The 56,124-nt window shown below is 58.4% G+C and carries 62 protein-coding genes, 2 tRNA genes and 1 other annotated feature (1 of these 65 only partly in view); of the genes, 47 read left to right on the top strand and 17 right to left on the bottom strand.

Features of this window, described 5'->3' with window-relative positions:
- From Q0I19_RS01700 to leuB, 6 genes are all read left to right on the top strand, one after another.
- Positions 1 to 561: the end of a fructose-1,6-bisphosphatase gene (locus tag Q0I19_RS01700; RefSeq protein ID WP_294758573.1), read on the top strand. The gene continues 1,407 nt to the left of window position 1, outside the view; only the last 561 of its 1,968 coding nucleotides appear in the window; its start codon lies beyond the left edge, outside the window; its stop codon occupies positions 559 to 561.
- Positions 562 to 986: 425 nt separating this feature from the next.
- The gene (locus Q0I19_RS01695) at positions 987 to 2,492 is read left to right on the top strand and encodes an IMP dehydrogenase (RefSeq protein WP_294758575.1); all 1,506 of its coding nucleotides are present in this window, start codon (positions 987 to 989) and stop codon (positions 2,490 to 2,492) included.
- Between the two features lie 138 nt (positions 2,493 to 2,630).
- Positions 2,631 to 2,885 (top strand) — a binding site (T-box leader).
- Between the two features lie 76 nt (positions 2,886 to 2,961).
- On the top strand, positions 2,962 to 4,629 hold the full coding sequence (locus Q0I19_RS01690; protein WP_294758577.1) for a 2-isopropylmalate synthase: 1,668 nt from the start codon (positions 2,962 to 2,964) through the stop codon (positions 4,627 to 4,629).
- A gap of 15 nt (positions 4,630 to 4,644) precedes the next feature.
- Entirely contained in the window at positions 4,645 to 5,904 is a 1,260-nt protein-coding gene (leuC, locus tag Q0I19_RS01685) for a 3-isopropylmalate dehydratase large subunit (RefSeq protein ID WP_294758578.1), read from the top strand.
- 3 nt (positions 5,905 to 5,907) lie between these two features.
- The gene (gene leuD / locus Q0I19_RS01680; protein ID WP_294758580.1) at positions 5,908 to 6,390 is read left to right on the top strand and encodes a 3-isopropylmalate dehydratase small subunit; all 483 of its coding nucleotides are present in this window, start codon (positions 5,908 to 5,910) and stop codon (positions 6,388 to 6,390) included.
- 13 nt (positions 6,391 to 6,403) lie between these two features.
- Entirely contained in the window at positions 6,404 to 7,474 is a 1,071-nt protein-coding gene (gene leuB / locus Q0I19_RS01675; RefSeq protein WP_294758582.1) for a 3-isopropylmalate dehydrogenase, read from the top strand.
- 60 nt (positions 7,475 to 7,534) lie between these two features.
- Here the strand turns inward: leuB and Q0I19_RS01670 are convergent, their stop codons facing one another.
- From Q0I19_RS01670 to Q0I19_RS01625, 10 genes are read right to left on the bottom strand one after another with little or no spacing between them, the layout of a single operon-like run.
- Positions 7,535 to 8,065, bottom strand: a complete 531-nt coding sequence (locus tag Q0I19_RS01670; protein WP_294758584.1) for a hypothetical protein — start codon at positions 8,063 to 8,065, stop codon at positions 7,535 to 7,537.
- A gap of 13 nt (positions 8,066 to 8,078) precedes the next feature.
- The gene (locus Q0I19_RS01665; RefSeq protein ID WP_294758586.1) at positions 8,079 to 9,419 is read right to left on the bottom strand and encodes a hypothetical protein; all 1,341 of its coding nucleotides are present in this window, start codon (positions 9,417 to 9,419) and stop codon (positions 8,079 to 8,081) included.
- Positions 9,420 to 9,437: 18 nt separating this feature from the next.
- On the bottom strand, positions 9,438 to 10,973 hold the full coding sequence (locus Q0I19_RS01660) for an MBOAT family O-acyltransferase (RefSeq protein ID WP_294758587.1): 1,536 nt from the start codon (positions 10,971 to 10,973) through the stop codon (positions 9,438 to 9,440).
- A complete protein-coding gene (locus tag Q0I19_RS01655) occupies positions 10,970 to 11,341 on the bottom strand; it encodes a DUF2304 domain-containing protein (protein ID WP_294758589.1) in 372 nt (123 codons plus the stop codon). The genes Q0I19_RS01660 and Q0I19_RS01655 overlap by 4 nt, the downstream gene beginning before the upstream one ends.
- A complete protein-coding gene (locus Q0I19_RS01650) occupies positions 11,338 to 12,057 on the bottom strand; it encodes a glycosyltransferase family 2 protein (RefSeq protein ID WP_294758591.1) in 720 nt (239 codons plus the stop codon). The genes Q0I19_RS01655 and Q0I19_RS01650 overlap by 4 nt, the downstream gene beginning before the upstream one ends.
- 25 nt (positions 12,058 to 12,082) lie before the next feature.
- Positions 12,083 to 13,306, bottom strand: a complete 1,224-nt coding sequence (locus Q0I19_RS01645) for a glycosyltransferase family 4 protein (RefSeq protein ID WP_294758593.1) — start codon at positions 13,304 to 13,306, stop codon at positions 12,083 to 12,085.
- 10 nt (positions 13,307 to 13,316) lie between these two features.
- Positions 13,317 to 15,419, bottom strand: a complete 2,103-nt coding sequence (locus Q0I19_RS01640; RefSeq protein ID WP_294758595.1) for a hypothetical protein — start codon at positions 15,417 to 15,419, stop codon at positions 13,317 to 13,319.
- Between the two features lie 22 nt (positions 15,420 to 15,441).
- Complete coding sequence (gene wecB / locus Q0I19_RS01635) at positions 15,442 to 16,587, bottom strand: UDP-N-acetylglucosamine 2-epimerase (non-hydrolyzing) (RefSeq protein WP_294758597.1); 1,146 nt, start codon at positions 16,585 to 16,587, stop codon at positions 15,442 to 15,444.
- 19 nt (positions 16,588 to 16,606) lie between these two features.
- A complete protein-coding gene (locus tag Q0I19_RS01630; RefSeq protein WP_294758599.1) occupies positions 16,607 to 17,806 on the bottom strand; it encodes a capsular polysaccharide biosynthesis protein CapF in 1,200 nt (399 codons plus the stop codon).
- Complete coding sequence (locus Q0I19_RS01625) at positions 17,803 to 18,855, bottom strand: polysaccharide biosynthesis protein (protein WP_294758601.1); 1,053 nt, start codon at positions 18,853 to 18,855, stop codon at positions 17,803 to 17,805. Before Q0I19_RS01625 ends, Q0I19_RS01630 begins: the two co-directional genes overlap by 4 nt.
- Before the next feature lie 197 nt (positions 18,856 to 19,052).
- Between Q0I19_RS01625 and pepT the strand changes: the two genes are divergently transcribed.
- Entirely contained in the window at positions 19,053 to 20,267 is a 1,215-nt protein-coding gene (pepT, locus tag Q0I19_RS01620; protein WP_294758602.1) for a peptidase T, read from the top strand.
- A gap of 56 nt (positions 20,268 to 20,323) precedes the next feature.
- Here pepT and Q0I19_RS01615 read toward each other — a convergent pair whose 3' ends face one another.
- The 3 genes from Q0I19_RS01615 to tig form a co-directional block, all read right to left on the bottom strand.
- Entirely contained in the window at positions 20,324 to 20,989 is a 666-nt protein-coding gene (locus Q0I19_RS01615; protein ID WP_294758604.1) for an SdpI family protein, read from the bottom strand.
- Positions 20,976 to 21,260 carry an autorepressor SdpR family transcription factor gene (locus tag Q0I19_RS01610; RefSeq protein WP_294758606.1) on the bottom strand — a complete coding sequence of 95 codons (285 nt, stop codon included), beginning with the start codon at positions 21,258 to 21,260 and terminating at the stop codon, positions 20,976 to 20,978. The genes Q0I19_RS01615 and Q0I19_RS01610 overlap by 14 nt, the downstream gene beginning before the upstream one ends.
- A gap of 176 nt (positions 21,261 to 21,436) precedes the next feature.
- The gene (gene tig, locus Q0I19_RS01605; protein ID WP_294758608.1) at positions 21,437 to 22,636 is read right to left on the bottom strand and encodes a trigger factor; all 1,200 of its coding nucleotides are present in this window, start codon (positions 22,634 to 22,636) and stop codon (positions 21,437 to 21,439) included.
- Between the two features lie 318 nt (positions 22,637 to 22,954).
- On the opposite strand from tig, the gene Q0I19_RS01600 reads away from it, so the two are divergent.
- The 7 genes from Q0I19_RS01600 (at position 22,955) to Q0I19_RS01570 (ending at position 28,683) form a co-directional block, all read left to right on the top strand.
- The gene (locus tag Q0I19_RS01600) at positions 22,955 to 23,191 is read left to right on the top strand and encodes a DUF896 domain-containing protein (RefSeq protein WP_294758610.1); all 237 of its coding nucleotides are present in this window, start codon (positions 22,955 to 22,957) and stop codon (positions 23,189 to 23,191) included.
- A 122-nt stretch (positions 23,192 to 23,313) separates the two neighbouring features.
- Entirely contained in the window at positions 23,314 to 24,606 is a 1,293-nt protein-coding gene (locus Q0I19_RS01595; protein ID WP_294758612.1) for an adenylosuccinate synthase, read from the top strand.
- Between the two features lie 104 nt (positions 24,607 to 24,710).
- Positions 24,711 to 25,916 carry a cation diffusion facilitator family transporter gene (locus tag Q0I19_RS01590; RefSeq protein ID WP_294758614.1) on the top strand — a complete coding sequence of 402 codons (1,206 nt, stop codon included), beginning with the start codon at positions 24,711 to 24,713 and terminating at the stop codon, positions 25,914 to 25,916.
- A gap of 18 nt (positions 25,917 to 25,934) precedes the next feature.
- A complete protein-coding gene (locus Q0I19_RS01585) occupies positions 25,935 to 27,110 on the top strand; it encodes a malic enzyme-like NAD(P)-binding protein (protein WP_294758616.1) in 1,176 nt (391 codons plus the stop codon).
- Between the two features lie 5 nt (positions 27,111 to 27,115).
- A complete protein-coding gene (locus Q0I19_RS01580; protein WP_294758695.1) occupies positions 27,116 to 27,955 on the top strand; it encodes a fumarate hydratase in 840 nt (279 codons plus the stop codon).
- Between the two features lie 16 nt (positions 27,956 to 27,971).
- Positions 27,972 to 28,535: a Fe-S-containing hydro-lyase gene (locus Q0I19_RS01575; protein WP_294758618.1), complete on the top strand. Its 564-nt coding sequence runs from the start codon at positions 27,972 to 27,974 to the stop codon at positions 28,533 to 28,535.
- 67 nt (positions 28,536 to 28,602) lie between these two features.
- Positions 28,603 to 28,683: transfer RNA gene (locus Q0I19_RS01570), tRNA-Leu, on the top strand.
- Positions 28,684 to 28,875: 192 nt separating this feature from the next.
- On the opposite strand, the gene Q0I19_RS01565 is transcribed toward Q0I19_RS01570, so the two are convergent.
- The 4 genes from Q0I19_RS01565 to Q0I19_RS01550 all read right to left on the bottom strand — a co-directional run bounded on the left by Q0I19_RS01565 (position 28,876) and on the right by Q0I19_RS01550 (position 31,949).
- Positions 28,876 to 29,985 carry a site-specific integrase gene (locus Q0I19_RS01565; RefSeq protein ID WP_294758620.1) on the bottom strand — a complete coding sequence of 370 codons (1,110 nt, stop codon included), beginning with the start codon at positions 29,983 to 29,985 and terminating at the stop codon, positions 28,876 to 28,878.
- Positions 29,986 to 30,123: 138 nt separating this feature from the next.
- Positions 30,124 to 31,173, bottom strand: a complete 1,050-nt coding sequence (locus Q0I19_RS01560) for a restriction endonuclease (protein WP_294758622.1) — start codon at positions 31,171 to 31,173, stop codon at positions 30,124 to 30,126.
- 16 nt (positions 31,174 to 31,189) lie between these two features.
- Positions 31,190 to 31,609 (bottom strand): hypothetical protein, encoded by a 420-nt coding sequence (locus Q0I19_RS01555; RefSeq protein ID WP_294758624.1) that lies wholly within the window; start codon positions 31,607 to 31,609, stop codon positions 31,190 to 31,192.
- A 4-nt stretch (positions 31,610 to 31,613) separates the two neighbouring features.
- A complete protein-coding gene (locus Q0I19_RS01550) occupies positions 31,614 to 31,949 on the bottom strand; it encodes a helix-turn-helix transcriptional regulator (protein ID WP_294758626.1) in 336 nt (111 codons plus the stop codon).
- A 238-nt stretch (positions 31,950 to 32,187) separates the two neighbouring features.
- On the opposite strand from Q0I19_RS01550, the gene Q0I19_RS01545 reads away from it, so the two are divergent.
- From Q0I19_RS01545 to Q0I19_RS01385, 33 genes are all read left to right on the top strand, one after another.
- Positions 32,188 to 32,379 (top strand): helix-turn-helix transcriptional regulator, encoded by a 192-nt coding sequence (locus tag Q0I19_RS01545; RefSeq protein ID WP_294758628.1) that lies wholly within the window; start codon positions 32,188 to 32,190, stop codon positions 32,377 to 32,379.
- Positions 32,380 to 32,444: 65 nt separating this feature from the next.
- On the top strand, positions 32,445 to 32,660 hold the full coding sequence (locus tag Q0I19_RS01540) for a hypothetical protein (protein ID WP_294758630.1): 216 nt from the start codon (positions 32,445 to 32,447) through the stop codon (positions 32,658 to 32,660).
- 30 nt (positions 32,661 to 32,690) lie between these two features.
- Positions 32,691 to 32,831 carry a hypothetical protein gene (locus Q0I19_RS01535; protein ID WP_294758632.1) on the top strand — a complete coding sequence of 47 codons (141 nt, stop codon included), beginning with the start codon at positions 32,691 to 32,693 and terminating at the stop codon, positions 32,829 to 32,831.
- A 2-nt stretch (positions 32,832 to 32,833) separates the two neighbouring features.
- The gene (locus Q0I19_RS01530) at positions 32,834 to 33,127 is read left to right on the top strand and encodes a hypothetical protein (protein WP_294758634.1); all 294 of its coding nucleotides are present in this window, start codon (positions 32,834 to 32,836) and stop codon (positions 33,125 to 33,127) included.
- A complete protein-coding gene (locus tag Q0I19_RS01525) occupies positions 33,112 to 33,414 on the top strand; it encodes a hypothetical protein (RefSeq protein ID WP_294758636.1) in 303 nt (100 codons plus the stop codon). Before Q0I19_RS01530 ends, Q0I19_RS01525 begins: the two co-directional genes overlap by 16 nt.
- Positions 33,411 to 33,605 (top strand): hypothetical protein, encoded by a 195-nt coding sequence (locus tag Q0I19_RS01520; RefSeq protein ID WP_294758637.1) that lies wholly within the window; start codon positions 33,411 to 33,413, stop codon positions 33,603 to 33,605. The genes Q0I19_RS01525 and Q0I19_RS01520 overlap by 4 nt, the downstream gene beginning before the upstream one ends.
- On the top strand, positions 33,602 to 34,147 hold the full coding sequence (locus Q0I19_RS01515) for a hypothetical protein (RefSeq protein WP_294758639.1): 546 nt from the start codon (positions 33,602 to 33,604) through the stop codon (positions 34,145 to 34,147). The genes Q0I19_RS01520 and Q0I19_RS01515 overlap by 4 nt, the downstream gene beginning before the upstream one ends.
- Complete coding sequence (locus tag Q0I19_RS01510; protein WP_294758641.1) at positions 34,140 to 35,138, top strand: hypothetical protein; 999 nt, start codon at positions 34,140 to 34,142, stop codon at positions 35,136 to 35,138. The genes Q0I19_RS01515 and Q0I19_RS01510 overlap by 8 nt, the downstream gene beginning before the upstream one ends.
- Positions 35,129 to 36,460, top strand: a complete 1,332-nt coding sequence (locus tag Q0I19_RS01505) for an AAA family ATPase (RefSeq protein ID WP_294758643.1) — start codon at positions 35,129 to 35,131, stop codon at positions 36,458 to 36,460. Before Q0I19_RS01510 ends, Q0I19_RS01505 begins: the two co-directional genes overlap by 10 nt.
- Entirely contained in the window at positions 36,461 to 37,567 is a 1,107-nt protein-coding gene (locus tag Q0I19_RS01500) for an ATP-binding protein (protein WP_294758645.1), read from the top strand. It abuts the gene before it with no gap.
- Between the two features lie 20 nt (positions 37,568 to 37,587).
- Positions 37,588 to 38,082, top strand: coding sequence for a DUF669 domain-containing protein (locus Q0I19_RS01495; RefSeq protein WP_294758647.1), 495 nt, complete (start codon positions 37,588 to 37,590; stop codon positions 38,080 to 38,082).
- Positions 38,083 to 39,663 (top strand): DEAD/DEAH box helicase, encoded by a 1,581-nt coding sequence (locus Q0I19_RS01490; RefSeq protein ID WP_294758649.1) that lies wholly within the window; start codon positions 38,083 to 38,085, stop codon positions 39,661 to 39,663.
- Positions 39,664 to 39,672: 9 nt separating this feature from the next.
- Positions 39,673 to 41,895 carry an AAA family ATPase gene (locus Q0I19_RS01485; RefSeq protein WP_294758651.1) on the top strand — a complete coding sequence of 741 codons (2,223 nt, stop codon included), beginning with the start codon at positions 39,673 to 39,675 and terminating at the stop codon, positions 41,893 to 41,895.
- Between the two features lie 218 nt (positions 41,896 to 42,113).
- On the top strand, positions 42,114 to 42,512 hold the full coding sequence (locus Q0I19_RS01480) for a RusA family crossover junction endodeoxyribonuclease (protein WP_294758653.1): 399 nt from the start codon (positions 42,114 to 42,116) through the stop codon (positions 42,510 to 42,512).
- Positions 42,509 to 42,964 (top strand): hypothetical protein, encoded by a 456-nt coding sequence (locus tag Q0I19_RS01475; protein ID WP_294758654.1) that lies wholly within the window; start codon positions 42,509 to 42,511, stop codon positions 42,962 to 42,964. Before Q0I19_RS01480 ends, Q0I19_RS01475 begins: the two co-directional genes overlap by 4 nt.
- Before the next feature lie 60 nt (positions 42,965 to 43,024).
- Positions 43,025 to 43,492: a type II toxin-antitoxin system antitoxin SocA domain-containing protein gene (locus tag Q0I19_RS01470; RefSeq protein ID WP_294758656.1), complete on the top strand. Its 468-nt coding sequence runs from the start codon at positions 43,025 to 43,027 to the stop codon at positions 43,490 to 43,492.
- Positions 43,485 to 43,874, top strand: a complete 390-nt coding sequence (locus tag Q0I19_RS01465) for a hypothetical protein (protein ID WP_294758657.1) — start codon at positions 43,485 to 43,487, stop codon at positions 43,872 to 43,874. Before Q0I19_RS01470 ends, Q0I19_RS01465 begins: the two co-directional genes overlap by 8 nt.
- Before the next feature lie 180 nt (positions 43,875 to 44,054).
- Positions 44,055 to 44,128: transfer RNA gene (locus tag Q0I19_RS01460), tRNA-Trp, on the top strand.
- Positions 44,129 to 44,230: 102 nt separating this feature from the next.
- The gene (locus Q0I19_RS01455; protein ID WP_294758659.1) at positions 44,231 to 44,617 is read left to right on the top strand and encodes a hypothetical protein; all 387 of its coding nucleotides are present in this window, start codon (positions 44,231 to 44,233) and stop codon (positions 44,615 to 44,617) included.
- Complete coding sequence (locus Q0I19_RS01450; RefSeq protein WP_294758661.1) at positions 44,604 to 45,854, top strand: terminase family protein; 1,251 nt, start codon at positions 44,604 to 44,606, stop codon at positions 45,852 to 45,854. The genes Q0I19_RS01455 and Q0I19_RS01450 overlap by 14 nt, the downstream gene beginning before the upstream one ends.
- Entirely contained in the window at positions 45,851 to 47,335 is a 1,485-nt protein-coding gene (locus tag Q0I19_RS01445; RefSeq protein ID WP_294758663.1) for a hypothetical protein, read from the top strand. Before Q0I19_RS01450 ends, Q0I19_RS01445 begins: the two co-directional genes overlap by 4 nt.
- The gene (locus Q0I19_RS01440) at positions 47,335 to 49,083 is read left to right on the top strand and encodes a phage minor capsid protein (protein WP_294758665.1); all 1,749 of its coding nucleotides are present in this window, start codon (positions 47,335 to 47,337) and stop codon (positions 49,081 to 49,083) included. The genes Q0I19_RS01445 and Q0I19_RS01440 overlap by 1 nt, the downstream gene beginning before the upstream one ends.
- Complete coding sequence (locus Q0I19_RS01435) at positions 49,052 to 49,222, top strand: hypothetical protein (RefSeq protein WP_294758666.1); 171 nt, start codon at positions 49,052 to 49,054, stop codon at positions 49,220 to 49,222. The genes Q0I19_RS01440 and Q0I19_RS01435 overlap by 32 nt, the downstream gene beginning before the upstream one ends.
- Before the next feature lie 175 nt (positions 49,223 to 49,397).
- Positions 49,398 to 49,943, top strand: a complete 546-nt coding sequence (locus tag Q0I19_RS01430; protein ID WP_294758668.1) for a phage scaffolding protein — start codon at positions 49,398 to 49,400, stop codon at positions 49,941 to 49,943.
- 22 nt (positions 49,944 to 49,965) lie between these two features.
- Entirely contained in the window at positions 49,966 to 50,835 is an 870-nt protein-coding gene (locus Q0I19_RS01425) for a P22 phage major capsid protein family protein (protein ID WP_294758670.1), read from the top strand.
- Positions 50,836 to 50,850: 15 nt separating this feature from the next.
- Positions 50,851 to 51,219, top strand: a complete 369-nt coding sequence (locus tag Q0I19_RS01420; protein ID WP_294758672.1) for a hypothetical protein — start codon at positions 50,851 to 50,853, stop codon at positions 51,217 to 51,219.
- Positions 51,219 to 51,527, top strand: a complete 309-nt coding sequence (locus Q0I19_RS01415) for a DUF6751 family protein (RefSeq protein ID WP_294758674.1) — start codon at positions 51,219 to 51,221, stop codon at positions 51,525 to 51,527. The genes Q0I19_RS01420 and Q0I19_RS01415 overlap by 1 nt, the downstream gene beginning before the upstream one ends.
- Positions 51,527 to 51,892, top strand: a complete 366-nt coding sequence (locus Q0I19_RS01410; protein WP_294758675.1) for a capsid protein — start codon at positions 51,527 to 51,529, stop codon at positions 51,890 to 51,892. Before Q0I19_RS01415 ends, Q0I19_RS01410 begins: the two co-directional genes overlap by 1 nt.
- A complete protein-coding gene (locus Q0I19_RS01405) occupies positions 51,889 to 52,305 on the top strand; it encodes a hypothetical protein (RefSeq protein WP_294758677.1) in 417 nt (138 codons plus the stop codon). The genes Q0I19_RS01410 and Q0I19_RS01405 overlap by 4 nt, the downstream gene beginning before the upstream one ends.
- A gap of 5 nt (positions 52,306 to 52,310) precedes the next feature.
- Positions 52,311 to 52,790 carry a hypothetical protein gene (locus Q0I19_RS01400; RefSeq protein WP_294758679.1) on the top strand — a complete coding sequence of 160 codons (480 nt, stop codon included), beginning with the start codon at positions 52,311 to 52,313 and terminating at the stop codon, positions 52,788 to 52,790.
- 20 nt (positions 52,791 to 52,810) lie between these two features.
- Positions 52,811 to 53,245 carry a hypothetical protein gene (locus tag Q0I19_RS01395; RefSeq protein WP_294758680.1) on the top strand — a complete coding sequence of 145 codons (435 nt, stop codon included), beginning with the start codon at positions 52,811 to 52,813 and terminating at the stop codon, positions 53,243 to 53,245.
- A complete protein-coding gene (locus Q0I19_RS01390) occupies positions 53,242 to 53,796 on the top strand; it encodes a Gp15 family bacteriophage protein (RefSeq protein ID WP_294758682.1) in 555 nt (184 codons plus the stop codon). The genes Q0I19_RS01395 and Q0I19_RS01390 overlap by 4 nt, the downstream gene beginning before the upstream one ends.
- A gap of 4 nt (positions 53,797 to 53,800) precedes the next feature.
- On the top strand, positions 53,801 to 56,124 hold a 2,324-nt coding region (locus Q0I19_RS01385; RefSeq protein ID WP_294758684.1), incomplete at its 3' end, for a hypothetical protein.

Below are 56,124 nucleotides of genomic sequence, written 5' to 3'. Positions count from 1 at the left end.
TGGTATCTGTGGTGCGGTGCCAAATCGCCGCTTTTCGGGCGCAGCGCTATGACCACCTTTGAACGGCTGTACATTGCCGACCCCGCCGCGCATCGGGAAATCAAGGACCCATATTACCGCCACATTGCCCACGCCGACACGGCGACCCGCATTTTGCAGGAATTCGGCCTTGTGGGCGCAGGCTGCCACATCGTCAACGGTCATGTACCTGTGCGCGCCATTGAGGGGGAAAGCCCCATCAAGGGCGATGGAAGGCTGATCATTATTGACGGCGGTTTCTGCCGCGCTTACCATCAACGCACCGGTATTGCGGGGTATACACTGGTTTACAACTCCCGCGGGCTGATTTTACGCACCCACCAGCCCTTTGAAAGCGCCGAAAAAGCCATTCACGAGGACGAGGACATCGCCAGCAAGAGCGAGTATATCTATACCGCGCCGCAGCGCATCCTTGTGCGCGACACCGACGAGGGCTTGCGCAAGCAGGCGCTGATCCGCGACCTTTGCGCCCTGGTACAGGCGTACCAGACCGGCGTTTTGCCGCAGGGTGTATCGCAATAGAAGGAGAATATGAACAAACTGAAAAAATTACAAATAAATTACAAAAAGGTCTTGACATATAATGACAAAAGGGTTACAATTTAATCACAGGTTAGATATGACCTGTTGTGATCGATAACTCCACATTTTCATGTGTTCTTCTCCTCCTTTCTTTTGAACTCCGCCCTTCCCTCAAGGGCGGAGTTTCTTTTTACCTTATTATAATAGAAACTCCGCAAGCCGGGCTGACGGTTTCTCTGCCGCGGGACATGTACGACACGCTTTCGGTAAAGTCATACTTTGCGCAAAGATTTTGGTGCAATCTGCCCAAGTTTCCGTTTTACGGTGCAAGAAAGATTTCCGCAAAAAGGCTTTGTATTTTGTCCGTGATTGTGGTACAATCTTTCTAATATATGATGCAAACAGGAAGTTAGGAGAGTGTGACTATGGCTTATTATTTTTCCGAACCGTCCCGTACTTTTGGTGAATACCTGCTTGTCCCCGGATATTCTTCCTCCGAGTGTGTTCCTACGGCTGTCAGCCTGAAAACCCCGCTGGTCAAGTACCGCAAGGGCGAGGAAGCCTGCCCGCTGGAAATGAACATTCCCATGGTTTCTGCCATTATGCAGTCTGTTTCCGGCGAAAAGCTGGCCATTGCGCTGGCTAAGCAGGGCGGTGTTTCCTTCATCTACGGCTCCCAGACCATCGAGCAGGAGGCCGACATGGTGCGCCGTGTCAAGAGCTACAAGAAGGGCTTTGTTACCTCCGACTCCAACCTGCCGCCGGAGGCCACCCTGGGCGATGTGCTGGACATCAAGACCCGCACCGGCCACTCCACCGTTGCCATCACCGATAACGGCACTGCCCACGGCAAGCTGCTGGGCATTGTGGCCAGCCGCGACTACCGCCTGTCCCGCATGACGATGGACCTCAAGGTCACCGAGTTCATGACCCCGCTGGAGAAGCTGGTCACCGCACCCTCCACCACCAGCCTGCATGACTGCAACGACATCATCTGGGACAACAAGATCAACTCTCTGCCCCTGGTGGACGAGGAAGGCCACCTGGAATACATGGTGTTCCGCAAGGATTACGACTCCCACAAGGAGAACGTCAACGAGCTGCTGGACGAAAACAAGAGCTATGTGGTCGGCGCCGGCATCAACACCCGCGACTACGCCCAGCGCGTTCCCGCCCTGGTGGATGCCGGTGTGGACGTTCTGTGCATTGACTCCTCCGAGGGCTTCAGCGAGTGGCAGTCCCGCACCATCGCCTGGATCCGTGAGAACTACGGCGACAAGGTAAAGGTCGGTGCCGGCAACGTTGTTGACCGCGAGGGCTTCCTGTTCCTGGCCAAGGCAGGTGCCGACTTTATCAAGATCGGCATCGGCGGCGGCTCCATCTGCATCACCCGCGAGACCAAGGGCATCGGCCGCGGTCAGGCTACCGCTGTCATTGAGGTTGCCAAGGCCCGCGACGAATACTACAAGGAAACCGGCATCTACATTCCCATCTGCTCCGACGGCGGTATTGTGCAGGATTACCACATCACGCTGGCGCTGGCCATGGGTGCCGACTTCGTTATGCTGGGTCGTTACTTTGCCCGCTTTGACGAATCCCCCACGAACAAGCTGCGCGTGGGCGGAAACTACGTCAAGGAATACTGGGGCGAGGGTTCCAACCGCGCCCGCAACTGGCAGCGCTACGACCTTGGCGGCGCCCAGAAGCTGAGCTTTGAGGAAGGCGTAGACTCCTACGTTCCTTATGCCGGCCCCTTGGCGGACGGCGTGCAGACCACCCTGTACAAGGTGCGCTCCACTATGTGCAACTGCGGTGCACTGTCCATCCCCGAATTGCAGGATAAAGCACGTCTGACCGTCGTTTCTTCCACTTCCATTGTGGAGGGCGGCAGCCATGACGTTATCCTGAAGAACGGTCCCCAGAACCGCTGATTTCTGTTTACCCTCATCCCGCCTGCGGCGTTGCCGCAGGCGGGATTTTTGCATAGTTTATTTTTCCGCTTTTTTCGTTCTTTGTGCATTTTGACAGTTGACGTACAATCAATTTTCTGTTACAATAACTGCAACGTTAGAAATGCCGTGAAGGGAAGATGGCAATACCCCTACCGTTGCAGAGAGCTGCCGTTTGGTGCAAGGCAGCACGGCGGATATTGCGTAACTGGTCCCGGAGCAGCCGTGCCGAAGGTTTCAGTAGGTGCGGACGGTGCCTGTCCGTTATCAAGCAGGAGCGATTCGCCGTTTTGGCTGATCGTGCAGAGGGGCCGATTTTCGGCAATGAGAGTGGTACCGCGGGTACAGCAAACAGAATTTGCTCCCGTCTCTCAAAGGCAGTGCCTTTGGGGGGCGGGTTTTTATTTTCCCCGGGGGCGTAAAACGCGCTTTTGACAGGAGGAATCTTACTATGATGGACGCAACCAAGTACAGCATCGGATATTATCAGCCGCCCGTAGAGCCGGGCCATGTATATGAGTGGTGCAAAAAGGACCACATTGAAAAAGCCCCCGCATGGTGCAGCGTGGATCTGCGCGACGGCAACCAGAGCCTGATCGTCCCCATGAGCCTGGACGAAAAGCTGGAATTCTACGATATGCTGGTAAAAATCGGCTTCAAGGAGATCGAGGTCGGATTTCCTGCCGCCAGCGAGACCGAGTACGAATTTCTGCGCGCCCTCATTGACGGTCATCGCATCCCGCAGGACGTCACGGTGCAGGTGCTGACCCAGTGCCGCGACCACATCATCCGCAAGACCTTTGAGGCAGTCAAGGGTGCGCCCCGCGCCATCATCCACTTTTACAATTCCACCAGCGTGGCGCAGCGCGAGCAGGTATTCAAAAAAAGCAAGGAAGAGATCAAGCAGATCGCCGTGGACGGCGCCAAGCTGGTCAAGCAGCTGAGCGAGGAGTACGAGGGCAACTTCCTGTTTGAGTACAGCCCCGAGAGCTTTACCGGTACCGAGCCGGAATATGCCGTTGAGGTCTGCAACGCCGTGCTGGATATCATGCAGCCCACGCCCGACCGCCCGATGATCATCAACCTGCCGGTCACCGTGGAAATGAGTATGCCCCACGTTTATGCCAACCAGATCGAGTGGTGCTCCAACCACCTGAAATATCGTGACAGCGTCATTTTGTCCACCCACCCCCACAACGACCGCGGCTGCGGCGTGGCAGATGCCGAGCTTGCCGTGCTGGCGGGCGCCCAGCGCATCGAGTGCTGCCTGTTCGGCAACGGTGAGCGCACCGGCAACGTTGACGCCATCACGCTGGCCATGAATATGTACAGCCACGGCGTGGACCCCCACCTGGATTTCAGCGATATGCCCGCCATCTGCGAAACTTACGAGCGTGTGACCCGTATGCACGTCTATGAGCGCACCCCCTATGCGGGCAGCCTGGTCTTTGCGGCGTTCAGCGGCAGCCATCAGGACGCTATCGCCAAGGGCATGACCTGGCGCAAGGAGCGCGGGCAGCACCGCTGGGATTGCCCGTATATTCCCATTGACCCGCATGACATCGGCCGTACCTACGATGCCGATGTGATCCGCATCAACTCCCAGAGCGGCAAGGGCGGCATCGGCTTCCTGCTGCAGCAGAATTACGGCTACAACCCGCCGCCGAAAATGCGCGAAGCGCTGGGCTACAAGGTCAAAGAGGTCAGCGACCACGAACACCGCGAGCTGAGCGTAAAAGAGGTGCTGGCGGTATTTGAAAAGAACTATCTCAACCACACCCACCCTCTCAACGTGCCGGACGCGCACTTTATCCAGAATTCGGACGGCAGTATTACTGCCAACATCGTCATCACCGGCGGCGGCAACACTGTCAAATGTACGGCCACCGGCAACGGTCGTCTGGACGCTGTTGCCACTGCACTGGAAAAGCAGACCGGTATGCACTTTACGCTGGTGCATTACAGCGAACACGCCTTGGATTCCGACACCGACTCCCGCGCCTGCTCCTATGTGGGGCTGAAGTGGGCATCCGGTGAGGAAACATGGGGCTGCGGCACCCACACCGACATCATCGTCGCCGGTATCCGCGCCTTGGTAAGCGCCATCAACAACAGATAAGCGGAGGTTTTTCCTATGGCAATGACAATGACCCAAAAAATCCTCGCGGCCCACTGCGGTGAGGCCTGCGTGTACCCCGGCCAGCTCATCAACGCGCGGCTGGATATTGTACTGGGCAACGACATCACCACCCCTGTTGCCATCAACGAATTTGAAAAAGCCGGCTTTGACGCCGTGTTTGATAAGACCCGCGTCAACATTGTGCTGGATCACTTTGTGCCCAACAAGGATATTAAAAGCGCAACCCAGTCCAAGCAGTGCCGCGAGTTTGCCGACAAGTATGACATTCTCAACTTCTACGATGTCGGCAGGATGGGCGTAGAACACGCCCTGCTGCCCGAGAAAGGCATCGTAACGGCAGGGGACTGCATCATCGGTGCTGACAGCCACACCTGCACCTACGGTGCCGTGGGCGCCTTCTCCACCGGCGTCGGCTCCACCGATATGGCCGCCGGTATGGCAAAGGGCGTGGCGTGGTTCAAGGTGCCCGCCGCCATCAAAGTCGAATTGGTCGGTGCGCTGAAACGCTCGGTCTGCGGCAAGGACGTGATTTTGCACCTCATCGGCGAGATCGGCGTGTCCGGTGCGCTGTACAAAAGTCTGGAATTCACCGGCGAGGGCATCAAGAGCCTGACGATGGAGGATCGCCTTTGCATCTGCAATATGGCTATTGAGGCCGGTGCCAAGAACGGCATTTTCCCGGTGGATGAAATCACCGAGGCCTACCTCAAAGGCCGCAGTCAGCGCCCGTGGGTCAAGTACGAAGCCGACCCCGATGCCGAGTACGAGCGCACCGTTAACATCGACCTGTCCGCCTTGGAGCCGACCGTCAGCTATCCGCATCTGCCGGAGAACACCCACCCCGCCAAGGACGGCAAGGACATCAAAATTGACCAGATCGTCATCGGCTCCTGCACCAACGGCCGCATCGAGGATATGCAGGCAGCCTATGAGATCCTGAAAGGCAAACAGATCGCCAAGGGTGTGCGCGGCATTATCATTCCCGCCACGATGGAGGTCTACAAAGAGTGCATCCTGCGCGGCTATACCGAAGCATTTATCGACGCAGGCTGCATCGTTTCCACCCCGACCTGCGGGCCCTGCCTGGGCGGTTATATGGGCATTTTGGCGGCAGGGGAGCGCTGTGTTTCCACCACCAACCGCAACTTTGTGGGACGTATGGGACACGTTGATTCCGAGGTCTACCTGGCCAGCCCCGCCACTGCCGCCGCCAGCGCCCTGACCGGTTACATCACCGACCCACGGGAGGTATAAGCCATGAACGCAAAAGGAACTGTTTTTAAGTACGGTGACAACATTGACACCGACGTCATCATTCCCGCACGCTACCTAAACACCCAAAGTTCGGCCGAGCTGGCCGCCCACTGCATGGAGGATATCGACAAGACCTTTGTTGACCGCGTAAAAGCGGGGGATATCATGGTCGGCGGTGAAAACTTCGGCTGCGGCTCCTCGCGCGAGCATGCCCCCGTGGCCATCAAGGCGGCGGGCATCGACTGCGTAATTGCCAAGAGCTTTGCCCGCATTTTCTACCGCAACGCCATCAACATCGGGCTGCCGATTCTGGAATGTCCCGCCGCCTGCGACGCCATTGCCGAGGGCAACACCGTGCGCATCGACTTTGACACCGGCCTTATCACTGACGAAACCACCGGGCAGCAGTTCCAAGCCGCCCCGTTTCCGCCCTTTATCCAGCAGATCATTGCCAAGGGCGGCTTGATGAACAGTCTGAAGGATTGAGAGGGAAACGCACATGAACAAAAACATTGCCCTGATTTACGGCGACTGCGCCAGCCCGGAAATTGTAACACAGGCGGTGCGTGTGCTGGACAGAATTGCCGACAAGTACGGTCACACCTTCACCTACACCCGCGCCTATATGGGCGGCGAGGCGATCGACAAGTTCGGTGACCCGCTGCCCGCCGCCGAGCTGGAAAAATGTAAGGCTGCCGACAGTGTGCTGCTGGGTGCCATCGGCGGCCCCAAGTGGGAGGGGCTGCCCGGCGAGCAGCGCCCCGAAAAAGGGCTTTTGCGGCTGCGCGCCGGCATGGGGCTGTATGCCAACAACCGCCCCGCCCGCATCTGGCCGCAGCTGGCAGATGCCTCCCCGCTGAAAAAAAGCATCGTGGACAAGGGCATCGATTTTATCGTCGTGCGGGAACTGATTGGCGGGGTATATTTCGGTGAGCATAAGACCTACACGCAGGACGGCGAGAAGGTTGCCGTGGACACGATGCCCTACGCCGAGCATGAGATCGAGCGCATCGGGCGCATCGGCTTTGAAACGGCGATGAAGCGCCACAAAAAGCTGACCTGTGTGGACAAGGCCAACGTGCTGGATACCAGCCGCCTGTGGCGCGCCGTTATGCACCGCCTGCAAGCCGAATACCCGGAGGTCGAGTACAGCGAGATGTTTGTGGACAACTGCGCGATGCAGATCTGCAAAAATCCCGCGCAGTTTGATGTCATTGTGACCGAGAATATGTTCGGGGATATCCTTTCGGACGAGGCCAGCGAGATCACCGGCAGCATCGGCATGGTGCCGTCCTCCTCCCTGGGGCAGGGCAGCTGCGGGCTGTATGAGCCTATCCACGGCTCGGCGCCCGACATTGCCGGGCAGGATATCGTAAACCCCATCGCCTGCATCCTGTCCGCCGCCATGATGCTGCGGTACAGCTTTTCGATGCCCGCCGAGGCGGATGCCATTGAGGCGGCTGTGAACGCCGTCCTGGACGCAGGGTTCCGCACCGCCGACATGATGGCGGACGGCTGCATCAAGGTCGGCTGCACAGCCATCACCGACGAAATTCTGAAACACATCTGATTCCAAAAAAGGAACCCCGCGCTTGCAAGCTCTGCAAAGCGCGGGGTTCCTTTTGATTTTTCACTTTTGCCAAGGGGAAACCACAACCTGCCCCGACTCCACCTTGGTAAAATCGGGCAGAACGGCACCGGCCTTTACAATGCCGCCGGGCGCTACATGGACACCGTTTCCCAGCACGGCATCATGGTCGACAATGGCTCCGCCGTTGATGATACAGCCGATACCCGCCTGCACATTTGTCCCTACATAGGCCTGCGGCAGCACCACACAGCCCGGAGCCAGCGTGATTTCATGGCTTACCGAAGCCGCACGGCTGATGAAAACCGGCGTAGCATAGCCGACCGCCGCCAGCTTTTGCAGCAGCTCTACCCGCAGCACATTGTTGCCGATGGCCGCAAAGGCAGGGCGGCCCTTGCGCAAAAGGGCAGGGTCTGTGTAATCCCGCAGCTTACCTGCACAGTCTGCGGCCGCGTCGTCCAGAAATTCCGCGCGACCCCAACCCTCATCCAGCAACCACTCGGCCAGCTGTCTGCCAAAGCCGCCTTTTCCCAAAATCAGCGGCACACGATTTCTTTTTACCAAAAAAGGCATGACATTTTTCCTCTTATTCGCTCAACTCATGTCCCGTGCGGGGTGTCAAAGCCAGTGGATCGGGCAGCGTGTCGGTCGCAATTTGTTCCAGCACCGTCTGTACGCCCGGAAAGAGCTTTTCAAAACCGCTGCCCCTGCAGTGGATGCCATCGTAGAAATCTTCTTCCCCCAGCCCTTCGATCAAGCTGGGATCGTAACTGCCATACAAAGGGATCTTATTTTCGGCGCAGTATTGGCGCACATACAGCTCCACATCAAAGAAGCCCTGATGCTTTTCGGTCTCCGTCAGCATGTAATCGTACAGGTAGGAGTGCCATGGCGCCAGCACCAGAACGACTGTCGTGCCCTGCGCATGCGCATAGTCGATAAACGCCTCAAAAGCCTTTACCTGCGTCGTGTCCAGGTGGTCAAAGCCCATCATGTGAACTGTGTCGATCGTCTCGCGCACGATGATTGCATCGTTGCGAATCTCGTCCAGTGTGCGGTTGCGGTAATTGACATCGTACAGTACACTGCCATCCGAGCGCTTTACCGTGGCCGTCTGGTCGAAAACATTCCCCGTAACAGCGTTAAATTCAATGGCCTTGCCGTCGGCATCCACCACGGTATCGCTGTTGCGGTTCTTTAAGTAGTAGTCAAAGTTGCCCTGAAAATAGGCAGGATCCGCCAACGCCTCCCACGCCTCGGGGGAGATGGGTTCCTTGTAGTTGGTGGGGATATTGAGCACCTTCGTCAAGAATTCGTTGTACAGGTTGGCGTCCGCGCGGCTGTCCAGCGAGTTCTCGCCGCCATGAAACACCCACGGGTCCACACTCCACAAAAGCACCTTGGGGGCCTTGCCATAGCAGACCATCTTGTAGTAGCTCGTCATGGCGTCGCGGACGTCGGCACCCGTAACGCCCATGTTGAAAAAGCTGTCGCTGCCCACGATTTCCCGGGTAAATTGCAGCACGCGGCTGGAGCCGATGCCGATGACCTCCGGCGTTTCCGGCACGTCCTGGGCATACAGCTGAACGACCGTGCGCTCATCCATCTGCTCAAAGTTGGTTACGTCCTTGCCGGCCAGCATCAGGTCCACAATGCGGCGGGGTGCCAGCGCGCCCTGATAAAAGCCGCTGCGATCCACATGATAGCTGAACGCCACCATAAACAGCGGGATAGGCAGCAGCAGCAGCGCCTTATAGCTGATTTTTATGCCAAAGTAGAGGCGGCGCAGCAGTTCCCTGAAAAGCAGTACAAAGGGATTCGGCCGTTTTTTGCGGCGCGTATGATATTTTGTGCGCGGCGGTGCAGCCTTGCCGCGCTGAATTTTTACAGGCGGTGCGGGCAGTGGGGTAGAGGTTTGAACCGGCATAATGTATACCGCCTTTCTTTAGTAATTCTGGTAGATGAATGCGGACTGCCCAAAGGCCGCAAAGAACAAGATGGCAGCCGAAGCGGCATAGTACAGCGTCCAGCGCAGCGGCCAGGGCTGTTCACGGATCCAGCGGGCAACGTTGCGGCCGCCGTGCTCAACGGCAAACACCACAAAAATGCTGAACACCAGCACGACCGGCATACGCCCGTCCAGCCCGCTGGCCGTCAGCGAAGCGCTGATTTCGGCAAACGCCGGGGCAATGCCGTGCCAGCCCTTGGTAAGCCCGGCAAAAATCACCGACGGCTGAACGTCCAGCAGCGCACAGTTGAAAAACACAAACACCAGCGCAAACAAAACATCGGCGCACAGCGTCTGGAACAGAACCTTGAACCATTCCATTTTATACAGCGGGTTGTGATCCGCAAAGAATTGGCGGGGCTTTGCGGTCAGGATGCTTACCACGCAGACCATGCCGCAGGCAGCACCCCACATCATATAGCGCCAGTCGGCACCATGCCAGATGCCCGACACCGTAAAGACGATCATCGTGTTCAGGCAATGCCGCCATACCGAGCAGCGGCTGCCGCCCAGCGGGATATAAACGTAGTCCCGAAACCAGCCGGACATCGAAATGTGCCAGCGCCGCCACACGGCACCAAAGGTGCGCGCTTCCAGCGGGGCCTTGAAGTTTTCCAGCAGGTCGTAGCCCAAAATACGGGACGCACCCAGTACGATATCGCAGCAGCCCGAAAAATCCATGTACAGCCGCACGGCAAACAGCAGCGTCGCCGCCAGCAGGTTGGGGCCGCTCATCTCGGCGGCATTCTGATACACCGAGGAAATGTACAGGTTCAGGTTATCGGCAATGACCATTTTTTTGGTATAGCCCCACAGCATACGGAACGCACCACCCGCACAGCGGGTATAGCTGAAACGGCGGCTTTTCTTGATTTGCGGGCGCAGATGGGGATAACGCTCAATGGGGCCGGTGATCAGGGTGGGGAAATAGCAGACAAACAGTGCATAATGCAGCAGGTTGCTTTCCACCTTGCAGCGCCGTTTGAATACGTCAATGGGATAGCTCAGGGACGACAGCGCAAAATAACTCAGTCCCATGGGGGCCAGGATGCTTTCGCGGTGAGGCAGCACGGCGGCCAACGGCGTGCGGGCCGCAATATCCGCCGCCATGTTCCAATACTTGTAGTAAAACAGCAGCCCCACACTGCCGGCTATGGCTGCCAGCAGCGCCAGCACCCGCACAGGCTTGCAGCGCACACGGCCGATAACAAGCCCGCACAGCCAGCTAAGCCCGGCCAGCCCCAGCAGTGCCCAAAGCAGCGGCCGATACTGCGGTTCATAACAGAAATAACCGATGCTTACTGCCAGCAGATAATAGGGGCGCAGGACGCGGGGCAGCGCATAGTTGACGATGGCCACCGCGGCAAAGAATACCAAAAAGTGCAGCGTAGTTACCGCAAGGCTGCCGCTTTTTTGTAAGTAGGTAACGAATTGCTCCGGCGTAATCGCCGCAATCACCTGAGCCAAACTCATTTCTGATTTCCATCCTTTACCATATCTTCCAGATCACGCAGACGTTTTTCCATAATAGCGTTGGCCTGCGTCAGCCGTTTGCATTTTTCCGCCAGCTGTGTAATGGCCACACTTAAAGACAGCAGCACCACCAGCACAAAGCAGAACATCAGCAGAAATATCAGATTTACGGGCATCTGAATGTCCAGCATGTCCCGCAGAACAAATACGGTATAAGGCACCGCTGCCGCAATAACCAGGCAGACCGCCAGCAGCAGCCACAAAAGGCTGTACTTGACGCTCATCAGCCCGCGCTTGAGCAGGCTGAAGATAACGGCCAGCAAAATCACTGCGCCGATAATCATATACAACTGCAAACGTCCGGTCACGGTCTGCCTCCTTTTTGTTTGCGGATGGAAAAGCGGTCAATAATCAGCGCCAGAGAGACCTTTATCATATAATAGGCGCTCTTAAAGCCAAAGATGCTGGAGGCGCCGCCCTGACGCTCGTGCATAATAACGGGGGCCTCCTTTACGCGGAAACCGACCAGAGAGGATGCCAAGATAGCCTCCGGTTCGGGGTAGTCGATCGCGTAATGCAAAGAGAAATACTGTGCCAGCTTTGCATTTACGGCACGGAAACCGCTGGTGACATCCAACACGCGGCGGCCGCACAGAATATGGATCATCCCGCTTAAAAAGCGGATGCCGACGCGACGCATAAAGCTGGTCTGGAACCCTTCGTTGGTGATAAATCGGCTGCCGATGCACATATCGCACGCATCATCCAGAACCGGCTGCACGATGGTCTGCAGATACGCGGGGTCGTGCTGGCCGTCACCGTCCATCTGTACTGTCACATCATAATGGTTGCGTACCGCGTACTGATATCCGCACTGCATACCGCCGCCGATGCCCAGGTTTACAGGCAGATCCAGGAAGGGGTAGTTTTTTTCGCGCAGCAGCGCCGCACTGCCATCGGTAGAGCAGTCGTTGATGACAAGGAAATCCACCTCCGGGCAGGTCGCTCGCAGGTGCTCCACCGTTGACACGATGTTGCTTTCCTCGTTATAGCAGGGGATCAGTACCAATATTTTTTTGTCCAAGGCTGTACCTCTCTTTCAGGGCGGCTCAGTTGCCCTGCAAAATAAACGTTTCCAGGCGGCGCAAAAGCTCGGCGCGCCGATAATGCTTTTCGTAGTATTCCTTTGCGTTTTGGCCCATCTCCCCGCGCTGCGGGGCAGACATGGCGTACAACGCCAACAGGTTTTGGGTCAGGGCATCCTCGTCGCAGGCGGCGCTTACCAGCCCGCCGCCGCTTTGCTGCACAGCCTCGGCCCCCGCGCCGTTCATAGCTGCCACCACAGGCTTACCCGCCGCCATATAGCTGGCAAGTTTTCCGGGAATGGTCATTCCCAAATCAGGGGTGTCTGCCAGGGAAATCAGCAGGGCATCGGCCAGCGATGTGAACGCGGGCACCTGCTGTGCGGGCACGCTGCCGTAAAAGGTCACGGCATCGGGGTCGTTCAGCTCTGCTGCCAGCGTTTGCAGGCCTTCACGGCTCATGCCGTCGCCCACCAACAGCAGGTGCAGCGTCTTTGCCCCTGCGGCGCGGGCCTTTACCACAGCCCGCAGCACCTTGTCAAGGCTCTGCGCGGGGGTCAGGGTTCCTGTGAAAACCAGGTTGAACCGTCCGCCGAACCGCTGCTGCAGTGCATCGTCTTTTTGGGGCACAGCGTAAAAATCCTCACAATACTGGGGTATGACCGCTACCGCACTTGCGGGCTTTCCTGTGCGCTCACACAGGCGGGTCTGCAGCGGCACACTCATGGCGATCAGGCGGTCAGCGCGCTTATACAGGCTGTCGCTGACGGTCTGCGCAACCCAACGCATAAATCGGTTCTTCACCGGCAGTACACTGTACAGATTTTCAGGCCAGATATCCAGCACATAGTTGGTAAACGGGATCTTATGCTTTTTGGCGTAACGCAGCGCAGGCCAACACATCAGCACAGGGCTGGTGTTAAAGCAAAACACAGCGTCGTATCCGCCGGGCAGGCGGTGCAGCTCTTTAGCGGCATACCACGGCCAGCTGACGTAATTCAAAAATATCCGCAGACCCGTGTTGCCCTTGCGGGGGATCTCCTTAGCGCGGTAAACCCCCGCGCCCTTGTACGTTTCCTCCCAGGGGCCGCTTTCGCTGTAACCGTCAAACCATTCGCCCTTGGGGTAGTTGGGCAGACCGCAGAGAACATCCACGGCCACACCGTCCCGCACAAATCCTTCCACCATGTCGTTGATACGGAAATTTTCCGGCCAAAAATGCTGGGTCACGACCAGTATGCGCTTTTGCATACAGCACCTCTTAACTGTTGAATTCATAAATCGCCACGTCGGCGTTCTCAAACACGGCGGACATGCCCTGCGGGCCTTCGCCCTGCCAGCGCTTGGCAAGTACCAGCCAGCGGATGCCGTTTTGCGCGGCAAGCTCCGCGGCTCTTTCTTCGCTGCAGCCGCTGAACAACTCGGCGTTCACGTCCATTTTTGCGTAGATGGTCTCCAACTCGACGCCCATGTTGGTCATCGCGTAGGTCCAGCCCTCCAGATAGGCGGGGCAGCCGCTCATGGCGCTGTAACCGTTGCTGATAGCATCCACCGAGTCGGGCGTGTGGGAAGTGCGGTTGGTGGCAAAAAGCTGTTCCTTGTCGGAATGTGCCTGCAGCCACTCCATGGCCTCGGCATCTCCTGCGGTCCAGTAATCCTGTGTGGCATCGCCCTCGCACAGCCCCGCCGTGGCCGCCAGGCAGCGTGCCCCCTTAACGGTATAGCAGCCCACCATAAACAGGGTGGTGCACAGCGCCGCAGCGCCAACAAAGCAAACGCCTAAGCGCAGGATTTTATGCCTGCTTTGCAGCAGACGCTGCAATGGCTCCACAGCCAGCAGCGTCATATAAATCATGGCCACCAGCGCGAAATATACCTGGCTGGAGCTGCTGTGGTAAAACAAATGATACCCCAAAAAGCCGCCCACAACCACGCCGTTGGCCATAATGCGGGCAGGGTCCAGCCGGAACAGCCTGCGCAGGTCATGCGGCACGTCGGACAGCCACAGCAAGAATTGCAGGGGCAGCATCAAAAACACGTCTGCCACGCCAATCAAAAACAGCCACACATAACCGGAGATCGGCAGATGTGCGCAAAGCCATTCGGTATAGGGGCTTAGGACACGGTACGCCCAGTAATTGCGCATGGCGTAAATGGTAAACTGCACACTGCCGCTGCCGGAGGCAAACAGCACAAAGTAGGTCACCGCAAACACGGCCGCGATCCCTGCCAGACAGGCAAATGCCGTGAGGTAATGCGGCTTTTGGAACACCAGCACAAGCAGCATGGTCACCCCAAAAGCGCACACAACGATCGCCGCCTCCGGGCCTTTGGCAACGCACAGCAGAAAAAAGCTGACAAACAGCATCAGCAATTCCTTGCCGTTCGGGGCAAAGCGGCTGCGGCTCAAACGGATAAAGCTGACCGTAAAGGCGCACAGGAATACCAAGGCCGTGGCCTGGGCATTGATGTTGGTGACAAGATGCTGCAGCAGGGTATTGCCGAACAGGCTTAACCCGTTGGGGATGACCTTCCATATAGAAAGGCAGGAAAACCCGAACAGCAGCAAAATCATCAGCCGCCCTGCACGGGGGTTATCCTTGCCGAAATAGGCGCGGGCCAGCGCCTTGAGCGCCACCAATTCCCCGGCCAAAAACAACGGCCCGGCCAGAAACACATAGATGTCGTACAGTTGTACGCCGCTGACCAGCCCCAGCGCAGCCGCAAGCAGCTCCGTCAGATAATGGTAGGACAGCAACACCCCGGAAAACCGGATATCCTCCGCCGGAAAATGGCTGCTGAGCGCGGCGGCATTGCCCACATTCCAGAGCATATCAGGGTCAAGATGCACCGCCCCTGCGTTGGCAGGGTAGGGGTTTACCGCACCGAAACGCATCGCGTACAGCAGGCACAGCAATGCCCAGAAAAGCCCTGTGTCACTGTCCAGGATGCGCAGCGCCCCCTTGGCGGCGGCGCTTACGTCCAACGTACCGCTGCGATGTCTCCCATACAGCCAGACCGCTGCCAGCAGCGGCGGCACCGTGCGCAGCAGCCATACCGCGCCCAGCCGCACGCTGATGCAGTGCAGCCCGGCCAGCAGGGCACAGCCGTATACAGCGGCAAACAAAGCCGTAAGGCCTTTCTGTCGGGGTGCCAGCCAATCTGCCAGCGCCCAGCCGGGCAGGATCAGATACATCATACAGCATAAGCCGAACACGATGACCGTAATCGGGGAAAGCGACCTGCCCCCCAACAGGGCCACAGCCAGCCACCCCGTCAGCGCCAGCGCCGTCACAATGCGGCGCAGCGCGGTCACTGCACGGCTTGCGCCGTTATTCTGTTTTTCCATAACTGCGGTTTGCATATAAAACCGATTCCTTTATGAATCAAAATCCCGGCTTGCGCCAGACCATCTTGTTGACCACGCCCGTGTAGCTCTGAATAATTTTGACGACCTTGACGGAGACGTCCTCAGTATAATAGGGAACGGGGATACCGTTGTCGCCGTTTGCCACCATGGCCACTGCCGTTTCCACAGCCTGCTCCACACCGCCGGCGCGGATGCCTGCCAGCACAAAGCAGCCCTTGTCCAGTGCTTCGGGACGTTCGGTGGAGGTACGGATGCAGACAGCCGGGAACGGATGTCCCACGCTGGTAAAGAAACTGGATTCCTCAGGCAGCGTGCCGGAGTCCGAGATGACGGCGAAGGCGTTCATCTGCAGATGGTTGTAGTCGTGGAAACCCAGAGGCTCGTGCAGCTTGACGCGCTCGTCCAGCCGGAAGCCCATGGCGTCCAGCCGCTTTTTGCTGCGGGGATGGCAGGAATACAAGATAGGCATGTCGTAAGTTTCGGCCAGATGGTTGATGGAGGTGAACAGGTCGATGAAATTCTGCTCGGTATCAATATTTTCCTCGCGGTGGGCAGAGAGCAGCATATATTTATGTGCCTGCAAACCCAAACGCTCCAGCACATCGCTGGCCTCGATCTTGGCAAGGTTTGCATGCAGCACCTCGGCCATGGGGGAACCTGTCACATAGGTGCGCTCCTTGGCAGTGCCCTCGGCGTTCAGATAGCGGCGGGCATGCTCCGAGTAGCACATATTGACATCGGCAATGTGGTCCACAATGCGGCGGTTGGTTTCCTCGGGCAGGCACTCATCAAAGCAGCGGTTGCCGGCCTCCATGTGGAAGATGGGAATATGCAGCCGCTTGGCGGCAATGGCAGAAAGGCAGCTGTTGGTATCGCCCAAAATCAGCAGGGCGTCAGGCTTTTGCTCTGCCATCAGGGCGTAGGACTTGGCAATGATATTGCCGATGGTCTCACCCAGATCCTTGCCCACGGCGTCCAGATAAAAGTCGGGTGCGCGCAGACCCAGATCGTCGAAAAACACCTGGTTCAGGTTGTAGTCGTAGTTCTGGCCGGTGTGCACCAAAATCTGGTCAAAGTATTTGTCGCACTTTTTGATAACGGCAGACAGGCGGATGATCTCCGGGCGGGTGCCGATGATGGTCATCAGTTTCAATTTCTGCATCTTGCAACGCTCCTTACACTTAAACAGGCAGGCCGAAGGTGTCCGGGTGGCCGGGGTCAAACAGTTCGTTGGCCCACATCACGGTCACCAGATTTTCGCTGTCGCTCAAATTGATAATGTTGTGGGTGTAGCCGGGCAGCATCTGCACGGCGGTGGGCTTATCGCCCCAGACCTCAAATTTCAGCACCTCATCGCTGTCCACACGGCGCTGCTGAATCAACCCGTGTCCCGACACGACAATAAAAAATTCCCACTTGGTATTATGCCAGTGCTGCCCCTTGGTGATGCCGGGCAGCGACACATTGACGCTGAACTGCCCGCAGTTTTCGGTTTTGAGCAGCTCAGTAAAGCTGCCGCGGGCATCGGTGTTCTGCTTTAAGGAAAAGGCGGCCTTTTCCTTGGGCAGGTAGGAAAGATAGGTGGAATACAGCTTTTTGGCAAGGCTGCCCGCCGGGATCTCAGGCATCTGCAGGGTAGCGGGCTGCGCCTTAAAGGCGTCCAGCAGCGCCACAATTTCCCCCAAGGTCACCTTGTGGGTCACAGGTGCTGCGCAGTAGCGGCCGTCCTGCCCAAATATCGGGGCAAGGCCGTCGTAATCGCAGCGGTGGGGGTGTCCCTCCAGCGCGTCCAGCATTTCCTCGACCAGATCGTCAATGTACAAAAGCTCCAACTCGGTGGCAGGGTCGTTGACGGTCAGGGGCAGGTCGTGCGCGGTATTATGGCAGAAGGTCGCCACGGCGCTGTTGTAGTTGGGGCGGCACCATTTGCCGAACAGATTGGGAAAACGATACACAAGCACGGGGGCACCGGTCTCTTTTGCGTAGGCAAAGAACAGTTCCTCGCCCGCCAGCTTGCTTTTGCCGTAATCGCTCTGCCCGTAGCGACCGATGAGCGTTGCCTGGATCGAGCTGGACAGCATCACAGGGCAGGTATTGCCGTGCTTTTTTAAGGTGTCCAGCAGGGTGGAGGCAAAGCCGAAATTGCCCTGCATAAACTCGCTTTGCTCCTTGGGGCGGTTGACGCCCGCCAGGTTAAAGACAAAGTCTGCCTTGGCGCAGTATTCGTCCAGCAGCGCAGGGTCTGTGTCCAAATCGTATTCAAAAACATTCTCCACGCAAAGGGCGGGGCGGGTACGGTTTTTGCCGTCCCGAATGTTTTTTAAGTTTTCGCAAAGATTGCGCCCCACAAAGCCCTTGGCGCCGGTCACTAAAATGTTCATACTTTCCCCGCTTTTTTCAGTTCTTCCTGAATGTATTCGGTGGTCATAATTTTCTTGATGGTGCCCTCCACATCCAGGCGGCGGGTGTTGTGGCTGGTGTAATCCTCATCGGCCTGGGTGTGTACCTGACCCTTGACAAAGAACTTGTCGTAGTTCAAATCGCGGTTATCGGCAGCGACGCGGTAATAATCGCCCATATCCTCGCTGCGCATACGCTCCTCCTTGGTCATCAGCGTCTCGTACAGCTTTTCGCCGTGACGGGTGCCGATGATGCGGGTGCCGGTATCGCCAAACAGCGTCTGCACCGCCTTGGCCAAGTCGCCGATGGTGGAGGCGTCGGACTTCTGGATGAACAGATCGCCGGGGTTGGCGTGTTCAAAGGCGAACATGACCAGATCCACCGCCTCGTCCAGGTTCATCAGGAAGCGAGTCATATCGGGGTCGGTGATGGTGATGGGTTCGCCGTTTTTGATCTGGTCCACAAACAACGGGATCACGCTGCCGCGGCTGCACATAACATTGCCGTAGCGGGTGCAGCAGATCACGGGGCCGCCGCGCTGGGCGGACACGCGGGCGTTGGCGGTAATGACGTGTTCCATCATCGCCTTGGAGATGCCCATGGCGTTGATGGGGTAGGCCGCCTTGTCGGTGGACAGGCAGACCACGCGCTCTACACCGGCCTCCATGGCGGCGTGCAGCAGGTTGTCGGTACCCTCAACGTTGGTGCGCACTGCTTCCATCGGGAAGAACTCGCAGCTGGGCACCTGCTTTAAGGCCGCGGCGTGGAAGATAAAATGCACGCCGGGCATAACATCGCGCAGGCTCTGGATGTTGCGCACGTCACCGATATAGAACTTGACCTTAGCGGCGTACTCGGGGTATTTTGCCTGCAGCTCGTGGCGCATATCATCCTGCTTTTTCTCGTCGCGGCTGAAAATGCGGATCTCCCCGATATCGGTGGTCAGGAAATGCTTCAAAACGGTATGGCCAAAGCTGCCCGTACCGCCGGTGATCAAAAGTGTCTTGCCCTTAAAAATCGTGTCTGCCATAACGGCCTCCTTATTATACGTTGTCTGCCTGCGCAAGGCGCAAAGCATAAGTATCCTTTATAATCTTTTTTATTTTACCATAAAACTTTGCATTTGAAAAGCCTGTACCCTTGGAAATTGTTACTTTTTGTGCTATAATATGCGTTAAAGTATATGGCAGGCACCGCCCGCCGCTTTTTAAGGAGGATTTAGCCCGTATGCGCGCTTACGAAAGACTTTTGAACTATGTCAAGGTGTACACCACCTCGGACCCCGACTCCGGCACCCATCCCAGCACGATGCGCCAGTTCGATTTGGCACGTCAGCTGGTCGATGAGCTAAAGGCGCTCGGTCTTGCCGATGCCCGCGTGGACGAGCACTGCTATGTCTACGCTACGCTGCCCGCCACCCCCGGCAGCGAAAACGCCAAGCCTCTCGGCCTGATTGCCCACATGGACACCGCCGACGACGCCCCCGGCGAGAACGTCAACCCCCAGATCCACGAAAACTACGACGGCGGCAAGGTCGTACTGCCCGCCACCGGCGCTGTGCTGGACCCGGCGGTTTTCCCGTTTTTGACCGAGATGAAGGGCCAGACTCTGATCACCACCGACGGAGCGACCCTGCTGGGTGCCGACGACAAGGCCGGCGTTGCCGAAATCATGACCGCGCTGGAGCGTATCATCACCGAGAAGCGCCCCCACGGCAAGCTGTGCATCGGCTTTACCCCCGACGAGGAAATCGGCGAGGGTGCCAGCCTGTTTGACGTACCGGGCTTCGGCGCCGCCTACGCCTACACCGTGGACGGCGAGGACGTGGGCGAAATCAGCTACGAAAACTTCAACGCCGCCGCTGCCGTTGTGACGGTACACGGCTTCAGTGTACACCCCGGCAGCGCCAAAAACACGATGGTCAACGCCCAGAATGTGGCTATGGAATTCCACGCGGCACTGCCCGCCTTTGACCGTCCCGAACATACCGAAGGGCGCGAGGGCTTCTTCCACCTGACCAGTATGCAGGGCGATGTGACCACCACCCACTTGGGCTACATCGTGCGCGACCACGATGCCGCCAAGTTTGCCGCCCGCAAGGCACAGATGCAGCACATTGCCGCCTGCCTGAACGACAAATACGGCGCAGGCACGGTGGAGCTGGATCTGCACGACAGCTACTACAATATGCTAGAGAAGATCGAGCCGCACTTCCACTTGGTCGAAAACGCCCGCACCGCCATCCGCGCGGCCGGGCTGGAGCCTATCGAAACCCCCGTGCGCGGCGGCACCGACGGCGCGACCCTGAGCTATATGGGTCTGCCTTGCCCGAACCTTGGCACCGGCGGGTTCAACTTCCACGGCCCGTGTGAGTGCATCACCGCCGAAAAGATGGACCAGAGTGTCGAAATTCTTTTGAATATCGTAGACCTGTACAAGTAAAAATTGCAAAAAGAATCGGGGCGCAGCCTGCATTGGCTGCGCCCCGATGGTTTTTATTACTTCATTTTGCCCTTGTAGACTAAGTAGGAATACACATAGATCCAGATCGTGCCGCCGAAAATCGCCACCATCAGCACAGCCATCGAAACGACCTCGCCCAGCGCCTTGCCGAATATGCTGAACAGCAGCATCACCGCGCCCATTACCACAAAGGTAATGCCGCCCATATGCTGTGTGCGGTTCCAGTTATGCTCATCGTTGAGCGCCCACGGTGTCCGGCAGCCAAAGGTGTAGTTCTGCTTGATCTGCGGCATAAAGTTGCCAAAAACGATGAACAGCACGCCGCAGCCGCCCAGCACCAGCGTCGACACCATGCTTTCGCCGCCCGGCATCAAGCCAAAGCTGTCCAGTGCGGACGTCCACGACATACCAATCATAAACAAGGTCATCAGCAGGGTAAAAATGTTCCACGCCTTTTCAAAGCGGGCAAAGTTTTCGTGCTTGGGGTCTATCCTGCGCACCACCTGCATCATCAATACTATGCCAAACGGCAAAAGCGCTATCACCAGAACCTGCCACTTGTCACCCCAGCCGTCCGCCTGACCGTTCACGCCCCAGTGCATCGGCACCATTTCGGGCAGGGCAGGGTAGACGCAGAGCTGTGCCGCAAGGTTTGCGGCACACAGCGCCAGCATAATCCAAAACAGCTTATTCTTTTTCATTGTGATTGCCTCCTTGCATAAGTCCCAAATCGTAAAACCATTTCATCAGTTCCTGAAACACCGTCATATTTACGTTGTATACGATGTTTTGCCCGCGGCGCTCATCCTGCACCAGACCGGCGCTTTTCAGAATCGCCAGATGGTGACTGACCGACGGCTTTGTCATATCAAACTGTGCAGCAATTTCGCCGGCGGTCAGCTCGTTTTGCGCCAACAGTTCTAAAATCCGGCGGCGCGTAGGGTCTGCCAATGCCTTAAATCCGTCCCCCATAGGTTTGGTTTTGCTCCTTTCGTAAGTTTGATATTTAGATAATTATCTAAATATCTTGCCGTAAGTATACACCCGCCGACGGGCGCTGTCAATAGGGGAAGTTGAATTTTTTCCGGAATGCAAAAAAGCACCGCCGAAGCGGTGCTTTTTGCATTTGGGCAGGGGATCGCTGCCCGTTATTCGTATTTTACGTTGTCGATCAGGCTCTGCATAACCTCGCTCTGCAAAACGTTCATCTTAACGTAGTTTTCGCCATAGGTGCTGATATACCGGCTGGGGTCGCTGCTGCCGAAGAAACGGCTGAAATCGGCAGCCAGGGCAGCGTCGTCGCACTTCATACCCTGCTTCTCGGCAATGGTCTGCATCAACAGCTGCTGCTGGGTAAAGTTGGTGATGGTCGGCTGCATATCCTCCAGATAGGCATCCACGCTTTCGTAGTTTCGCATACTCAGGATGGTTGCCATATCCGTGCCGTAGTTCTGGGCGTAGCGGTATACTTCCATCAGAATAACATCGCGGTAGTAGTCCAGTACGCTCTGGGGCAGCTCGTCAGCAAAGGTGACCTTGTCGCGCAGCGCCTTGTACACCTCGCCGGACTGCTGGTCGTACAGTATGGAATCCTTGACAAAGGCGTTCAGCTCCTCCACGTTACTCATAGCCATCGTGGGGGCAAGGTTTTCCGCCACCCACTCGTCGCTCAGCTCGGGGGTGACCTTTACGCTGATGTAGTTCAGCGTCGTCTTGAATACGGCAGCCTTGCCGTTCAGTTCTTCCTTGCCGTAATCCTCCGGGAAGGTGACCTGCACGTCAAAACTCTCGCCGGGGGTGTGGCCGACGATCTGATCCTCAAAGCCGGGGATAAATGTCCCGCTGCCAAGAACCAGGTCGTAGCCTTTGCCCTGCGTGTTGCCGCCCTCAAACTCAACGCCGTCGACAGAACCGACAAAGTCGATGTTGACGGTATCGCCGTCCTCGGCCGCGCGGTCGGTGACCTGCTCGGTGGTGGCAAACTGGGAAAGCACGTTCTCGTCAATGTAGGAATTCAGGGACGCGTCGCTCACAGTGCCAAGGTCGGCGCTCAGGGTAATGTCGGCGTAATCCTCGGGCAGGGTAACATAGTCGGACGCCTTGATGCCGACAAGATATCCGTTCTCATCAAACGCCTGCGCATAGTCGAAATCGGCAAGATACGCATAGGCGGAATCATCTGCGGCGGTGCTTTCGGCGGCAGATTCGGAGCCGGATTCGGCAGCGGAGGACGAAGATGCCTCGGCGGATTCGCTCGAAGCGGCGGTATTGCCGCAGCCGGTCAGGGCGGCGGTCAGCGCCAGAGCCAGCATAGCGGCAGCGGCGCGGTGCATGGTTTTCAGTTTCATTGGTTACTCCTAGGTTATACAAATTTTCAACATACCTTCTTATTATACACACTTTTTGAAAAAAGTACAGCCGAAACGGATGAATTTTTTGCAAATTTATGATATACTGACGTCAGGGTAATACCGCAGAATTCTAAGTGCCGATACGGCGAGCGAGGTGCGGCAGCTGCTAAGCCAAAAGCGCAAATAATACTTTGTGTATTATCGAGCATTTTGGTAACGCAGATGCCGTGCCGCAGCCGTCGGAGCGGTGCTTAAGCCGTAAGGCGGGAATTGTGTGGTGTTGCCTTAGTTCATTCCCTAAAGGAGGAAGTTTCTATGGACGCATCCATGATTGAACGCATCAACGCACTGGCGCGCAAAGCCAAAACCGAGGGTCTGACCGAGGCGGAAGCCGCCGAGCGCGAGACCCTGCACAAAGCCTATCTTGCCGAATTCCGCACAGGGCTGCGCCAGCGGCTGGATTCCACCTATGTGCAGACGCAGGACGGGGCAAAGATACCTTATAAGGAGTATGTCCGCCTTGCCAAAGAGGCAAAGGAAAAAGAATCTTGAATAAATCTTGAAAACCAGTGGAAATCCGCCGCAGCCTGTGTTATAATGAAAGACGGCGGCGGATCCCGGATTTTCCGGAGAAGGCTGAATTGCCTATGATTTTACGAAAGAGGTAAAAACGTATGCTTACTGCAATCACCGGTATCAACTGGGGTGACGAGGGCAAGGGTCGTATGGTCGACCTGCTCAGCCAGGATTATGACATTGTTGCCCGCTATCAGGGCGGCGACAACGCCGGTCACACCGTCAAGAACGAACGCGGCAAATTTGTGCTGAACCTGATCCCCTCCGGCATTCTGCGCCCGGACGTCGTCTGCGTTATGGGCGGCGGCATGGTCATCGACCCTGAGCATCTCGAAAAAGAGATCGCCGCTCTGACCGAGAAGGGCATTGAAATCAGCCCCAAAAACCTGAAAATTTCCGACCGTGCCACCATCACCATGCCGTTCCATGTTGCACAGGACGGTCTGGAGGAGGAGCGCCTGTCCAAGACCGGCGCCCAGTTCGGCTCCACCAAGCGCGGCATCGCCTACAGCTACGGCGATAAGTTTATGAAAAAGACCCTGCGTATGGGCGACCTTGTCCATATGGACGCAGGCGTGCGCAAGCGTCTGGAAACCATCGTCGAGTCCAAGAACCTGACCATGGTCAACATCTACGGTCAGCAGCCCGTCAGCGTGGACGAAATGTGGGCATGGTGCGAGCGCTACGCCAAGCTGTTTGCCCCGTATGTCTGCGACGTAGGGCAGTTCCTTGCCGAGGCAGACGATGCCGGCAAGAAGATCATGTTCGAGGCTCAGCTGGGTGCGCTGCGTGACATCGACTTTGGCATCTACCCCTACACCTCCTCCTCCAACACCATCTCTGCCTATGCACCCATCGGTGCCGGCATTCCCGGTCGCAAGCTGACCCTGTCCATCGGCATTATGAAGGCTTACTCCTCCTGCGTGGGCGAGGGTCCCTTCACCACCGAGCTGGCTATGACCGAAGCCGACAAGGACGTTCTGCGTGAGCATGGTCACGAGTACGGCGCCGCCACCGGCCGTCCCCGCCGTGTCGGTCCCTTTGACGCCGTTGCCAGCCGCTACGGCGTACAGTGCCAGGGCTGCGATGAGCTGGCTCTGACCCTGCTGGATGTTCTGGATTACATGGAGGAAGTCCCCGTCGTCACCGCCTACAAGCTGACCGACGGCACCACCACCGACCGTTTCCCCACCGGCAAGACTTTGGACGATGCCCAGCCTGTTGTGGAAATGCTGCCCGGCTGGCATTGCGACATTTCCGGCGTGCGCAAGTTTGAGGACCTGCCCGCTGCTGCCCGCAACTATGTTACCCGTCTGGAAGAGCTGGTCGGCTGCAAGATCAAATACATCTCTGTCGGTCCCGAGCGCGATGCCTGCATCGTCCGCGACTAAAATTTCCCCTATATAAATATCACGGCGGACTTTACACAAGTCCGCCGTTTTTAGAAATTTGGGCAGCACCGTGCCGCCCTTGTAAGAAAAGTTGGTGTTCTTCTTTGATCGAACTTTTGATCCGCGCCTTTATTAAAGACCACGAAAAGCACACAGACCGCAAGGTGCGCACCGCCTACGGCAATTTAGCCTGCCTTGTCAGCGTTATCTGCAACCTGCTGCTGTTTGCCGGCAAAACCGCTGTCGGCGTGCTTTCGGGCAGTGTTGCCATCACGGCAGACGGCCTGAACAACCTTTCGGATGCAAGCTCCAATCTGGTCAGCCTTGTCGGCTTCCGGCTGGGGGCGCGTCCCGCCGACTCCGAGCATCCTTACGGCCACGCACGGTATGAGTATCTGGCCGGGCTTGCCGTATCCGTGATGATTCTTGTCATCGGCATTGAGCTGCTGAAAAGCAGCTTTGAGAAGGTTCTGCATCCCACCGAGGTTTCCTTCAGCGTTACCATGGTGCTGGTGCTGATTGCCTCCATTCTCGTCAAGCTCTGGATGGCACGTCTGAACCGCACCATCGGCGGGCGCATCGACTCGGAAACCCTGATGGCGACCGCCGCCGATGCCCGCAACGATGTCATCACCACCGCCGCCGTGCTGGTCGCCTCGGTGCTGACTTACTTTACCAAGTTCAACCGCATTGACGGCGTGATGGGTCTGGGCGTTGCCGGGTTTATTCTGTACAGCGGCGCAACGCTTGTGCGGGATACCATCAACCCGCTGCTGGGCGCAGCGCCCGACCCCGCCTTGGTCGCCCACATTGAGGAAAAGGCGCTGAGTTACCCCGGCGTGCTGGGCATCCATGATTTGATGATCCACGACTACGGTCCCGGCAACTGCCTGGTCAGCTTTCATGTCGAGATGGACGCCAACGCCGATGTGATGCGCAGCCATGACATCATCGACAACATTGAGCGCGATATGCTCGCACAGGACGGTCTGGTCGTGACCATCCACTATGACCCCATTGTCACGGGCGACGCGCACGTTGCCGAGCTGAAAGCCTTCTTAAAAGAAGAAATCAAACGTCTTGACCCCGAGGCGGACATCCACGACCTGCGCACCGTACCCGGAAAAACCCACACCAACGTTATTTTTGACTGTGCCGTCCCCGCCGAGTATCTGCACGACAAGCAGCGCCGCGGTGCCAAATTGGCAGCCGCCCTGCGCACCGCCGTGCAGGACAAATGGCCGGATCATTTCTGCGTCATCCGCTTGGAGCCGGACTACACATCCCACAACGTCCCCGCCAAAGACTGAAAAGAGAGGTATATTGCCATGGATTACAACAAAGCCGCCCTGGAACTGCACAGCCGATTCCCCGGTAAAATTGCCGTTCAAAGCCTGGTTGCCTGCAAAGACCGCGACGCCCTGTCCACCGCCTACACCCCCGGCGTTGCCGAGCCCTGCCGCAAGATCAAGGCCAACCCCGACGATGTCTACACCTACACCATGAAGGGCCGCACGGTCGCCGTTGTCACCAACGGCACCGCTGTGCTGGGTCTGGGCAACATCGGCCCCGAGGCAGGTCTGCCTGTCATGGAGGGCAAGTGCGTCCTGTTCAAGGAATTTGCCGGTGTGGACGCCTTTCCCATCTGCCTGAACGCCAAAACCAAGGAGGAGGTCATTGCCGCTGTCAAGGCGATCGCCCCCACCTTCGGCGGCATCAATCTGGAGGATATCCGCAGCCCCGAATGCTTTGAGATCGAAGCCGAGCTGGAGCGCGATCTGGATATCCCCGTGTTCCACGACGACCAGCACGGCACGGCCATCATTGTGCTGGCCGGTGTGCTGAACGCGCTGAAGGTCGTCGGCAAGCGCATTGAGGACGTCAAGATCGTGCAGAACGGTCCTGGTGCCGCCGGTACCGCCATCATCCATATGCTGCAGGTCGCCGGTGCCAAGCACATCATTGCCGTGGACGAGCACGGTATTCTTGTTCCCGGTCGCGCCGCCGGGCTGGAAGGCCACAAGGCAAAGCTGGCGGAGGAAACCAACCCCGACAAGCTGACCGGCGGTCTGGCCGAGGCCATCCGCGGCGCGGATATCTTTATCGGCACCTCCATCGCCGGGGCACTGACCCCCGAACTGGCCGCCACGATGGCCAAGGACGCCATTGTCTTTGCCATGGCGAACCCCACCCCCGAAATTATGCCCGACCTTGCCAAGGCCGCCGGTGTGCGCGTGATCGGCACCGGTCGTTCGGACTTCCCGAATCAGGTCAACAACGTGCTGGCGTTCCCCGGCATCTTCAAGGGTGCCTTGTCGGTGCGCGCCCGCGACATCAACCCCGCCATGAAGATGGCTGCCGCGAACGCCATTGCGGGTCTGATCGCCGACGACGAGCTGAGCGAGGAAAACATTCTGCCCAAGGCGTTTGACTCCCGCGTAGCGGACACCGTTGCCGCCGCCGTCGCCGAGGCTGCCCGTAAGAGTGGGGTCGCCCGCGTATGAGCAACATTCGGGAGCTGGACGCTGCCCGCATCACCGATGCGGTCGAAGCGCTTTGCATTGAGGCAAACACCACCCTGCCCAAGGACGTAAAAGCCGCACTGGACGCCGCCGAGGCTGCCGAGCCGTGGCCCTTGGCAAAGCAGACGCTGGGGCTTTTGCAGCAGAATCTCTGCGTTGCCGCGCAAAAAGAACTGCCCATCTGCCAGGACACCGGTATGGCCTGTGTTTTTGTGGAGTTGGGGCAGGACGTACATATCAACGGCGATCTGACCGATGCCGTCAACGAGGGTGTGCGCCGCGGCTATGAAAAAGCCTACCTGCGCAAATCCATCACCGCCGACCCTTTGCAGCGCGTCAACACGGGGGACAACACCCCTGCCTTTTTGACCGTACATCTCGTGCCCGGCGACGGCTGCCAAATTACGGTAGCCCCCAAGGGTGCCGGCAGCGAGAATATGAGCCGCATGGCGATGCTCAAGCCCGCCGACGGGGTGCAGGGGGTCATTGACTTTGTGCTGGACACCGTAAAACAGGCGGGTGCCAACCCCTGCCCGCCGATCGTGCTGGGCATCGGCATCGGCGGCAGCTTTGACCACTGCGCCGCCCTTGCCAAAAAGGCACTGCTGCGCCCGCTGGATGCCCCCAACGCCGACCCCTACTATGCCGCACTGGAAAAGCAGCTGTTGGACGCTATCAACGCCACCGGCTTCGGCCCGCAGGGCTTTGGCGGTGCCACCACCTGCCTGGGCGTTGCCATTGAGCAGCGCCCCACCCATGTGGCGTGCCTGCCCGTAGCCGTCAACATCAGCTGCCATGTGACCCGCCGCGCGGTCTGCCGCCTGTAAGGGCAAGGAGGAACGTATGCAGCATATTTTACATACCCCGCTTACCAAACAGGCGCTTGCGCCGCTGAAGGCAGGGGACACCGTTCTGCTTTCCGGCGTTGTGTACACCGCCCGCGATGCCGCCCATGCCCGTATGGCAGAGCTGCTGGACAAGGGCGAGGCCCTGCCCTTTGCGTTAGAGGGTGCCGCCGTGTACTATGTAGGTCCCACCCCGGAGCGTCCGGGCTGCGCCATCGGTGCCGCCGGTCCCACCACATCGGGCCGCATGGACGCCTACACCCCGCGTTTGCTGGACTTGGGTCTTGCCTGTATGATCGGCAAGGGCAAGCGCAGCCAAGCCGTCAAGGATGCCGTTGTCAGAAACGGTGCCGTCTACCTTGCCGCCATCGGCGGTGCAGGAGCGTTGATGTCCGGCAGCGTGCAAAGCTGCGAGATCATCGCCTGGCCGGACCTCGGCTGCGAGGCCGTGCGCAAGCTGACCGTACAGGATATGCCCCTGACCGTTTTGCTGGACGCCCACGGCGGCGATTTGTACGAAAGCGGCCCCGCCGCCTACCTGGCCGCCTGCGAAAAAACCTGAACCGTCCGCAATTTACCGTCCCGCCATTGACAAACCCCGCCAAAGTTGCTACACTAATAGTTGCCTTGCGACCATGGCGGAATTGGCAGACGCGCTGGTTTTAGGGTCCAGTGTCCAAGACGTGCAGGTTCAAGTCCTGTTGGTCGCATACCTTATTCAATCACGCATTATCGTTTGTTTTTCGATGATGCGTGATTTTTTATTTGTTGCGAATGGATTTGTGTTGCTGTAAGGTGTACATTTGCGCGTCGTAAAACGTCGTATAGCCCCTTATTTTTCCATTTTGTCGTAAAAACGTCGCACAAAAAGCGGCAGATTTCTCCGCCGCTTTTGCCTATTTTCAGGTTGTCAGGATGTAGTTCTCGATCTGCGCGGCGGCGTTTTCCAACTGGCGCTCCCGGATGTGGGTGTAGATCCGCCGGGTGGTCGTAATGTCGGAATGACCCAGCAATTTCTGCGCCTCCAGCTCGCCCACATTTGCCTCATACAGGATAGACGCGAACTCGTGGCGGAACTGGTGCGCCGTGACATCTGCCTCCCAGACCTTGACGTTGGTGGTGTACTCTTTGCCTTTGTGTCGGTTTTTGCGCGTGACAATCTTGTAGTGCGCCAGACCAATGCCCTTGCAGTAGTAGGTCCATCGCCGCTGATAGCTGGTGCCGGACAGGGGTCGCTCACCGCCTAGGATATATTCCTCTGGCTGGCCGCACAGTGGTTCCAGCAGAGCGCGCAGGGGAGAGAGCAGCGGGATGGTGCGCACCGCGTTTTTCGTTTTGGGCGTCTGCACTGCCGGCTGGTTATGGATCCAGGTGACCGACTTAGACACACAGATGCGGCCTGCCTCCCAGTCAATATCCCGCCATTGCAGCGCCAACACCTCGCCCAGACGGCAGCCCGTGAACACAAACAGCCACGCGCACAAACCGAAGCCCTCCGGGTGGGCCTTGACGGCGGCCAACTGGGCAGGCGTAGGCGGTTCTCGCTCGGTTTTCTTCATGCCGCGGGGCAGGGAAGTCATCGGCACGGGGTTGTACACCTGGTCATCCCGGATACACCAGTATTTGAAGATCAGGCTCAACACGCTGCGGGCGTTGCGGGCCGTGCCGCCTGCCATGCCCCGGCTTTTGAATTTGCGGCTCCAGTTATCCACTACCGACGGGGTGATTTCCTTCATGTGGTAGCCGGTGAACTCTTGCATCGCATTGTTGTAGCCGCCCTGGTAGGCACGGGTGGTGCCGTTTTTTACCTGTTGCTGGTACTGCTCCCACCATTCCGGCGCGACGTTCTCGAACAACGGGCCGACCATCTCCAGCCGGCGGCGCTCTTCCTCGTAGGCAGCGATCTTGGCGTTGACCTCGGCCACCCGTCTACCGTAAAAATGCACCCGCTTGCCATCGTAGGTGCGGGTCCGCTCCACCAGCCCTCCGGGCCGCTGCTTGGTTTTTCCCATAAAAATAACCTCCTTCAGGGTACACTTTGACAAGCCTGCCTGAAGGTGGTACAATACGATTGCTGGGTCGTGCTGTACCACCATGTGGGCAAGCTGATCTATCAAAACGCTCCACGGTTGCCGCCGTGGGGCGTTTTTTCATTTATTGGCCATTTCCTCTATCTTTTTACCATTCCAAAGCAGCACATTTGTTTTCCTGGCTGTTTCAACGGCAGCAGGAGTAAAGTCGCTGTTCGTCATCACAACTGCAACCATGCAGTGATAATACTGTGCTCCAGATAAGGCCTCTTGTACGGCATGGTTGCCGACTTTATCGGTATAGTATTTGCACTGGATGCCATAGGTGACATCGTCTTTTTCTGCCAGCACGTCAATTCCATAGTCACCGCTGGCCTGAGTGACTTCTGCCTTAGAAAATCCATTTTTTAAAAGTAGATCTGCGCAGTAATGTTCAAATTGATGTCCGTCCATAGCGAGGGGGACTGTATCTGGAGCTGCTTTTTCTCTGTACGAATTTCGAATAATCTTCCAATCAATTTCAGACACAAGCAGTTTCCTTATTCCTTTATTTGTAGCGCTCCACGGTTCAACCCATCCATTCTCTTCCATTTTGTCAAGATATTCCGCTGATGCTGCATAGCCAATTTTCATGTTTCGCTGTAAAAAGGCGGTGCTACACCACCCCTGGCTTACGCAAAGATCCATCGCCTGAATTAAAGCCGGATCACTTTGCACAGATTTTACAACATTGCTTTTTCTCTTTTTAAGCTCGTTTTCTAATCTGTTCCAAAGTTTTAATGGCATTTTTTCTTTATATATATCCAACTGATGCTCAAGTAAAAAAACATCGCGCTTGTTTTTTTCTGTTGCTCTATTCATCATATCCAGAGCAAGCGATGTGTACCGTTCCTCTTCTGAAATTTCTCTAAGCGTAACACTGGGCAGTGTTCCACTAAACGACACATACTTTTCAAGGTCAGAAAGTTCTTCCAAATCTTCAACAAGTAAACTATAACACGAAAAAAATTCAGATGGTGTCGTTGCATTGTTTATTTTATCCGCATAAGACTGTGCCATCATTATCAATGTAGACGCACGGCTTTCTGTTTCTGCTATGCATTTATCACACAATCCACTGTTCAGCTTTAAAAATGGCCCCCACCTGTTGCATCGAACACATTTCGGCATAAAGCAATATTCCTCTTTACGAATTAAAGTCCACGCCCCTGCACTCTGTCCAGTAGTGCAGGGCTTCTTTTATATAATCCTCATCCAGGTTGAAGTATTCGGCCAGCTGCCAAGGCTCGGTAAATCCGCAGGCCATGGCATGACGCAAATCATCCACTGGCAGGTATTTCTCGACCGATGCCGCAAAGGCTTTGTTCTCGACCTGCTCCTTGATCTCGTAGGGGCTATACGCCAGGTAGAATGCCCCGCTCAGATAGTGCCCGGCCTCGTGGGCCAGCACAGTGCGCTCTTTGGCAGCCGTCTTGCAGCGCGAACGGTCGATGACCAGAAAGTTATCCATAAAGGCGATGGCAGTGTTGGCTTTCAGTTTCAGCTCGGCCACATCCACCCCAAGGCCCTGCAGGTCATTATATATTGCACCGACAGACGTGTTCATCTGCTTAAACACCAGTTCCTTTTCGTTTGTTTCGCTCTGCCTTAACGCGCATCGATGCCATGATGTCGTCGATGTCATCCTCGGTCAGGTGATTTTTCACCTTACCATAAAAGGCAATCAGTTGGTCTTTCATTTCGGTTTCCGGCTGAACTTCGCCGATCAGATCATCCACGGACACCCCGAAATATGCCGCCACCTTCGCGAGAGTTTCGCCAGAAGGTGTGGCCCCTGTCTTTTTCCACTTAGTTACCGTTGAATTACTCAGCCCGATTTCGTCTGCTGCCCGGCTAAGACTTATGCCCTTGTTTTTGCAAAGTGCGACATATACGTCATAAAACACAATTTCCGACGCTCCTTTTTGTGCAGAGCGCTAAAACTAACCAAATTCAGAATTTGTACTTGACTTTCTAACCAAATTCAGATATTATAGTGACACAGATTGAATTTGGTAAGGCACAGAAAGCCCCCACGGTCTGTTGGCTTTGGAAAGATTTTTGCGCTGATATTTGTTGGCGCTTTTATCTTACCGCAAATTCTAACCAAAGTCAAGTTTTTATGAAAAAGGAGGTTAGATTTGTATGCCTGCACAATGGACGGGCGAACTTGTTGGGAAAATGCACAATGCGGGTGTCACTGCAAAGCAGCTGGCAGCCGAGATGGGCAAGAATCCCAAGTACGTTTCCCAGGTCTTGAATGGGCATTATTCGCCCAAAAAAGCAGAGACCGAGTTCAACGAGGCTTTCAAACGACTTGTCTCTCCTGAAGCCTGACCCCATTATACCACCTTGCCTGTCCCATTGTCCGGACCGGCAAAATTCGACAAGGAGGAACCCCTATGGCACGAGAAAAAGACGGCTACCGGGATGCGTTAGAGCGCATCCGCAGCCAGGCTGCGGGGGAGTTGGTCACAGTAGCCGAGGCGGCCCGCATCGTTTACGGCCCCGATGACACCCGAGGCAGACGCAAGGTCTGCCAGCAATTCACCGGCTGGATCGGCGGCGATCACGGCAAACGTATCCCCGCTACCGCATTAGCAAGACAAATCTGTTGAACTTAGAAAGGAGGAAATCACACAAAACACATGAGCAGACAAAGTATCCGCCTGTCTTTGCTGATTATGGGCATCGTGTACCAGATAGCCTTTTGGTTTCACGACCGGCAGCTTGATCTGGTAATGACCGCAATTTATCTTGTAGGATCACTGACAATGAAGGAGGACTAATCGTGTACCAAAACAAAGTGGCCGCCCGAGTGCTGGAACACTCGAACGGCCAGAGATGTGAACTTGCACAAATCCACAATCATATTTTACTGCATGCCGTGCGTTTTGGCAAGGTTTTTTGCAAGACCTGCGCGGTGATGCTGGCCCTGCTGGGGCTGGCCGCGCTGGCGTCCCTGCCCACCGCCCCGGTGTCAGCCGTGCTGACGCTGATCGGCGCCGTCGACGCCCTAAACTGGGTCTGCGGCGCATGGTTTACCCTGTGCGAGATGGAGGTGGCCTTATGCGCGGCATTTTGATTGACCCCGGCTGCGCGCCGGAGATCCGCAAGCTGCCCAACACCGCCCAGGGGCTGAACGCCTTCCTGGGTGGGGAAGTACAGATCTACCGCTTTGGCAGCGTGTTTGCGGCACTGGTCTACACCCACCAGGCGCACCAGGCTATGCCCAACCGGCACTACATCGACCGCTGGTATTACGGGCGGCTGTGCATCGTAGGCTGGCGAAACAACCGCATGACCGACCTGCCCGCCGACCTGGCCGATGAACTTTGCCGCCGCTGGGCGGATGTGGAGGTGCAGGTATGATGACGCCCGGCTATATCCGTTTCCAGTTTGAGAACAGCACCCCCGGCCGGTTTCTGGATTTTTATACCGCCGTCTGCCAGGTACTGGACTCTGACACGCCTGACCGGCTGAGCCAGATTGGGGCGCTGCGCGACGCTGCCGATGATGGTGCCCGCCGCCACATTCAGCAAATCCTGGAGGCTGACCCGTGAGTAAGCCCAAACTGGCCGAGGCAGATATGCTGCGGACCGACTGGGACCGCAGCCACGATCTGACGCTGGTGGCCCAGCTGCATGCCTGCACCTCGCAGGATGTGATCGACGCGCTGGGCCTGACCGAGGAAGAGATCCCCGCCCGCTACCGGCAGCACACCCAGCCCAACGGAAAGCGCTGGGGGCGTATCCCCTGGGAGGAAGCCCACCCCGAGGAAGCGCAGCGTCTGTACGCCCTGATGAACAGCGGCCTGACCGCCACCGAGGCGGCCGCCATCATGGGGCTGACCAAAGGCCGCACCTATGCCATTTACAAACGAATGAACGCGAAAGGAACCGCTATGGAAAATAAAGTAGAAAGCCACAAGAAAAAGCCATCCGCCAAGTACGAGCAGGGGCTGATAGACCTGGAGGATTTCATCACCTGCTTTAAGACGACCGGCCTGCTGGATGCCGACACGCTGACCCTGCTGGACAGTTTCCGAAAAGAAGCCCGCGGCTTTGTGCTGGGCATGAAATTTGCGGAGGCCTGCCATGAGTGAAACAATCCTGACCCCGGCAGCACCGACCGCGCCCGCCGAGTTTGACTACAGTGGGCTGGATGAACAGACGGTTAATGACCTGCACCTTGCAGAACGAGAGTACGCAGCAGGCAAACGCCTGGCGGAAATTGGACTGCATCGCATGGCAGACGGTGTGGCGATTGCACATGAAGCGCTTGTCCCAAATTGGGACAAGCGCAGCAATCAATACAGTGAGGACACCTTCCGCCGTTGGTGCGAGAGTATCGGTGTCAGTAAGTCCGCAGCTTACCGTCTGCTGCAAGTTACCACTCTGTTTGATAACAGCAGCCCCGAGCAGCAGAAAATCCTTGATTCGCTCTCTCCATCTTTATTATACGCTGCCGCCAAGCCCAGTGCCCCCGCCAACCTGGTGCAAGCCGTCAAGGATGGCGACATTACCACCCACAAGCAGTACCAGGAACTGCTGAAAGAAAATCAGCAGCTGCGCGCTGATCGGGTAAGCGCCCTCAACGCCGCCCAGGCTGCCGAGCACGCCCGCGATGCCGCCCTGGCCGATGTCAACGGTTTGCACGAGCAGAACAAAAAACTGTGCAGCGAGAAAGCCGAGGCCGAGCGCCAACTGGACGGTGCCCGTCAGGTGGCCGAGGCTGCCAAGATGCGGGCCGACAAATGGCAAAAAGAGGTCGAAGCCGCCAAGGCGCAGCCCGTAGAGGCCGTGGTGGATGAGGAGGAGATCGACCGCCGCGCCCACAAGCTGGCCGCTGACCTGACCGCGCCCCTGCGGGAAGAACTGGATGCCCTGAAAGCCCGCCCGGCTGCGGATACCACCGAGGATGACCTGCGCAACGCCTACGACAGCCTTTTGCTGGTCGGGCGCAGCATGCAAAACGCCTGGAAGTCGGTAAAGCCGCAGCTGCAAAAGCTGCCGGCGGACACCCGCGCCGGGGCCATCAACCAACTGAACAACACCTTGACCGAAATCCAGACGGAGGCGATAAAATGTCTGTAACCATTACCGCATTGGAAGCGGAAAACGTAAAACGCATCAAGGCCGTGGAGATCACGCCTGCCCCCACGGGGCTGACGCTGGTCGGCGGCAACAACAACCAGGGCAAGACCAGTGTGTTGGATGCCCTGGCATGGGCGCTGGGCGGCGATAAATTCCGCCCGGCCGCCGCTGCCCGGGACGGAGCCATCACACCGCCTCACCTGAAAGTGACCCTGTCCAACGGCATTGTGGTGGAGCGCCGTGGCAAAAACAGCACCCTGACCGTCACCGACCCCACCGGTCGCCGCGCCGGCCAGCAGCTGTTGAACGAGTTCGTCGAGGTATTGGCGCTGGACCTGCCCCGCTTTATGGATGCCAGCGACCGCGACAAGGCCGACACCCTGCTGAAGATCATCGGGGTGGGGGAGCAGCTGGCCGTGCTCGACCAGCGCATCAAGGCTCTGTACGACAAGCGCACGGCCGTTGGGCAGATCGCCCAGCAGAAAAAATCCTACGCCGAAGAAATGTTGAGTTACCCCGAGGCCCCCGCCGAGCCGGTCAGCGCGCTGGAGCTTATCCAACAGCAGCAGGAAATTTTACTGCGCAACGCCGAGAACCAGCGCCAGCGCGACCGCCTGGCCGAAGTGACCCACGCAAAACACCGCTATGCGGACGAACTGCAGCGGCTGGATGAGCGCATCGAAGCCCTGCAAGCCCAGCGCCGGGAGCTGCAAGCCAGCTATGATGCCGCCGTGGTGGCCGAGGAAAGCTCCACCAAGACCGTGGCCGAGCTGCGAGACGAATCCACCGCCGCACTGGAGGAGAGCATCCGCAACGTGGAGGACACCAACCGCAAGGTGCGTGCCAACCTGGACAAGGCCCGCGCCGAGGATGATGCCGCCGAGATGGCCGCTCAATATAGCAATCTGACCGACCAGATCAACGAGGCCCGCCGCAAGCGCACGGCCCTGCTGGACGGTGCCGATCTGCCGCTGCCGGGCCTGGGGGTCGAGGATGGCTGCCTGACCTACCACGGGAAACGCTGGCGGGACATGAGCGGCAGCGACCAGCTGCGCGTAGCCACCGCCATTGTGCGCCGCCTGAACCCCAACTGCGGCTTTGTGCTGCTGGACAAGCTGGAACAGATGGACCTTGCCACGCTGGCCGAGTTTGGCCGCTGGCTGGAAGCCGAGGGTTTGCAGGCCATCGCCACGCGGGTCTCGACCGGCGGCGAGTGCCAGATCATCATCGAGGATGGGCGGGTCAAAGAGGATACCGCAGCTTGTGACACGGTGTTACAAGCTCCCGCAGACACCCCCGCCTGGAAGAAAGGAGCCTTTTAAATGAGTAAGTACACGATCACCACCGGCATCCAGAACACGCCGGTCAAAACCGTGCTGTACGGGCCGGAGGGCATCGGCAAAAGCAGTTTTGCCGCCAAGTTCCCGCAGCCGGTGTTCATCGATACCGAGGGCGGCACCAAACGGCTGAACGTTGCCCGCCTGCCCGCGCCCACCAGCTGGGCCATGCTGCTGGACGAGGTGGAGGAAGTGCGCAAGGGGAACGTGCCCTGCAAGACGCTGGTCATCGACACCGCCGACTGGGCCGAGCGCCTTTGCACCGAGGCGGTCTGTGCCAAGGCTAAGGTCAAGGGCATCGAGGATTTCGGTTACGGCAAGGGTTACACCTATTTAAAGGAGGAGTTCAGCCGCCTGCTGGATGCCCTGGAGGAAGTTCTGGGCACCGGCCGCCATGTGGTGGTGCTGGCCCACGCTGCCATCACCAAGTTTGAGCAGCCCGACGCTGTGGGCAACTACGACCGCTGGACGATGAAAACCAGCAAGCAGGTAGCCCCGCTGTTGCGGGAATGGTGCGACATGCTGCTGTTCGCCAACTACAGGACCATCGTGGAGAAATCCGGCAGCGGCCAGAACGCCAAGAACAAGGCCAGCGGTGCCCGCCGGGTGCTGTACACCGCCCACCACGCCTGCTGGGATGCCAAGAACCGCTTTGGCCTGCCGGAGGAAGTGCCCTTTGAGTACGCCAGCATTGCTGCCTGTATCGAAGCGGGCAGCACCCCGGCTGCGCCTGCAACAGCCCAGATGCCTCCCCCAGTGCAGCAGCCCAAGTCCGCACCGGCACCTGTACAACAACCCGCGCCACCGCCACAGGAGACCGCAAACTCCCAGGTACAGTGTGTGCAGGATACCGCCCGCGAAACGCTGGAAAAAGAGCTGATTGCCGAACAGGTGCCTGAAAAATTGCGCACCTTGATGGTGAACGACTTTGTCAATTCGGCCGAGCTGCGTCACGCCGTATACCAGCGCGGATGCTACCCCGAGGACACGCCCATTGCCAACTACGACCCGCAATTCGTGGCTGGCAGCTTAGTGGCCGCCTGGAGCAAATGGTTTGAGTTCATCAACGAAAATTCTGACATTCCGTTTTGATTTTGAAAGGAGAAATCTTTATGTCTTACGAAACTGTTGCTGTGAGCGACCGCGCCTTTGGTTGGGATGATGAGATCAAAAACGACAGTCCCGACTTTGTGCTGCTGCCCGAGGGGGACTACCTGTTCACCGTAACCGCCTTTGAGCGCGCCCGCTACGAGGGCGGTGCCAAACTGCCGCCCTGCGCGATGGCCAAGCTGACCATCCGCATCCATGGCGGCGACAAGGGCGAGACCAGCGTGGCCCACCGCCTGTATCTGCATTCCCGTTGCGAGGGGTTGCTTTGCGCCTTCTTTGAGAGCATCGGCCAGCGCAAGCACGGCGAACCGCTGCGCCCGCGCTGGGATGACCTGGTCGGTGCGCAGGGTCTAGCCCACGTGGGTGTGCGGGAGTACACCAAGCAAAGCGGCCCCAACGCCGGGCAGACCGGCCAGGCCAACGAGATCACCCGTTTCCTGCCGCCGCCGGAGCCGACCGCCGCCCCGCAGCAGCCCTGGGCACAGGGGGCGTTTTAAATGGAGCTGCGCCCTTATCAGGAAGCGGCGCGGCAGGCCATCCATACGCAATGGAACAGCGGGGTGCAGCGCACCCTGCTTGTTTTGCCTACGGGCACCGGCAAGACCATCGTGTTTGCCGCCGTTGTGGAGGATGCCGTCCGCGCTGGGCGGCGGGTACTTATTTTAGCCCACCGCGGGGAGCTGCTAGGCCAGGCCGCCGACAAGATCCGCCGCAGCACGGGCCTGGCCAGCGCTGTGGAAAAAGCCGAGAGCAGCTGCCTGGGCAGCTGGTACCGCGTGGTGGTCGGCAGTGTACAGAGTTTGCAGCGGCCGCAGCGGTTAGAGCAGTTCCCGCATGACTACTTTGGCACCATCGTCATCGACGAAGCGCACCACGCCATCACTGACGGCTACCGCCGTGTACTGGATTGGTTCCCCGAGGCGGATGTGCTGGGCGTAACCGCCACGCCGGACCGCGGCGACATGCGCAACCTGGGCGAGGTGTTCGGCAGCCTGGCGTATGAGTACAAGCTGACCGAAGCCATCCGGGATGGATTTTTGTGCCGCATTCTAGCGCAGACCCTCCCGCTCAAGCTGGACATTTCGACCGTCGGCATGAGCGGCGGCGACTATGCCGTGGGCGAACTGGGCGGGGCGTTGGACCCCTACCTTGACCAGATCGCCGCCGAGATGGAGAAGCACTGCCCCGACCGCAAGACCGTCGTGTTTCTGCCGCTCATCAAGACAAGCCAAAAATTCCGGGATATTCTGAACGACCATGGATTCCGTGCTGCCGAGGTCAACGGCCAGAGCACCGACCGCGCCGAGGTGCTGGCGGATTTTGAAGCAGGGAAGTACAACGTGCTCTGCAACTCGATGCTGCTGACCGAAGGCTGGGACTGCCCCAGCGTGGACTGTGTCGTCGTGCTGCGGCCCACCAAGGTGCGCAGCCTCTACAGCCAGATGGTGGGCCGCGGCACGCGGCTGTCCCCCGGCAAGAAAGATTTACTGCTGCTCGATTTTTTGTGGCTGACCGACCGCCACGAGCTGTGCCGCCCGGCCGACCTGATCTGCGAGGATGCCGCCGTTGCCAAGCAGATGAGCGACAACCTGGCCGCTGCCGGCTGCCCTGAGGATATCGAGGATGCCGCTAAGCAGGCCGGTGAGGACGTTGTGGCCCAGCGGGAGGAATCCCTTGCCAAGCAGTTGGCCGAGCAGCGCCGTAAGCGTGCCCGGCTGGTGGACCCGCTGCAATACGAAATGAGCATCCAGGCCGAGGACCTGACCGGCTACGTGCCCGCCTTTGGCTGGGAGAGCAGCCCGCCCACCACCGAGCAGCTGACCGCCCTGGAAAAGCTGGGCATCCAGCCAGACGGTGTGGACAGCGCCGGCAAGGCCGGGCTGCTGCTGGACCGCCTGGCCAAGCGCCGGAACGAAGGCCTGACGACGCCCAAGCAGATCCGCTGCCTGGAGCGGTACGGCTTCACCCACGTGGGCACCTGGAGCTTTGACGCTGCCAAAAGCATGATCGACCGCATCGCTGCTGCCGGATGGCGCAGTGCACCCCGCGGTATCGACCCCAAAACCTATACGCCGTAAAGGACAAGTATGGAAAACCAAGACCTTTTAGAAGCATTGGATTTTTTGGACCCCGGCACCCTGACCTACGAGGAATGGACCATCGTGGGCATGGGGCTAAAGCAAGCCGGGTACCCGGTAACGAGCTGGGAGCAGTGGAGTGCCCGCGATGGTGGCCGATACCACCGGGGCGAATGTGCCCGCAAATGGGGCAGCTTCCGCGGCAATCCCAACCCCGTTACCGAGAACAGCATCTTTAAACTGGCCCGCGACCACGGCTGGGGCGGCCCCGCCGGGCATGCCCTGGACTGGAACGACGTCATCGATGCCCCTGCCGCCAAGACCGAGGGGCGGGTCGTGGACCCCCACTGGCTGGACATGCAGGAACTGGCCATCCCCGCCGAATGGGACCCCGCCGACCAGCTGGTGCGCTACCTACAAGCCCTGTTTGAGCCGGAGGAGCACGTGGCCTACGTGACCGAAAGCTATCTGCGGGATGACCGCTATGCCCCCACCAAAGGCTGCTGGGACCGCACCGCCGGGCAGCTGATCGAAGAGCTGCGCCACTACCATGACATCCACGCCGTGGTGGGGGATTGCAGCCCTGAAGCGGGGGCCTGGATCTGCTTTAACCCCGTGGACGGCAGCGGCCGCAGCAACGACAACGTGACCGACTACCGCTACGCGCTGGTGGAGTGCGACAACATGGAGCTGGAAAAGCAGCAGGCTATCATCCGCCAATTGGAGCTACCCTGCGCGGCGCTGGTCTACAGCGGCGGCAAAAGCCTGCATGCCATCGTGCGGGTGGGTGCGCCCGATTATGCCGAGTACCGCAAGCGGGTCGACTACCTGTACACCGTCTGCCAGAAAAACGGCCTGACGCTGGACCAGCAGAACCGCAACCCCAGCCGCCTGTCCCGCATGCCGGGCATTGTGCGCGGCGGCAAAAAGCAGTACCTGCTGGCAACGAACCTGGGCAAAGCCTGCTGGGAGGAGTGGCGCGACTGGGTGGAGGCCTGCACCGATGACCTGCCGGATACCGAGTGCATGGCCGATGTCTGGGGCGCGCTGCCGCCGCTGGCCGACCCGTTGATTGAGAATGTACTGCGCAAAGGCCACAAACTGCTGCTGGCCGGACCCAGCAAGGCGGGCAAAAGTTTCGCCCTGATCGAGCTGTGCATCTGCATTGCCGAGGGCAAGCCCTGGCTGGGTCGGTTCAACTGCGCCCAGGGCAAGGTGCTGTACATCAACCTGGAGCTGGACCGGGCATCCTGTCTGCACCGTTTCAAGGATGTGTACGATGCCCTGGGGTATCCGCCCGATCACGTGGGCAGCATCGACGTGTGGAACCTGCGCGGTGCCTCGGTGCCTATGGACAAGCTTGCCCCGCGGCTGATCCGCCGGGCGGCCAAAAAGGGGTATCTGGCTGTGGTGCTGGACCCCATCTACAAAGTCATCACCGGCGACGAGAACAGCGCTGATCAGATGGCCAAGTTCTGCAACCAGTTCGACCTGGTCTGCCGGGAGCTGGATTGTGCCGTCATCTACTGCCACCACCATTCCAAGGGCTTGCAGGGCGGCAAAAAGTCGATGGACCGCGCGTCCGGTTCCGGCGTGTTCGCCCGTGACCCCGACGCCATGCTGGACATGACTGAGCTGACCCCGACCGATGCCATCCGCGAACAGCTGCACAACAAGGCCGCCTGCGCTGCTTGCCGGGAACTGTTGGACGCCCACGGCCACGCCAATGCCTACAGCCAGGACGATGCCTGCAGCCGCAGCCGGATGCTGGAGATCGCCAAAGAGCATCTGGGCCTGGCTGACCTGCGGGCGCTGGATGCTGCCATTGCCGAACGCAAAAAACGCGCCGACAGCATGACCGCCTGGCGCATCGAAGGCACCCTGCGCGAATTTGCCCGGTTTGAGCCGGTCAACCTGTGGTTCGACTATCCCATCCACAAGCTGGACACCGGCCTGCTGGAAGATTTGCAGCCGGACATTGATTACAAAGCAATGGGCAGCCGGGGTGCAGCCCGCCGTTGGGGCGATAAGGAAAAAGTCAGCAAAAACAAAAGTGCCGAGCTGCGCACTGCCTTTGAAGCCTGCACCATGGATGGCGCTGTAACGGTCTACGCGTTGGCCGAATACATGGACCTGAAGCCGGACACTGTGCGCCGTCGCTTAAAAGCGGATGGCGGTTTCTGGGTAGATGGGGCCAATGTCGGGCTGAAAGAACCGGGCAGCCGGGGTTGATTTCTCGGAAAATAGCCGCTATTTTTCCTCCGTCCCATTTTCCGTATTTCGGAAAATAGCGGCATTTCCTACGGATTTCGGACGGAAAATAGCCTTATATATATAGACAAATCCGTCCGTGTGTTGGGGTATCCCAGAGGATGGGGCCGTAAAGCGCCCCATCCCTCCGGGAGACCCACCCCAACACGTGCGCAAAAAATTGAAAAGGAGAAAACGCTATGAATTTTTTTATGCCGATGCGCCCGCCCACGGTGACGCATCACGATAAACAGCTGCATGCCTACATGAAGGGCGGCAAGCCCTGCGCTGTGCTGCATGACACCCCCGAGTTGAAAGCCGCCCGCGCCAAGCTGCATGCAGCCCTGGCACCTTATGCCCCTGCACAGCCCATGACCGGCGCGGTGCAGCTGGTGGTAAAATGGCTGTTCCCGGCCGAGGGACGCCCGAACGGCAGCTGGAAAACCTCGAAGCCGGACACCGACAACCTGGAAAAGGTCCTAAAGGACGAAATGACCCGCCTGCATTTCTGGCGCGATGATGCCCAGGTGTGCAGCGAGGTAGCCGAAAAGTTCTGGGCCGACACGCCCGGCATTTATATGGAGGTGAGGGAGTTGTGAGTGTGGGATATTGCCCGATTCCCGGTATGAGCCAGCCGACACCGGCGCCGACCTACGAGGAGAAGCGCCGCTGGCTGTGGCGGTACCGGGACGCGCTGCGGCGCGAACGCGAACTGAAAGAGGAACTGCAGGAGCAGAAGACCCGTGCCGCCAGCGTGACCGCTGCCCTGACCGGGATGCCGGGCGCGGCCAGCGACGGCCAGACCCTACCCCGCGCGGTGGAGTGCATCGTGGCCGCCCAAGCCGAGCTTCAGGCACAGATCAACATCTGCGAGGCTGTGCGGCGGGAGGTTGTCGCTGCCCTCGATCAGGTTGCCGATGAGCGGGATCATGAGATTTTGCGCAGGCGGTATCTGCTGGGGCAGCGGTTTGAGGAGATTGCGGTAGAGATGTGTTTGGAATATCGGTGGGTGAGGAGGAGGCATAAGAGGTCGGTAGAAGCAATCTTATAGCGTCATACCTTGAATTATTCCTCAAAATCATATATAATAAAATAAAAAGGAGGTTATTGCATGGACGTTTTGACAATACCCGCACAAGCAGTCTGCAATTCGATTCTTCAGCAAGCGTTCAAAGAAAATATTCCGATAAGTCCCATGAAATTGCAAAAGCTCCTCTATTTCACTTATCGTGATTACCTAAAGAAAACAAATCAGCTTTTGTTTTCGGAAAGATTTGCAGCTTGGCCATATGGCCCTGTACTTCCCAGCATTTATGATGAATTCAAGTCCTTTCACGGGAAACCCATCACAAAATTTGCCAAAAACGCCGATGGGAGTGCCAGTATTATATCCAGTACTGCCAGCGGTGCGCAGGGCGTGGTCTATTCGATTGCAAACGTATGGCAAAAGTATAAGTATATGAGTGGCATTGAGCTTTCAGCACTCACACATCAAGAGGGGACGGCCTGGTACAAAGCCCACGCCAGTCATGCTCCTTTGCTCGACTTAGATGCCATTAAGGAGGAAGCGGTTGTCTAATCCTATTTTAACGGATACAATTGATGAATCTTATCCGGCTGAAGTCGAAATTGAAACCCCGAAAAGCGAGCAGGAAATGCCCCCGCCTGAAGCCCAGCAAAGGTCCACCCTGATAGTGGATTTACCAAAGGAAGACGTAGACAGACTCGAGAAAACAGTCCGAGTTACAAAAGCAGCACAGGAAATTCATTTGAAAAATAATGCTTTTGTCCTGCTTTGCTTTTGTTTGGGTTCTTTTGTGCTTTTTTATTTCGCAGATACAATATTCATCAATATCGGATGGGAAACAAGTACTGTGCTTGCTTCTGCAATTGACATGGCAAAAACTATAGTAACTTTCTTGATTGGATATCTCTTCGCAACAGAGAAGTCAAAGAATTGACCCTCGAAAGCCCCCTGTAAAAGTGGTATAATGATACTGTCAAAAGCCGTAAGGAACGGGAAACCGCCTTGCGGCTTTTGTGTTGCCGGGAGTTGGGCAGCCACCGGTGGCGATTGCGTCCATAGCGAACCCTCCTATTCTTTATCACAGCTGACAGCCGGGAAAGACCGGCGCTTTTTTGTAGGCGTAGCTTAATGTAAAGCAGCGGTCTCCAAAACCGCAGGATGAAGGTGCAAGTCCTTCCGCCTGTTCCATCTGCCCCGCCAGCCCGGAGAAGCTCACACATCCTTTCTTTTCTCTTCTGTCTGTGCGCTGGCAGGGTGGGTTTATTTTGCGTTTAAAGAGAGGTGGTGGTAATGCCGAATGAAGAAAACCTTATCCCGAACTCCGAGCGAACCCCGGAGGAATTGCACGAAATGGCGCAGAAAGGCGGCATTGCCAGTGGGGCCGCACGGCGGCGCAAGCGCAGCCTGCGGGAGGCCGCCGATCTTTACTTATCGCTGCCGGTAGCGGACCGGCGGCGCACCAACAAACTGATGCGCCGATACATAGATGCCGAGGACGCCGACAACCAGATGGCCATGATTGTCGGGCTGCATGACGCGGCTGTGAACGGCGATGCCCGCGCTGCCACGGTGCTGGTCAAGCTGCTGGGGGAGGAGACCCCGCGTGAGAACCCCGGTGCGGACCAGCTGGCCCGTGCGGCGCAGCTGCTGGGAGGCATTGACAGTGTTATCGAGTAAACAGCAGGACTACCTGAACACCTGCTGCCACCGCTGGAACCTGAAGATTGGCGCTACCGGCAGCGGCAAAAGCTGGCTGGACTACGCGGTTGTTATCCCCAAGCGGCTGCTGGCGCTGCGGGGTGAGGGCGCTGCCGTGCTGCTGGGCAACACCCAAGGTACACTGGCCCGCAATATTTTGGAACCCATGCGCGCGATCTGGGGGGATGAACTGGTAGGGACCATTGGCAGCGACAACACCGCGCGGCTGTTCGGGCAGCGGGTGCATGTGCTGGGCGCTGACAACAAAAAGCATGTGGCGCGTTTGCAGGGCATGACCCTCGAGTACGGTTATGGCGACGAGATGACCACTTGGAACGAGGAAGTGTTCCAGATGCTGAAAAGCCGCCTGCGCTGCCCGCACAGCGCCTTCGACGGCACCGCCAACCCGGCCGACCCGCACCATTTTATCAAGCGTTTTATTGACAGTGACGCCGACGTGCTTTGTCAAACATCTGCCATCGACGACAATCCCTTTCTGCCCGCCGCCTTTGTGGAAAACCTCAAACGCGAGTATGCGGGCACCGTCTACTATAACCGCTTTATCCTTGGCCAGTGGACCGCCGCCGAGGGGATTATCTACCGCCTGTTTGCTGACAGCATCACTGCCGGGGACGGGCTTTTTTGCTGGCCGCAAGATACGCCTTTGCCGGCCGGCAGCCAGATCCGCATCGGGGTGGACTTTGGCGGCAACGGCAGCTTCCACGCTTTTGTGGCGGTGGCCGTGCTGCCGGGCTTTGCCGGTGTGGTGGGGCTGGCCAGCCGGCGCATTGACCCGAAAAACACCGACACGGCCTTTTTGGCGGCGCGCTTTGTCGCGTTTGCCGAGGACGTATTTGCCGCCTGGGGCGAGATCCGCGCTGTGTACTGCGATTCTGCCGAACAGGTACTGAAGAACTCCCTGCGCACCGCCCTGCTGGGCACGCGGCTGGCCTGGCTGGCAGACCGGGTTTGCAACTCTAAAAAGATTGCCATCAACGACCGTATCCGGCTGACGGGGCTGCTGATGGGCGGCGGGCGGTTCTGGCTGATGCCGGGCGCAGCCACCTTGCGCGATGCGCTTTCCACCGCGCTGTGGAGCGGCAAGCGCCCCGGCATGGATGAACGCCTGGACGACGGCACGACCGACATCGACACGCTGGACGCCTTTGAATACACGATCGAGCGAGACTTTAAACGATTTTTGAGGCTGGCATGAACATTTTGCAATTCATCAACTACCTGAATAAGACAAAACACTGGCACATTGAGGGAGCCTACTATCAGGCCATCGACGAGTGGCGCGCCTGGTGGCGGGGCGAGTATGCGCCGTTCCACACAGTTAAAGAGCTGGGGCTGGACTGCAACTTCCGCAAGCGGGAGATGTTCCGCCTGCGGATGCCCAAGCGCGCTTGCGAGGACTGGGCCAGCCTGCTGCTGAATGACAAAACCACCGTAACCGTGGGGGACAAGGCCGCAGCCGACTGGCTGCTGGGTGCGGATGCCAGCCAGACCGGCGGTGTGCTGGGGCAGCTGGCATTCTGGCAGCGCGCCAATGAGTTGGTAGAGCTTTGCTTCCGCAGCGGCACCGGCGCGTTTGTGCTGGGTGCTGAAAATCTACATCTGGATGCGGGGCAGGCGGTGGCCAGCCCCCATGCGCAGCTGACCCTGGACTGCCTGCCCGCCGAGTGTATTTTGCCGATCACGATCCGCCACGGGCGGGTGGTCGACGTGGCCTTTGCCAGCGAGGTAACAGTCGGCGGCAGGAGCTGCATTTATCTGCAAACCCACACCCTGACGGCTGCCGGCTACCGCATTACCAACGAATACTTTACCAGTGAGCACGAGGACGGCGAGAACGCAGACTACAAGCCTGCACCGCTGCCAAAAGGCGTGGCCGCTGCCTTTTGCACGGGCAGCACGCTGCCGTGGTTCAGCCTTATGCGGCCTAACATCCTGAAAAACCGCCGCGGCGGGCCCGGTTTGGGGCAGGCCGTTTTTGCCGAAGCCATTGATGCCGCCAAGATGTGCGACCTGGCCTTTGACAATTACAACCGTGATATTCAGCTAGGCGGCAAAAAAGTATTTTACAACAAAGACCTGTTAAAAAGCTGGGTGGACAACAATGGTGTGCAGCATTTTGCCGCGCCGGATGACATCCGCCAGCAGCTGTTCGTGCATACGCCCGGCAGCGACCCTGACGCCGAGCCGGACTGGCACGAGTACAACCCCGATCTGCGCGTAGAAGCCAACAGCCGCGCGGTGCAGGACGCACTGGATTATTTCAGCTTCAAGGTGGGGCTGGGCACGCACCATTACCAGTTCAGCACCGGCGCGGTAAAAACAGCCACCGAATACACCGGCGACCGGCAGGATATGGTGCAGCACGCCAACCGCCACCAGATCGAGATCGAGGGGGCGCTGTTGGGCATTTTCCGCGCCATGCTGTGGGCGGGCAGGAATCTGCTGGGCGTGGCCTTGGATGCCGACACCACACTTGGCATCAACTTTGATGACAGTTACATCACCGACACCGGCACCCGCCGGGAGACCGACCGCCAGGATGTGCGGGATGGGCTGTGGCCCAAATACCGCTACCTGATGGAGTGGCGCGGTTTGAGCGAGGAGGACGCCAAAGCGGCTGTGGCCGAAGCTGCTGAAGAAGATGGCAGCGACGTGCTGACCTTTGGCGGTGCCTGATGCTGGGGCCGGATTACCTGGACCGGCTGCCTGATGCGCTGACGGCCCTGTGGCAGCAAGCAGAAGATGACATTTTGCTGGATGTGGCGCGCCGCCTGCGCAAAACCGGGCTTTTGACCGAAACGGCAGCTTACCAGGCGGCACGGTTAGAGGCGGTGCGGACCTTGCAGCGCGACATAACCGGCATACTGGCCCGCTACAGCGGGCGCAGCCGGGCCGAGATCCGCCGGATGCTGACCGAAGCAGGCACGCGGACGCTGGACGGCGATGACGAGATCCACCGCCTGGCGGGAAACGCGCCTGCGCCCGTAAACGAAAGCCCCGCCCTGCTGAACTTGCTGAACGCCGGATACCGCCAGACCCTGGGCAGTTGGCAAAACCTTACCGCCACCACCGCTGCCACCGTAACGGGGGAGTTTGAGGCGCGACTGGACCGTGCCTGGCTACAGGTGAGCAGCGGCGCATTCGACTACAACACCGCCATCCGCCGCGCCGTTGACGACCTGGCCGACGGCATGAAATACGTGGCCTATCCCAGCGGCCACAAGGACACGCTGGAAGTGGCCGTGCGCCGCTGTGTATTGACCGGCGTAAACCAGACCGCCGGCAAGCTGCAACTTGCCCGCATGGAGGAAATGGACTGCGCCTTTGTGGAAGTAACTGCCCACGAGGGCGCGCGCCCCAGCCATGTAGCCTGGCAGGGTAAAATCTACCACCGGGGCGGGGAAGTGGTGCAGGATGGCGTGCGGTATGCCGATTTTGAAACGGCCACCGGCTACGGCACAGGGCCCGGCCTGTGTGGTTGGAACTGCCGGCACAATTTCTACCCATTTTACCCCGGCATCAGCACACCGAACTACACCCCGGAAAAACTGAAAGCGCTGAATGCGCGGGATGTGCCCTACCATGGCGGGCTGTACACCAAGTACGAGATCAGCCAGATGCAGCGGGCTCTGGAACGCAAGGTGCGCAAGTACAAGCGGCGCTACCTGGCCGAGAGCGAAGCAGGGCTGGATGCGCGGGACACCGCTGCCAAGCTGAAAGCGGCCCGCCAGCAGCTGGCCGAGTTCATCCGGGATACTGGCGGCAAACCTGACAGTGCCCGGACTGCCGTGCAGGGCTTTGGCCGCAGCGCGGGGAGTAAAGCGGCGTGGGCGGCTAAACGCTTGCAAGACGCCCCAGCCCATGCTATACTGGAAGAAAACAGCAACTCCGGCTATAAGGAAATTACGATGCAAAGCATCCAGCGCATACAGCCGTTTGCCTGCGAAACCCTGGATGCCGCCGGCAGCCGGGCACTGGCCAACGCACACAAAAAGTTGCTGCTGGAAGCACGCAAGGTGCCGCTGGGCATAGAGAAAGCCCGCTGCTATGGGCTAGATATGCAGCCGATAAGTGGATACTTTACCGGCATCAAGTCAGGAAATGTTCACATTCCGGGTTTCCATGAGCCACACATTGCAATACACAACCACCCAAGCGGGCTGACATTCTCGCCAGGTGATATTCTTGGCTTCGCGAGCCGGAATTCGATGCAGATGCTGACAATTGTCGGCAATGATGGCAGCGTATATGCGTTGGAAAAGACAGCTGCAACCAATTCCGAATTGTTGAAAAAGGCCGCATTGGAGTTGCATGATGCGACAAATGTACCTACCTTAACGCCACAATCCAAAATAAATCTTGTTACTAATTTTCTTGAGGGGGTTGCGCAATATGGAGTCAACTATTACGCCGGAAGAGATTGAAAAAATGAAGGCATTCCTAAAAGAGCATCCTGTTGACCCGCAGTATGATGGGTTATTGGATGGGGATATTCCAACAGAACAAGCTCATGCGCTGATTTATACATCTCTTCTGGAAGAGATTGGCGAACTTCCCGAATAACACCACAACACTAAACCACGATGCAAACGCACCGTGGTTTTTTATGCCTGTTTCTGGCCGCATGAGGCTGGGACGGGCTATTTTTATACCAAAAATTGCCCGGCATGGCGTAAAACTGTACAGCCAAGGCGGATGCGACCCGCGTAAACAAAGCGCAGGCGGAAAGGACAAACCCATGAAACGCGAAGAAGTCAAAAACAAAATCCCCGGCATTACCGATGAACAGCTGGACTGGCTGATGGGCGAAAACGGCAGGGACGTCACCGCCGAAAAGACCAAAGCCGCCAGCCTGCAAGGCCAGGTGGATGACCTGACCAAGCAGCTGAACACCGCCAAAGACGGCCTGAAAGCCTTTGAGGGCGTGGACGTGGCAGACCTGAAAGGGCAGATCACCAAACTGCAAGGCCAGCTGACCGAGCAGGCCGATAGTTTTGCCTTTGATTCCGCCCTGGACGGAGCCATCCGTGATGCACACGGCCGCGATGTAAAGGCCATCCGCGGCATGCTGGATGTGGCCGCGCTGAAAGCCAGCAAGGACCGCACCCGGGATATCAAAGCCGCCATTGACACCCTGGCCAAAGATAAGGCCTGGGCTTTTGGCGGTGAGGGCACCGGCGTGACCGTGACTACCGGCGGCGAGCATGGCACCGGCGGCGGAGCCGGGGATGCTGACGGCGTGGAGGCTGCTTTCGCGTCGATGAATCCGAATCTGAAAGTGTAAGTTTTACAGAAAGGAGCCAATTATGGCACATGCAAATCAGGAACGCTGGAGCAAGTTGGTGGACGCTAAGCTGCGCAACCAGCTTGTGACCCGCGACAATTTAATCTTTAACAACCGCTACGAGGGCGACCCCAAGAGCGGCAAGGTCAAGATCCCGGTGCGCGACACCGAGGTCGAGGTCAAGGCCTACGACAAGGCCAAGGGCATTGACCCCAAGGCTGGCACGACCACCTATCTGGATCTGAACATCGACCAGGACGAGGCCGTAAACGAGCTGATCGACGGCTACGACGCCGCCAGCGTGCCCGACGGCATTGTGGCGGACCGCCTGGACAGCGCCGGTTACAGCCAGGGCCTGTCCATCGACAAGAAATCCATCGAGGCGTTGCAGAGCGCCGACGGCGCGACTATCTGCGCCACCAAGACTGCCGCGACCGAGACCAACGCCTACAAGCTGGCGCTGGAGGCCAAGCGCGTGTTGAGCCGCAATGGCGTGCCGGCTGACGGCCGCTTTATGATTGCCAGCCCCGAGTACCTGGAAGTTCTGATGCAGGATGACAAGTTCATCAAGCAGGGCGACCTTTCCCAGGAGCTGGTACAGGCTGGCGCTGTGGGCAAGATTGCGGGCTTTGCCGTGTTTGAATCCAACAACATGGATTATGAGAACACCACCCGCGTAACCAGCAAGAAAGTCACCACCGAGTTCATCTGCGGCCACCCGAACTGGTGCCACCGCGTGATGGAGTGGCAGGTTCCCGTACACTTGCAGGACCTGAACGGTTCCGGCAAATACATCGGCGCTTCCGCTGTGCAGGGCCGCAAGGTGTACGGTGTCAAGGTCTCCAAACCGCAGACGCTGTACATCAAGCGCACCGAGACCGCCAACGGCTGATAAGGGGATAACGTCATGTACTGTACTTACGAAACCTACCAGGCCATGGGCGGGCGCATGACGGAAAACGAGTTTTCCATCTACGCCCCCTGCGCAGCGGGGCGGCTGGATGCCATGACCCTGGGCAGGGCAGCAGTCCACGCGGCGGAGCTGCCGCAAGAGCTTGCCCGCGCAAACGCCGCCATGGCTGACCTGTTGCTAGCTGCTGACGCCAGCATGCAGGCCGCGGCGTGCGGCCTTACCTCTGCCAATACGGACGGCTACAGTGAAAGTTATGCCGATGCGCACACGGCGCGCCGCGGGCTTGATGCCGCTTTGCGCACCGCCCTGCGGGACGCCCTGGGGGCTGACCCCTACGGCCTTTTGTGGCAGGGGGTGTGCTGATGCTTGGCTGCGACAAAACGATTACGCTGGTGCATACCGCCTATGACAGCGCGGCGGATACCGACATCACCACCGAAACGGTGCTGGCCGGCGTAAGCTGGTACGCCCAGAACAGGGCCGCTGTGGACAGCACCGGGCTGCACAGTGCCCGCGTGTATAAGTGCCGTATCCCTGCGGCTGTATGGGGCGATACTGCTCTGCCAGTGCCGGGGGATACCATCCGCTGCGGTACGGTGAGCGCTGCCGTGCTGGATGTGCATGATAACCGCGGCAAGGCAAACGGCCACATCTACGTGGAGGCGAGCTGATGCAGTTGCAATTTAATGCCAGGCTGGAGCTTTCCGACCTTGACACCCTGCTAACGCGCCGGGGCCTGACGCCTGGCGGGGCCGTGCAGAAAGTGGTGGACAGAGCCGTGTTGCGCTACTGCGCCCCCAAAGTGCCTTTTGCTACCGGCACCCTAAAGGGCAGTGCCATCACGGCCAGCGCCGTGGGCGATGGCCTGCTGGTCTACGCCACGCCCTACGCCCGCCGCCTGTACTACCACCCCGAGTATAACTTCCAGGGTGCCCCGGACAGGGGTGCCTACTGGTTTGAAAGAGCCATGGCCGAACACAAAGACGATGTGGTGCGCGAAGCTGCTGCCGCCGCAGGAGGGAGATCTACCCGATGAACGCACTGGATGCCACCCGAAAGTGGCTGCGGGAGAAATGCCCGCTGATCGACAAAAACAACCGCTTCAATGCCAATTACCTGGGCGCCAGCGGGGTGGAGTACACCTTGCGCACCAGCGGTGAAAAGCACCGCCAGAACATCGTGGGGGACGACATTGCCACCCACGACCTGGTATTTGAAGCACAGCTGCCCTTTGGCACAGCGCTGGCCCCCAATCTGGCCGCTGCCGACTTTTTTGCCGGGCTTTCCGCTTGGGTGCGGGGGCAGGCTGCCTGCGGCCAGTATCCCGAAATAAACGGCTACGAGGTGACAGAACTGACCGCCAGCAATGCCGGGGTCATCACCTCGGCCACCGCCACCGACGCCCGCTACCAGCTGCAATTGCAGTTGGTGATGAAAGAAAGGACCTGATTTTTATGAAAATCGAACGCAAATACATGGCGCACTACCTGAACGCCGCCTTCTCCTCCGAGAAGCCCAGCTACGTACGCCTTGGCGCTGACCTCGAGGAGTACAGCCCGGAACTTTCCGCCAACGTGGAGAAGAAATCGAACATCCTGGGCCAGACCTCCGTGACCATCGACAGCTACCAGAAACAGGGCGAGGTCAGCCCCTACTACGCTGAAAAAGGCGACCCGCTGTTTGAAAAGCTCCAGGAGATCATCGACGGCGACCTGGTGCTGGACGACCTGAAAACCGACATCGTCGAAGTCAAGCTGTGGGATGCCGAAGCGAGCGGTGCGTTCCCGGCTGTGCGCGAGGAGTGCTACATCGAGGTCTCCAGCTACGGCGGCGACACCACCGGCTACCAGATCCCGTTCAACGTGCACTACACCGGCGTCAAGACTAAGGGCACGTTTAACCCCAACACCAAGGCATTCACCACTGGTGAATAAGCAAAACGGAGGGACGCGCAATGGAACTGAAAATCGACCGTGGCATTAAAAGCTACGACATCGTGGACACCGACGGCCACCCCGCCGGGACGATCCGCTTCAATCCCGCCGACCCCGGCCTTGCAGGCCGCTGGGAAGCCGTGGAGAAAGAGCTGGAGCCTTACAAGAACACAGACATCAGCATCGGCGAGACCGTGGAGCTGGATAAGCGCATCAAGGAGAAAATCGACTATGCGCTCGGCAGCCCGGTGTCGGGGGTGCTGTTCGGCGGGTTGAGCTGCTTCGCCATGTGCGAGGACGGCAAGCTTGTGTTCGAGCACATCCTCGACGCACTGTCCCCGCTGATTGAGGAAGCCCAGACCAACGCAGCCAAAGCCGCCGAGGAACGCATCAAGCAGCGTACCGACGCCTACGAGGGCAGCGCGGTAGGTCTGGCCCCGGGCCAGACGGAATGACCGGCTGGAGGCTGCCTGTCACCGTAGAGGTTGGCGGGCAGCCTTTTTCTATACGCTCGGATTTCAGGGCGGTGCTTGACGCCCTGGCCGTTTTGCAGGATGAAGAGCTGACCGTCGAGGAACAGCGCATCGCCTGCCTGCGGATCTTATACCCGCGCTGGCGAGAGCTGCCGGACTGGGGCGAGGCGTTTTGCAAGGCAATGGAGTTTGTGAACCTGGGCAGGCCGGTAGACAGCACCGCCCCGATGCGCGCGCCACTGGCCGACTGGAAGCACGACGTGCAACTGATCGCGCCCGCCGTGGACGAAGTGCTCGGCTACAGTTGCCGCCAGTGCGCCTATCTGCACTGGTGGGACTTTATCGGGGCCTACCAGAACATCAACTCGGACGGGCTGTTTGCCACGGTTCTCCGCATCCGCAGCAAACGCCGCCGGGGCAAAAAGCTGGACAAGGCAGAAGAGGAGTTCTGCCGGGAAAATCCAGACCTTATCAAGCCGCCGCGGCCTAAAACTGAGGAAGAGCTGCGGCTATTGGCGCTATTGGGGGAGTGAGAAGATGGCAGACGGGCGCATTGTAATAGACACCCGTATCAACAACAAAGGGGCCGAAGCCGACTTGCGGGCTTTACAGGCCAAGTGCAAGGCGACCAGCCAGGAGCTGGGCGCTGTTGGGAGAGAACTGGAAAAAGCCAGCAGCAAACGAACCCAGATGGCTGCTGACCTGGAAGCGGCCCGCAAGAAAGCGGAAGAAACCGCCCAGGCGCTGGAAGAGGTAAACACCCGGCTGGATGCCGGCTACCATTCCAAGTTCGGCCAGGTCAGTGAGAAAGATGTTGCTTTGAGCGATAGCCTTTCTGCTAAATTACAGGAACAGGACGCCAATGTTGCACAGATTACTACCGAATATCAAAAGCAGCAGGCCGTTGTAGCCGACCTGACCGCCCAGCAGGCAGCACTGAACACCCAGCTTGGCACCGAAACCGCAGCCGCCAACCAGGCGGCTGACACCTATGCCCGTCAAATGTCGATGCAAAAGCGGCTGGACAAAGCCAGCAAGGCGGCCAGCAGGTTTGGAAAAAGGCTGCTCGGCCTTGGTGCGGCTGCGTTTGTGTTCAACGTTATTTCTGCGGGCTTGCGGGCCGTTGTGAAAGAGATGGGCACCGCGCTGATGAAAACCAGCAGCGTCAAGAAAGCCTTTGCGCAGCTCAAGGGCGCCGCCGCCACTGCGGCCGCAGGGCTTGCCAACATACTGGCCCCCGCCGTGACCTTTGTGCTGAACCTGCTGAACGCACTGATGAACGCTTTTATCAGGCTGCTCTCGTTGATTTCCGGCAAGAGTGTAGCAGCCCTGAAAAAGCAGGGCAAGGCCATAACGGCCACCGGCGGCGCCGCCAAAAAGGCTGCCGGGCAGCTGGCCGCCTTTGATGAGCTGAACGTGCTGAACAAGAAGGACAGCGGCGGCGGGGCGGATTTCAGCGGTGTGGGGCAGGATGTCGCCGCCCTGTCCGCTGCGGCCGAAAAGCTGAAAGCGGGCTTTGACGCCGCCTTTTCCGGCGCCCGCGCCGGGCTGGCAAACCTGAAAGCCGATGCCGCCAAGGTCGGTGACGCTTTGCGCGAGATCTGGGCAAACCCCGCCGTCGCCTCTGCCGTGGCAGACTTTACCCAAAGCGCCTTGTTTGCGCTGGGGCAGCTGGCCGGGTCGGTCGCTTCCGTCGGTGTGTCCGTTGCGGAAAATCTGGTCGGTGGCCTGGCGCGGTATCTTGACGCGTACAAGCCCTATATTGCCGAACGGTTAGCGGGGCTGTTTTCTGTCGGCGGCGACCTTGCGCAGCTGCTGGGCAACACGGCACAGGCGCTGGCAGAGATTTTCCGCAGCCTGGGCAGCGAGGGCGCCAAGCAGCTCACCGCGGGCTTGCTGGGCACCCTGGGCAATGCCCTGCTCGGCATGGCGCAGACCCTCGGAAACACGCTGCAAGCTGTACTGGTTCCGCTGCTGCAACCCATCATCGACAACGCAGTCAAAATCAGGGACGTGCTCTCCGGCGCGCTGGCCGTCATCGCCCCGTTCTTTCAGGGCGCTGCGCAGGGCGTTGCGGATTTCTATACAGCGCTGGACAAGCTGTACAACGAAGTCGTTCTTCCGGTTTCCAAGGGCATCTCTGACGTGCTGAGCGGCAGTCTGGGCATCTGCCTGGACGCACTGCTGGACGTGCTGGAGGCTGCCACAGGAACGTCCGACGGGCTGCATGCTCTGGGCGTAGTGGTGGGCTGGGTCGTCGGCGGCATTACCGCAGCCATCGCGGTGTTCGCTGCCATCAAACTGACCATTGCCGCCGTGACCGCCGTCCTCGCCGCTGCCAAGTTGGCCGCCGCCGCTTTCGGGCTGGTCATGGCAGCGCTCAACTCCCCCTTTACCCTTGTAGCGCTTGCCATCGGGGCTGTGATTGCCGCGGGCGTAGCGCTGTATAAAAACTGGGATACCGTCAAGGCGCGCGCCGCAGAGCTGGTAACAGACCTGAAGAACGCCTTCGAGGGGCTCAAGGAAAAGCTGCAGGCCATCTTCCAGGGCATAGGCGACTTTTTCTCGGCCATATTCACGCCGATACTCAACACCATCAACACGATATCAGGCGCCGCCGCATCGGGCGGCACAAGCAGCGCCAAGCCGTCCCGCAACGGGCGCAGCACACGGTCGGTTTTGCGGGCGGCCACGTCCGCCGACCTAACGGCCCTGCCCGTGCCCGCGCTGGCGGGCGGTGCGGTCATACCCGCGAACCGCCGCTTTTTGGCCATGCTGGGCGACCAGCGCAGCGGAACCAACGTCGAGGCACCGCTGGATACCATCAAGCAGGCCGTGGCCGAGGTGCTGAACGGCTTTGC

Origin of the sequence: uncultured Gemmiger sp., from assembly GCF_934561205.1 — a bacterium.
Classification (GTDB): domain Bacteria; phylum Bacillota; class Clostridia; order Oscillospirales; family Ruminococcaceae; genus Gemmiger.
This window is presented reverse-complemented; position numbering and strand designations above follow the sequence as displayed.

Coding starts and splice junctions, on each gene's coding strand:
- Q0I19_RS01695 (WP_294758575.1), top strand. CDS start 987: ATGGCTTATTATTTTTCCGAACCGTCCCGTACTTTTGGTGAATACCTG.
- Q0I19_RS01690 (WP_294758577.1), top strand. CDS start 2,962: ATGATGGACGCAACCAAGTACAGCATCGGATATTATCAGCCGCCCGTA.
- leuC (WP_294758578.1), top strand. CDS start 4,645: ATGGCAATGACAATGACCCAAAAAATCCTCGCGGCCCACTGCGGTGAG.
- leuD (WP_294758580.1), top strand. CDS start 5,908: ATGAACGCAAAAGGAACTGTTTTTAAGTACGGTGACAACATTGACACC.
- leuB (WP_294758582.1), top strand. CDS start 6,404: ATGAACAAAAACATTGCCCTGATTTACGGCGACTGCGCCAGCCCGGAA.
- Q0I19_RS01670 (WP_294758584.1), bottom strand. CDS start 8,065: ATGCCTTTTTTGGTAAAAAGAAATCGTGTGCCGCTGATTTTGGGAAAA.
- Q0I19_RS01665 (WP_294758586.1), bottom strand. CDS start 9,419: ATGCCGGTTCAAACCTCTACCCCACTGCCCGCACCGCCTGTAAAAATT.
- Q0I19_RS01660 (WP_294758587.1), bottom strand. CDS start 10,973: ATGAGTTTGGCTCAGGTGATTGCGGCGATTACGCCGGAGCAATTCGTT.
- Q0I19_RS01645 (WP_294758593.1), bottom strand. CDS start 13,306: ATGCAAAAGCGCATACTGGTCGTGACCCAGCATTTTTGGCCGGAAAAT.
- Q0I19_RS01640 (WP_294758595.1), bottom strand. CDS start 15,419: ATGCAAACCGCAGTTATGGAAAAACAGAATAACGGCGCAAGCCGTGCA.
- wecB (WP_294758597.1), bottom strand. CDS start 16,587: ATGCAGAAATTGAAACTGATGACCATCATCGGCACCCGCCCGGAGATC.
- Q0I19_RS01630 (WP_294758599.1), bottom strand. CDS start 17,806: ATGAACATTTTAGTGACCGGCGCCAAGGGCTTTGTGGGGCGCAATCTT.
- Q0I19_RS01625 (WP_294758601.1), bottom strand. CDS start 18,855: ATGGCAGACACGATTTTTAAGGGCAAGACACTTTTGATCACCGGCGGT.
- pepT (WP_294758602.1), top strand. CDS start 19,053: ATGCGCGCTTACGAAAGACTTTTGAACTATGTCAAGGTGTACACCACC.
- Q0I19_RS01615 (WP_294758604.1), bottom strand. CDS start 20,989: ATGAAAAAGAATAAGCTGTTTTGGATTATGCTGGCGCTGTGTGCCGCA.
- Q0I19_RS01610 (WP_294758606.1), bottom strand. CDS start 21,260: ATGGGGGACGGATTTAAGGCATTGGCAGACCCTACGCGCCGCCGGATT.
- tig (WP_294758608.1), bottom strand. CDS start 22,636: ATGAAACTGAAAACCATGCACCGCGCCGCTGCCGCTATGCTGGCTCTG.
- Q0I19_RS01600 (WP_294758610.1), top strand. CDS start 22,955: ATGGACGCATCCATGATTGAACGCATCAACGCACTGGCGCGCAAAGCC.
- Q0I19_RS01595 (WP_294758612.1), top strand. CDS start 23,314: ATGCTTACTGCAATCACCGGTATCAACTGGGGTGACGAGGGCAAGGGT.
- Q0I19_RS01585 (WP_294758616.1), top strand. CDS start 25,935: ATGGATTACAACAAAGCCGCCCTGGAACTGCACAGCCGATTCCCCGGT.
- Q0I19_RS01575 (WP_294758618.1), top strand. CDS start 27,972: ATGCAGCATATTTTACATACCCCGCTTACCAAACAGGCGCTTGCGCCG.
- Q0I19_RS01565 (WP_294758620.1), bottom strand. CDS start 29,985: ATGGGAAAAACCAAGCAGCGGCCCGGAGGGCTGGTGGAGCGGACCCGC.
- Q0I19_RS01560 (WP_294758622.1), bottom strand. CDS start 31,173: ATGCCGAAATGTGTTCGATGCAACAGGTGGGGGCCATTTTTAAAGCTG.
- Q0I19_RS01555 (WP_294758624.1), bottom strand. CDS start 31,609: ATGAACACGTCTGTCGGTGCAATATATAATGACCTGCAGGGCCTTGGG.
- Q0I19_RS01545 (WP_294758628.1), top strand. CDS start 32,188: ATGCCTGCACAATGGACGGGCGAACTTGTTGGGAAAATGCACAATGCG.
- Q0I19_RS01540 (WP_294758630.1), top strand. CDS start 32,445: ATGGCACGAGAAAAAGACGGCTACCGGGATGCGTTAGAGCGCATCCGC.
- Q0I19_RS01535 (WP_294758632.1), top strand. CDS start 32,691: ATGAGCAGACAAAGTATCCGCCTGTCTTTGCTGATTATGGGCATCGTG.
- Q0I19_RS01525 (WP_294758636.1), top strand. CDS start 33,112: ATGCGCGGCATTTTGATTGACCCCGGCTGCGCGCCGGAGATCCGCAAG.
- Q0I19_RS01520 (WP_294758637.1), top strand. CDS start 33,411: ATGATGACGCCCGGCTATATCCGTTTCCAGTTTGAGAACAGCACCCCC.
- Q0I19_RS01510 (WP_294758641.1), top strand. CDS start 34,140: ATGAGTGAAACAATCCTGACCCCGGCAGCACCGACCGCGCCCGCCGAG.
- Q0I19_RS01505 (WP_294758643.1), top strand. CDS start 35,129: ATGTCTGTAACCATTACCGCATTGGAAGCGGAAAACGTAAAACGCATC.
- Q0I19_RS01500 (WP_294758645.1), top strand. CDS start 36,461: ATGAGTAAGTACACGATCACCACCGGCATCCAGAACACGCCGGTCAAA.
- Q0I19_RS01495 (WP_294758647.1), top strand. CDS start 37,588: ATGTCTTACGAAACTGTTGCTGTGAGCGACCGCGCCTTTGGTTGGGAT.
- Q0I19_RS01490 (WP_294758649.1), top strand. CDS start 38,083: ATGGAGCTGCGCCCTTATCAGGAAGCGGCGCGGCAGGCCATCCATACG.
- Q0I19_RS01485 (WP_294758651.1), top strand. CDS start 39,673: ATGGAAAACCAAGACCTTTTAGAAGCATTGGATTTTTTGGACCCCGGC.
- Q0I19_RS01480 (WP_294758653.1), top strand. CDS start 42,114: ATGAATTTTTTTATGCCGATGCGCCCGCCCACGGTGACGCATCACGAT.
- Q0I19_RS01470 (WP_294758656.1), top strand. CDS start 43,025: ATGGACGTTTTGACAATACCCGCACAAGCAGTCTGCAATTCGATTCTT.
- Q0I19_RS01455 (WP_294758659.1), top strand. CDS start 44,231: ATGCCGAATGAAGAAAACCTTATCCCGAACTCCGAGCGAACCCCGGAG.
- Q0I19_RS01445 (WP_294758663.1), top strand. CDS start 45,851: ATGAACATTTTGCAATTCATCAACTACCTGAATAAGACAAAACACTGG.
- Q0I19_RS01440 (WP_294758665.1), top strand. CDS start 47,335: ATGCTGGGGCCGGATTACCTGGACCGGCTGCCTGATGCGCTGACGGCC.
- Q0I19_RS01435 (WP_294758666.1), top strand. CDS start 49,052: ATGGAGTCAACTATTACGCCGGAAGAGATTGAAAAAATGAAGGCATTC.
- Q0I19_RS01430 (WP_294758668.1), top strand. CDS start 49,398: ATGAAACGCGAAGAAGTCAAAAACAAAATCCCCGGCATTACCGATGAA.
- Q0I19_RS01425 (WP_294758670.1), top strand. CDS start 49,966: ATGGCACATGCAAATCAGGAACGCTGGAGCAAGTTGGTGGACGCTAAG.
- Q0I19_RS01420 (WP_294758672.1), top strand. CDS start 50,851: ATGTACTGTACTTACGAAACCTACCAGGCCATGGGCGGGCGCATGACG.
- Q0I19_RS01415 (WP_294758674.1), top strand. CDS start 51,219: ATGCTTGGCTGCGACAAAACGATTACGCTGGTGCATACCGCCTATGAC.
- Q0I19_RS01410 (WP_294758675.1), top strand. CDS start 51,527: ATGCAGTTGCAATTTAATGCCAGGCTGGAGCTTTCCGACCTTGACACC.
- Q0I19_RS01405 (WP_294758677.1), top strand. CDS start 51,889: ATGAACGCACTGGATGCCACCCGAAAGTGGCTGCGGGAGAAATGCCCG.
- Q0I19_RS01400 (WP_294758679.1), top strand. CDS start 52,311: ATGAAAATCGAACGCAAATACATGGCGCACTACCTGAACGCCGCCTTC.
- Q0I19_RS01395 (WP_294758680.1), top strand. CDS start 52,811: ATGGAACTGAAAATCGACCGTGGCATTAAAAGCTACGACATCGTGGAC.
- Q0I19_RS01390 (WP_294758682.1), top strand. CDS start 53,242: ATGACCGGCTGGAGGCTGCCTGTCACCGTAGAGGTTGGCGGGCAGCCT.